Origin of the sequence: Streptomyces sp. NPDC005963, assembly GCF_040638655.1 — a bacterium.
Classification (GTDB): domain Bacteria; phylum Actinomycetota; class Actinomycetes; order Streptomycetales; family Streptomycetaceae; genus Streptomyces.
This window is the reverse complement of sequence record NZ_JBEXVD010000015.1, coordinates 113860-171530: the sequence shown is the minus strand read 5'-3', so window position 1 is coordinate 171530 and position 57671 is coordinate 113860. Positions and strand designations below refer to the sequence as shown.

50 protein-coding genes, 1 other RNA gene and 1 pseudogene (2 of these 52 only partly in view) are annotated in these 57671 nt (G+C 70.4%); 19 read left to right on the top strand and 33 right to left on the bottom strand.

Annotated features, from left to right (window positions below):
- On the top strand, positions 1–295 hold the 3' portion of the coding sequence (locus ABZ348_RS21085) for a hypothetical protein (protein ID WP_358935193.1). It extends 257 nt beyond the left edge of the window; 295 of the gene's 552 nt are visible here — the last part of the coding sequence; its start codon lies off the left edge, out of view; its stop codon occupies positions 293–295.
- A 39-nt stretch (positions 296–334) separates the two neighbouring features.
- On the opposite strand, the gene ABZ348_RS21080 is transcribed toward ABZ348_RS21085, so the two are convergent.
- The 4 genes from ABZ348_RS21080 to ABZ348_RS21065 form a co-directional block, all read right to left on the bottom strand.
- A complete protein-coding gene (locus ABZ348_RS21080) occupies positions 335–1345 on the bottom strand; it encodes an LLM class F420-dependent oxidoreductase (protein WP_358935191.1) in 1011 nt (336 codons plus the stop codon).
- Positions 1346–1461: 116 nt separating this feature from the next.
- Positions 1462–2280: a hypothetical protein gene (locus ABZ348_RS21075; protein ID WP_358935189.1), complete on the bottom strand. Its 819-nt coding sequence runs from the start codon at positions 2278–2280 to the stop codon at positions 1462–1464.
- 311 nt (positions 2281–2591) lie between these two features.
- Positions 2592–3515 carry an N-acetylmuramoyl-L-alanine amidase gene (locus ABZ348_RS21070; RefSeq protein WP_358935229.1) on the bottom strand — a complete coding sequence of 308 codons (924 nt, stop codon included), beginning with the start codon at positions 3513–3515 and terminating at the stop codon, positions 2592–2594.
- 270 nt (positions 3516–3785) lie between these two features.
- Positions 3786–4454: a class I SAM-dependent methyltransferase gene (locus ABZ348_RS21065; protein ID WP_358935187.1), complete on the bottom strand. Its 669-nt coding sequence runs from the start codon at positions 4452–4454 to the stop codon at positions 3786–3788.
- 112 nt (positions 4455–4566) lie between these two features.
- On the opposite strand from ABZ348_RS21065, the gene ABZ348_RS21060 reads away from it, so the two are divergent.
- A complete protein-coding gene (locus ABZ348_RS21060; RefSeq protein ID WP_358935185.1) occupies positions 4567–6000 on the top strand; it encodes an MFS transporter in 1434 nt (477 codons plus the stop codon).
- A 102-nt stretch (positions 6001–6102) separates the two neighbouring features.
- Here the strand turns inward: ABZ348_RS21060 and ABZ348_RS21055 are convergent.
- From ABZ348_RS21055 to ABZ348_RS21045, 3 genes and pseudogenes are all read right to left on the bottom strand, one after another.
- Positions 6103–6519 (bottom strand): annotated as a pseudogene (locus tag ABZ348_RS21055) (response regulator); the annotation flags it as partial.
- Positions 6520–6906: 387 nt separating this feature from the next.
- The gene (locus ABZ348_RS21050; protein ID WP_358935183.1) at positions 6907–7077 is read right to left on the bottom strand and encodes a hypothetical protein; all 171 of its coding nucleotides are present in this window, start codon (positions 7075–7077) and stop codon (positions 6907–6909) included.
- A 51-nt stretch (positions 7078–7128) separates the two neighbouring features.
- Positions 7129–8349 (bottom strand): hypothetical protein, encoded by a 1221-nt coding sequence (locus ABZ348_RS21045; protein WP_358935182.1) that lies wholly within the window; start codon positions 8347–8349, stop codon positions 7129–7131.
- Positions 8350–8789: 440 nt separating this feature from the next.
- Between ABZ348_RS21045 and ABZ348_RS21040 the strand changes: the two genes are divergently transcribed.
- Genes ABZ348_RS21040 through ABZ348_RS21030 form a run of 3 tightly spaced genes read left to right on the top strand, consistent with a single transcriptional unit; the run spans position 8790 to position 11610 of the window.
- A complete protein-coding gene (locus tag ABZ348_RS21040; protein ID WP_358935180.1) occupies positions 8790–9641 on the top strand; it encodes a Nif3-like dinuclear metal center hexameric protein in 852 nt (283 codons plus the stop codon).
- Positions 9638–10381, top strand: a complete 744-nt coding sequence (locus tag ABZ348_RS21035; RefSeq protein ID WP_358935227.1) for a C4-type zinc ribbon domain-containing protein — start codon at positions 9638–9640, stop codon at positions 10379–10381. Before ABZ348_RS21040 ends, ABZ348_RS21035 begins: the two co-directional genes overlap by 4 nt.
- Positions 10381–11610 (top strand): bifunctional RNase H/acid phosphatase, encoded by a 1230-nt coding sequence (locus tag ABZ348_RS21030; RefSeq protein ID WP_358935178.1) that lies wholly within the window; start codon positions 10381–10383, stop codon positions 11608–11610. Before ABZ348_RS21035 ends, ABZ348_RS21030 begins: the two co-directional genes overlap by 1 nt.
- A gap of 1 nt (position 11611) precedes the next feature.
- On the opposite strand, the gene ABZ348_RS21025 is transcribed toward ABZ348_RS21030, so the two are convergent.
- The 4 genes from ABZ348_RS21025 to yaaA form a co-directional block, all read right to left on the bottom strand.
- Positions 11612–12115 carry a universal stress protein gene (locus ABZ348_RS21025; RefSeq protein ID WP_358935176.1) on the bottom strand — a complete coding sequence of 168 codons (504 nt, stop codon included), beginning with the start codon at positions 12113–12115 and terminating at the stop codon, positions 11612–11614.
- A gap of 37 nt (positions 12116–12152) precedes the next feature.
- On the bottom strand, positions 12153–13409 hold the full coding sequence (locus tag ABZ348_RS21020) for an SLC13 family permease (protein ID WP_358935225.1): 1257 nt from the start codon (positions 13407–13409) through the stop codon (positions 12153–12155).
- A 281-nt stretch (positions 13410–13690) separates the two neighbouring features.
- Complete coding sequence (locus tag ABZ348_RS21015) at positions 13691–14308, bottom strand: bifunctional 4-hydroxy-2-oxoglutarate aldolase/2-dehydro-3-deoxy-phosphogluconate aldolase (RefSeq protein WP_358935174.1); 618 nt, start codon at positions 14306–14308, stop codon at positions 13691–13693.
- Between the two features lie 65 nt (positions 14309–14373).
- Positions 14374–15174, bottom strand: coding sequence for a peroxide stress protein YaaA (yaaA, locus tag ABZ348_RS21010; RefSeq protein WP_358935172.1), 801 nt, complete (start codon positions 15172–15174; stop codon positions 14374–14376).
- A 175-nt stretch (positions 15175–15349) separates the two neighbouring features.
- Between yaaA and ABZ348_RS21005 the strand changes: the two genes are divergently transcribed.
- The 3 genes from ABZ348_RS21005 to ABZ348_RS20995 all read left to right on the top strand — a co-directional run bounded on the left by ABZ348_RS21005 (position 15350) and on the right by ABZ348_RS20995 (position 18098).
- Positions 15350–16786, top strand: coding sequence for an RNB domain-containing ribonuclease (locus ABZ348_RS21005; RefSeq protein ID WP_358935170.1), 1437 nt, complete (start codon positions 15350–15352; stop codon positions 16784–16786).
- A gap of 78 nt (positions 16787–16864) precedes the next feature.
- Positions 16865–17277: RNase P RNA component class A (rnpB, locus tag ABZ348_RS21000), an RNA gene on the top strand.
- A 47-nt stretch (positions 17278–17324) separates the two neighbouring features.
- Positions 17325–18098 (top strand): glycosyltransferase family 2 protein, encoded by a 774-nt coding sequence (locus ABZ348_RS20995; protein WP_358935168.1) that lies wholly within the window; start codon positions 17325–17327, stop codon positions 18096–18098.
- A gap of 193 nt (positions 18099–18291) precedes the next feature.
- Here the strand turns inward: ABZ348_RS20995 and ABZ348_RS20990 are convergent, their stop codons facing one another.
- The 8 genes from ABZ348_RS20990 to ABZ348_RS20955 form a co-directional block, all read right to left on the bottom strand.
- On the bottom strand, positions 18292–19539 hold the full coding sequence (locus tag ABZ348_RS20990; protein WP_358935166.1) for an MFS transporter: 1248 nt from the start codon (positions 19537–19539) through the stop codon (positions 18292–18294).
- A 97-nt stretch (positions 19540–19636) separates the two neighbouring features.
- Complete coding sequence (locus ABZ348_RS20985; RefSeq protein ID WP_358935164.1) at positions 19637–20065, bottom strand: MerR family transcriptional regulator; 429 nt, start codon at positions 20063–20065, stop codon at positions 19637–19639.
- A 333-nt stretch (positions 20066–20398) separates the two neighbouring features.
- A complete protein-coding gene (locus tag ABZ348_RS20980) occupies positions 20399–21514 on the bottom strand; it encodes a hypothetical protein (protein ID WP_358935162.1) in 1116 nt (371 codons plus the stop codon).
- Between the two features lie 10 nt (positions 21515–21524).
- Positions 21525–22466, bottom strand: a complete 942-nt coding sequence (locus ABZ348_RS20975) for a hypothetical protein (protein WP_358935160.1) — start codon at positions 22464–22466, stop codon at positions 21525–21527.
- 52 nt (positions 22467–22518) lie between these two features.
- The gene (gene fxsT, locus ABZ348_RS20970) at positions 22519–26457 is read right to left on the bottom strand and encodes an FxSxx-COOH system tetratricopeptide repeat protein (RefSeq protein WP_358935158.1); all 3939 of its coding nucleotides are present in this window, start codon (positions 26455–26457) and stop codon (positions 22519–22521) included.
- 23 nt (positions 26458–26480) lie between these two features.
- Positions 26481–27329 (bottom strand): hypothetical protein, encoded by an 849-nt coding sequence (locus ABZ348_RS20965; RefSeq protein WP_358935156.1) that lies wholly within the window; start codon positions 27327–27329, stop codon positions 26481–26483.
- A 63-nt stretch (positions 27330–27392) separates the two neighbouring features.
- Positions 27393–28637: an FxsB family cyclophane-forming radical SAM/SPASM peptide maturase gene (locus ABZ348_RS20960; protein WP_358935223.1), complete on the bottom strand. Its 1245-nt coding sequence runs from the start codon at positions 28635–28637 to the stop codon at positions 27393–27395.
- A 76-nt stretch (positions 28638–28713) separates the two neighbouring features.
- The gene (locus tag ABZ348_RS20955; RefSeq protein ID WP_358935154.1) at positions 28714–28908 is read right to left on the bottom strand and encodes a hypothetical protein; all 195 of its coding nucleotides are present in this window, start codon (positions 28906–28908) and stop codon (positions 28714–28716) included.
- A 428-nt stretch (positions 28909–29336) separates the two neighbouring features.
- Here ABZ348_RS20955 and ABZ348_RS20950 point away from each other — a divergent pair, with 428 nt between their 5' ends.
- From ABZ348_RS20950 to ABZ348_RS20935, 4 genes are all read left to right on the top strand, one after another.
- Positions 29337–30470 carry a toll/interleukin-1 receptor domain-containing protein gene (locus ABZ348_RS20950; RefSeq protein ID WP_358935153.1) on the top strand — a complete coding sequence of 378 codons (1134 nt, stop codon included), beginning with the start codon at positions 29337–29339 and terminating at the stop codon, positions 30468–30470.
- Between the two features lie 77 nt (positions 30471–30547).
- Complete coding sequence (locus ABZ348_RS20945) at positions 30548–31657, top strand: hypothetical protein (protein ID WP_358935151.1); 1110 nt, start codon at positions 30548–30550, stop codon at positions 31655–31657.
- Between the two features lie 106 nt (positions 31658–31763).
- Complete coding sequence (locus ABZ348_RS20940) at positions 31764–32783, top strand: toll/interleukin-1 receptor domain-containing protein (protein ID WP_358935149.1); 1020 nt, start codon at positions 31764–31766, stop codon at positions 32781–32783.
- A 380-nt stretch (positions 32784–33163) separates the two neighbouring features.
- On the top strand, positions 33164–34930 hold the full coding sequence (locus ABZ348_RS20935; protein WP_358935147.1) for an ABC transporter substrate-binding protein: 1767 nt from the start codon (positions 33164–33166) through the stop codon (positions 34928–34930).
- A 145-nt stretch (positions 34931–35075) separates the two neighbouring features.
- Here ABZ348_RS20935 and ABZ348_RS20930 read toward each other — a convergent pair whose 3' ends face one another.
- Genes ABZ348_RS20930 through ABZ348_RS20915 form a run of 4 tightly spaced genes read right to left on the bottom strand, consistent with a single transcriptional unit; the run spans position 35076 to position 38576 of the window.
- Complete coding sequence (locus ABZ348_RS20930) at positions 35076–36236, bottom strand: C45 family peptidase (protein ID WP_358935146.1); 1161 nt, start codon at positions 36234–36236, stop codon at positions 35076–35078.
- Positions 36233–36991: an SDR family NAD(P)-dependent oxidoreductase gene (locus ABZ348_RS20925; protein WP_358935144.1), complete on the bottom strand. Its 759-nt coding sequence runs from the start codon at positions 36989–36991 to the stop codon at positions 36233–36235. Before ABZ348_RS20925 ends, ABZ348_RS20930 begins: the two co-directional genes overlap by 4 nt.
- On the bottom strand, positions 36988–37803 hold the full coding sequence (locus tag ABZ348_RS20920; RefSeq protein WP_358935142.1) for an SDR family oxidoreductase: 816 nt from the start codon (positions 37801–37803) through the stop codon (positions 36988–36990). Before ABZ348_RS20920 ends, ABZ348_RS20925 begins: the two co-directional genes overlap by 4 nt.
- Entirely contained in the window at positions 37800–38576 is a 777-nt protein-coding gene (locus ABZ348_RS20915; protein ID WP_358935140.1) for a polysaccharide deacetylase, read from the bottom strand. Before ABZ348_RS20915 ends, ABZ348_RS20920 begins: the two co-directional genes overlap by 4 nt.
- Positions 38577–38836: 260 nt before the next feature.
- Between ABZ348_RS20915 and ABZ348_RS20910 the strand changes: the two genes are divergently transcribed.
- Entirely contained in the window at positions 38837–40249 is a 1413-nt protein-coding gene (locus ABZ348_RS20910; RefSeq protein WP_358935138.1) for an APC family permease, read from the top strand.
- A 211-nt stretch (positions 40250–40460) separates the two neighbouring features.
- Here ABZ348_RS20910 and ABZ348_RS20905 read toward each other — a convergent pair whose 3' ends face one another.
- The 3 genes from ABZ348_RS20905 to ABZ348_RS20895 all read right to left on the bottom strand — a co-directional run bounded on the left by ABZ348_RS20905 (position 40461) and on the right by ABZ348_RS20895 (position 42269).
- Positions 40461–40724, bottom strand: coding sequence for a hypothetical protein (locus ABZ348_RS20905; protein WP_358935136.1), 264 nt, complete (start codon positions 40722–40724; stop codon positions 40461–40463).
- 170 nt (positions 40725–40894) lie between these two features.
- Complete coding sequence (locus tag ABZ348_RS20900) at positions 40895–41080, bottom strand: hypothetical protein (protein ID WP_358935134.1); 186 nt, start codon at positions 41078–41080, stop codon at positions 40895–40897.
- Between the two features lie 433 nt (positions 41081–41513).
- Positions 41514–42269, bottom strand: coding sequence for an SDR family oxidoreductase (locus ABZ348_RS20895; protein ID WP_358935132.1), 756 nt, complete (start codon positions 42267–42269; stop codon positions 41514–41516).
- Positions 42270–42309: 40 nt separating this feature from the next.
- Here ABZ348_RS20895 and ABZ348_RS20890 point away from each other — a divergent pair, with 40 nt between their 5' ends.
- On the top strand, positions 42310–43944 hold the full coding sequence (locus tag ABZ348_RS20890; protein WP_358935130.1) for an alkaline phosphatase D family protein: 1635 nt from the start codon (positions 42310–42312) through the stop codon (positions 43942–43944).
- A 100-nt stretch (positions 43945–44044) separates the two neighbouring features.
- Positions 44045–45460, top strand: coding sequence for a Bcr/CflA family multidrug efflux MFS transporter (locus ABZ348_RS20885; protein WP_358935128.1), 1416 nt, complete (start codon positions 44045–44047; stop codon positions 45458–45460).
- Between the two features lie 42 nt (positions 45461–45502).
- Here ABZ348_RS20885 and ABZ348_RS20880 read toward each other — a convergent pair whose 3' ends face one another.
- Entirely contained in the window at positions 45503–46894 is a 1392-nt protein-coding gene (locus ABZ348_RS20880) for a hypothetical protein (RefSeq protein ID WP_358935126.1), read from the bottom strand.
- A 343-nt stretch (positions 46895–47237) separates the two neighbouring features.
- Here ABZ348_RS20880 and ABZ348_RS20875 point away from each other — a divergent pair, with 343 nt between their 5' ends.
- Positions 47238–48242 (top strand): small ribosomal subunit Rsm22 family protein, encoded by a 1005-nt coding sequence (locus tag ABZ348_RS20875; RefSeq protein ID WP_358935124.1) that lies wholly within the window; start codon positions 47238–47240, stop codon positions 48240–48242.
- A gap of 150 nt (positions 48243–48392) precedes the next feature.
- On the opposite strand, the gene ddaH is transcribed toward ABZ348_RS20875, so the two are convergent.
- Positions 48393–49217, bottom strand: a complete 825-nt coding sequence (ddaH, locus tag ABZ348_RS20870; RefSeq protein WP_358935123.1) for a dimethylargininase — start codon at positions 49215–49217, stop codon at positions 48393–48395.
- 257 nt (positions 49218–49474) lie between these two features.
- Between ddaH and ABZ348_RS20865 the strand changes: the two genes are divergently transcribed.
- Positions 49475–50080, top strand: a complete 606-nt coding sequence (locus tag ABZ348_RS20865; RefSeq protein ID WP_358935121.1) for a TetR/AcrR family transcriptional regulator — start codon at positions 49475–49477, stop codon at positions 50078–50080.
- Between the two features lie 152 nt (positions 50081–50232).
- Positions 50233–50994 carry a bifunctional DNA primase/polymerase gene (locus tag ABZ348_RS20860; protein WP_358935119.1) on the top strand — a complete coding sequence of 254 codons (762 nt, stop codon included), beginning with the start codon at positions 50233–50235 and terminating at the stop codon, positions 50992–50994.
- Positions 50995–51100: 106 nt separating this feature from the next.
- Here the strand turns inward: ABZ348_RS20860 and ABZ348_RS20855 are convergent, their stop codons facing one another.
- The 5 genes from ABZ348_RS20855 to ABZ348_RS20835 all read right to left on the bottom strand — a co-directional run bounded on the left by ABZ348_RS20855 (position 51101) and on the right by ABZ348_RS20835 (position 56396).
- On the bottom strand, positions 51101–52024 hold the full coding sequence (locus ABZ348_RS20855) for a hypothetical protein (protein ID WP_358935118.1): 924 nt from the start codon (positions 52022–52024) through the stop codon (positions 51101–51103).
- Positions 51945–52961: an FTR1 family protein gene (locus ABZ348_RS20850; protein ID WP_358935116.1), complete on the bottom strand. Its 1017-nt coding sequence runs from the start codon at positions 52959–52961 to the stop codon at positions 51945–51947. Before ABZ348_RS20850 ends, ABZ348_RS20855 begins: the two co-directional genes overlap by 80 nt.
- Positions 52962–53266: 305 nt before the next feature.
- Positions 53267–54106 carry a heme ABC transporter ATP-binding protein gene (locus ABZ348_RS20845; protein ID WP_358935114.1) on the bottom strand — a complete coding sequence of 280 codons (840 nt, stop codon included), beginning with the start codon at positions 54104–54106 and terminating at the stop codon, positions 53267–53269.
- Complete coding sequence (locus ABZ348_RS20840) at positions 54103–55317, bottom strand: iron ABC transporter permease (RefSeq protein ID WP_358935112.1); 1215 nt, start codon at positions 55315–55317, stop codon at positions 54103–54105. The genes ABZ348_RS20845 and ABZ348_RS20840 overlap by 4 nt, the downstream gene beginning before the upstream one ends.
- A gap of 2 nt (positions 55318–55319) precedes the next feature.
- Positions 55320–56396, bottom strand: a complete 1077-nt coding sequence (locus ABZ348_RS20835) for an ABC transporter substrate-binding protein (RefSeq protein ID WP_358935110.1) — start codon at positions 56394–56396, stop codon at positions 55320–55322.
- Positions 56397–56577: 181 nt separating this feature from the next.
- Here ABZ348_RS20835 and ABZ348_RS20830 point away from each other — a divergent pair, with 181 nt between their 5' ends.
- Positions 56578–57671 carry the 5' portion of an HtaA domain-containing protein gene (locus ABZ348_RS20830; RefSeq protein WP_358935108.1) on the top strand. It continues 316 nt past the right edge of the window, so 1094 of the gene's 1410 nt are visible here — the first part of the coding sequence; it begins with the start codon at positions 56578–56580; the stop codon falls past the right edge of the window.

The following is a 57671-nucleotide window of genomic DNA, read 5'->3' as shown; positions in this document are numbered from 1 at the left end:
CCGCACCTTCACGCTGGTGAAGGCGGGTCTGGCCGGAGCCTTCGCCTACAACCGGCTGCAAGCCGCGGTGAAGAACGCCCAGGGCGACGAACTGCTGTCGAAGGCGGTCGCGCCCCTGACCGCCGGCATCGACTCGCTCAAGAACCTCGGCACCAAGATCCGCGACGGCGATGCGAGCGCCTCGGACATCAACGCCTTCCAGGACGTCATCGACGATGTGAAGAAGGCGGGCCAGGACGCCGGTGTGAAGATCACCGAGAAGGTGCCCGACCTGTCCCAACTCGGCGGCGGCTGAGCGGGGACGGGAACCGCGAGCCGCACCGCCCCCGCGGGATCAGAGCACCAACTCCGCCAACACCCTGAGCGTCTGGAGGTCCGGCGAGCTCAACAGGAGGTCCGTCACCGGGCCCGAACACCACAACTCCAGCCGTTCGGCAATGCGTTCCCTCGGCCCGACCAGCGATATCTCATCGGCGAAGGCGTCCGGGACCGCAAGGACCGCCTCCCGTCTGCGCCCCTGGGCGAAGAGGCTCCGGATGTGCCGGGCCTCGGACTCGTACCCCATGCGCGCCATCAGATCGGCGTGGAAGGCACCGGTGGTGTGGCCCGTGCCGCCGAGGAAGGAGCCGAGCATCGCCTTGACCGGTACGAGCCCCTCCGAGACGTCGTCGCAGACCTGGGCCCGGACCATCGGGGCGACGACAAAACCGTCGCGTAAGCCGTTCAACGACTCCTTGTGCACATCGATCCGCAGCGGCGACCAGTACAACGGCAACCAGCCGTCCGCGATCCTGGTCGTCTGTGCGATGTTCTTCGGGCCCTCGGCGCCCAGCAGGATCGGCAGGTCGCCGCGGAGCGGATGGGTGATCGACTTCAGCGGTTCGGCCAGGACGGTGCCGCCCTCGCCGGGGTGGGGATGGCGGTGATAGCGGCCGTCGAACTCCACGGGGGCCTCGCGCCGCAGCGCCTGGCGGATGACCTCCACGTACTCGCGGGTCGCGGTCAGGGGACTCGCGGGGAACGGACGTCCGTACCAGCCCTCCACCACCGGGGGCTCCGACAGTCCGAGCCCGAGCATCATCCGCCCGCCCGAGAGGTGGTCCAGGGTGAGGGCGTGCATCGCGGTCGCGATGGGGGTGCGGGCCGACATCTGGGCGACAGCGGTACCCAACCGGATGCGTGAGGTGTGGGCGGCGATCCAGGTCAGCGGTGTGAAGGCATCGGACCCCCAGGTCTCGCCCGTCCACACCGAGTCGTAGCCGATGCGTTCGGCCTCGCGGGTGAGATCGAGATGGCCGGGGGTCGGTCCACGGCCCCAATGGCCGAGAGCGAGTCCCAGTCGCATGGCACCTCCGCTACCCACAAGGGTTTTTGACGAGGCGTCAGGCTATGTCAGTGATCCGGTAACGGCAATGGCCCTCCGCCCCAGAAAGGGCGGAGGGCCATCGAAGGCGCGGGAGCTCAGCCGCGCTGGATGCCGGTGGTGTCCTGGAGCAGACCGCGGCGGCCGTCCTGGGTCTGGGCGATCAGACCCTGACCGCGCTGGTCGACGGCCAGGTACCAGGTACCGGGCGCGAGTTCGGCGATCGGCGTGGGAGAGCCGTCCTCGTTGTACAGCGGACGGGCGACGGGCACCGCGAACCAGAACGGAGCGAAGTCGCCCCCGCCCTGGGCCGCAGCGGGACCCTGCTGCGGCTGACCACCGTACGAAGGCTGCTGGCTCTGCTGGGGCTGCTGCGGCTGACCCTGCTGCGGGTAGGGCTGCTGCTGGGCACCCGGGTAGCCGTAACCGCCCTGCGGCTGACCGCCGTAGGGGGCGGTGGGAGCCGCCGGGCGCGGGGCGCCGATCAGCGGGGCCTTGAGCGGGGCGATCAACTGGTTGCCGACCGCTCCCGCGGCCAGCACCAGCGCGGCGATGAAGCCGAGGATCAGGCCCGCGCCCGCGTCGAACGAGATGCCGCCGTCACTGAGCGAGCCCGCCGGGTCGAAGATCGCGCCGAGGGCGGACCAGGCGGTGAAGACGGCCAGGACGAGACCGATCTGGCCGAGTTCCAGGCCGAGCACCTTGGGCGGCCGGGGCAGCAGATGGGAGAGAACGATCAGCGCCGCACTGATGATGCCGGCCAGATAGACGCTGAGGAGCAGGGACCCGCTGTCCCAGGCGGAAATCTCTCCGCACGTGGCCTCGCAGTCGAACGTGCTGAGGAACGAGGCGATGAACAGCAGTACGGCTGCTCCGATCACCACGCCATCGCCTCGTGTGAGGGAGCGGATGTTCACGTAACGAAGTCCTTTGTCGGTCGTCTGTCGGTCATCTCAACGGGCGGTCATCGCTGCCGCTGGAGGAGGTGTGTGCAGCACATGGCTCGGGGGTGACGTGCCATCGTAGGGTGAATCTATCCTCTGCCCGATCAGGACGTCTGCCAGGTGACGGCACCCGCCTCTGATCAGCGGCCTGATCGAGACGCTATCGGAACCCGCGACCGGCGTGATGGAACAGCGGATCGAACGCCCGTGTGCACGGTGCGAACAACTCGCCGAAGTCTGCGCTCCACAGTGGGTCGAGGGGAGGCGCACTCCGGCTGAGCAGGTCATTTCATCAGATAGTCCTGGATGCCCGCGGCGATGCCCTGGGCGGCCAACTGGCGCCAGCGGGGGCTGGTCAGCAGCGCCGCGTCGTGGGCGTCGCGCATGTTGCCGCACTCGATGAAGACTTTCGGCACGGTGGACAGATTGAGCCCGCCGAGATCCGTACGGACGTGCAGACCACTGCCGTTGCCGACGTAGTTCGATCGGGAGCTGCCGGTCGTGCGGGCGAAGGCGTCCGCAATGCGCTCGCCGAGTTCACGGGAGGGACCGAGGATCTTCGTGGTGTCCGCCGAGCCCGTGGCGACCGGGCCGGGGAGGATCATGTGGAAGCCGCGATTGCCCCGGTCGGAGCCGTCCGCGTGGACCGAGATGACCGCGTCCGCCTTCGCCTCGTTGCCGCGGCGGGCCCGTTCGTCCACACAGGGGCCGAAGGGCCGGTCGCCGTCATGGGTGAAGGAGACCCGCGCACCCTGCCGTTCCAACAGCTCGCGCAGACGTTGTGAAACGTCCCGGGTGAACTCGGCCTCGGTGTAACCCGCGTTGGTGGAGGTGCCGGTGGTGTCGCACTCCTTGCGGTGGGTTCCCGCGTCGACCAGCCGTCCGATCTCCTCGGGGTGCTGGAAGTTGCCGGGGTTGTGCCCCGGGTCGATCACCACGGTCCTGCCCGCGAGCCGGTCCCGCGCCTCACCACCGGGCGGCGCCGAAGACGACGGCGATCCGGCGTCGGCCGTGGGTGCGGTCGGTTCCTTCGGCGCGGGGGCCGCGGAGCCGGAAGCGGCACCCGACGGGCCCTTGGCGTCGGACGGACCGTCCGTGGACCGCGACAGCAACCAGCCCGTCAGCGAACCCACCACCAGGGCGACGATGCTCAGCGCGAGGGCGATGAGGACTCCGGGAGGCCGGCGGCGCCTGGGAGCGGCCGGCATGGGCGTTGCTGCGGTCTCGTCGTGCGGCACGTCGGCGATCGTAGGGCCTCACCGGCGGTTCGGGCCGGTTCGACGGGACATCAGAGGGGCGCGTCGGGCGCGTCGGACGCCTCCGGTGGCGGTCCGCCGATGCCGTTGTGCACCGTGGGACTGATGGGTGTGCCCGACTCAGGGCCCCGAGCCCGAGCCCGCCCCCCGACTCCGGCCCCGCCCCCCGACTCCGAGCCCCGAGCCCCGAGCCCCGCCCCCGGGGCAACCGGTGCCACCGACTCAGCCGAGCCGACTGGTACGGCGCAGGACCCGCAGCGACTCCGTGGCCGAGACCTCCGCGAACCCGCCCGACTCCAACGCACGGCGGTACACCCGGTACGGGGCCTGTCCGCCGTCCGCCGGGTCGGGGAAGACGTCGTGGATCACCAGCAGTCCGCCGTCCGCGAGGTGCGGCGTCCAACCGTCGTAGTCGCCGCCCGCGTGCTCGTCGGTGTGTCCGCCGTCGATGAAGACCAGCCCGAGCGGGGTCCCCCACAGCCGTGCCACCTGCGGGGAGCGGCCGACCACCGCCACCACGTGCTCCTCCAGACCCGCCCGGTACAGCGCACGCCGAAACGCCGGCAGGGTGTCCATGCGGTCCAGTTCGGGATCGACGACCGAAGGGTCGTGGTACTCCCAGCCCGGTTGCTGCTCCTCGCTGCCCCGGTGGTGGTCGACCGTGACGGCCGTCACCCCGGCCGCCCGCGCTGCTGCGGCGAGCAGGATCGTCGAGCGCCCGCAGTAGGTCCCGACCTCCAGCAGCGGCAGCCCGAGCGCTGCCGCGTCCGTCGCGGCCTCGTACAGGGCCAGTCCCTCCGAGAGGGGCATGAACCCCTTGGTGCCGGCGAAGGCGGCGAGGACGTCCTGGGCGGGTGCGGCGGGGTCCTGCGTGAGCGCTGCGGCGGCCATGGGTGGGGATCCTCCTGGTCGTACGGGTGTTCAGCCGCCCATGCTGCCGCATCGCCCGCGTACACCGATATCCGGATGTGCCGGCCGGTGCGCGGCTGGGACCATGGCCACCATGGTCCCAGCCCCCTCACGTCTTCAGCAGACCCGCATATCCACCCCCACACCCCGTCCCGCGCGCACCTTCCTCGTCCTCTTCGCCGCCTGCGCGGGGCAGTTCCTCGTCGTCCTCGACGTCTCCGTCGTCAATGTGGCCCTGCCGTCCATGCGCGCCGACCTCGGGCTCTCCACCGCCGGCCTGCAATGGGTGCTCAACGCCTACGCCATCGCCTTCGCCGGATTCATGCTCCTCGGCGGTCGGGCCGCCGACATCTTCGGGCGCAAACGGACCTTCCTCCTCGGCCTCGGTCTCTTCACCGTCGCCTCCCTCGTCGGAGGACTGGCGCAGGAGGGCTGGCAGTTGCTCGCAGCCCGGGCCGTGCAGGGCCTCGGCGCGGCGGTCCTCGCGCCGGCCACCCTCACCATCGTGACCTCGGCCGTGCCCGCGGGCCCGGCCAGGACCCGGGCGATCGGCACCTGGTCGGCGGTGGGCGCCGCGGGCGGAGCGGCCGGCGGGTTCGTGGGCGGCGCACTCACCGATCTGCTCTCCTGGCGCTGGGTGCTCCTCATCAACGTGCCGGTCGGTGCGTTGGTCATCGTCGGCGCTGCCATCTGGCTCACCGAAAGCCGTGAGAGTGTGAGCCGCCGTCTCGATCTGCCCGGCGCGGTCCTGGTCACCGCAGGTCTGGCCGCGGTCGCCTACGGCATCGTCCAGACCGAAGAGGCCGGTTGGGCCACCGGCGAGACGCTGGTGCCGCTGCTGGGCGGTCTTGTGGTGCTGGGGGTGTTCGCCCTGGTGGAGGCCCGTACCGCCGTTCCGTTGATGCCGTTGAAGGTGTTCCGCTCACGAGCGGTCACCGCGGCCAACGCCACGATGATGATCATCGGTTCGGCATCCTTCACCATGTGGTTCTTCATGACGATGTACGCCCAGAACGTGTTGGACTACTCGCCCCTGAAGGCGGGGTTGGCCCTCATCCCCAGTTCGGTCGCCGTCGTGGTCGGATCGACGCTGGCGCCCCGGCTGATGCATCGGGCCGGAGCGGCGAACATCGCCGTCATCGGCGCACTGGTGGCCGCGGTCGGTCTCGGCTGGCAGTCGACCATGACCGCCGACGGCGGCTATCTCGTGGCGATCATGATTCCGGGCGTGCTGATGATGATGGGCATCGGCCTCTCGGCCACCCCGCTCGCCGCGCTCGCGATGGCCGGAGCGGGGCCGGGGGACTCCGGTCTGGTCTCCGGGCTGATCAACACCTCGCGCACGATGGGCGGCGCCCTGGGGCTCGCCATCTTCTCGACGGTCGCGGCCTCCCGCACGGGGGACAGTACGGCCGCGGCCGATCTGACCGACGGGTACGCGCTCGCCTTTCGGGTGGGCGCGGGTTTGCTGCTGACCGGAGCCGTGTTGATGGCCCTGTGGTTGCCGCGTCGGACGGACGCCCCCTGAGCGCACGGAGTAGGACCACGGGTTTGTGCTGGTGGTCATGGACTCCGGATGGCCGGAGTCGACGGGCGGTCAGCGTTGTGGCTCCCCGTCGAGTTCGCCCCCCGCCAACGCCGGATCGATCACCACCTCGCCCGTGAGCACGCTGCGCACCGCCCGGGCCAGGTCCTCCACCGGACCGTCCTTCACCAGCAGGCCCGACACCCCGGCGGCCAAGGCCCGGGCCAGTTGGCCGGGGCGGGCCGAGGTCGCCAGGATCACCACCCGGCACTCCGGCACTTCCTCCCGCAGCGCCGCTGCGGCGTCCAGCCCGCTCAGCCCGGGGAGTTCGACCTCCAACAGGGCGACGTCCGGACGGGTCTCCAGAGCCGTTCGGACCACCTCGTCGCCCCGTTTCACTTCGGCGACCACATGGAAGCCCGGCACCAGCCCGAGGAGCAGGGCGAGTGCGCCGTGCTGCCCGCTGTCGTCCTCGGCGAGCAGGATGCGCAACGACGGCGCGGGGCGATGGTCCCGAGGCATCTCTTCCACGGCGTCATCGTAGGTGGCGGAACCGCCACGACCTGGGAGGACGCCTCCGTCATCACCGGGTGAACTCAGCTGGCGAAGCCCCCTTCCACGCACCCGCCCAGGGCAGTGGAGTGCGCGGTGGTCCATGCGATGAGGACAGGGGAGACGGAGCCCGATCAGGACTGACGCCAGGTCAGTTCAGGCTCTTTCACGGTTCGTACGGGAGGGTGCATGCCGGTCCCGGTACGGCCGGACCGCATCGCCCACCGTGTCCAGAGGCGGACCCGACGACCGACCCGATCGTGGCCCCACCGGGACCGGTGCTCCCGTGCGCGGGCACGGGAGCACCGGACTCCAGTCGAAGGGCCCCTGGTCGTGGGGCCCTTCCTCATCAGCTCATCAGCTCGTCGCCGCGCCGGACGGTCCCTGGCGGCGGTGCTTGCCGTGCGGCTCTGCTGCGGAGTCCTCCGCAGCAGCCGCTACCCCCCGGTGCTTTCCGGCGCCGTTGGCCGCAGACCCCGTCGCCTCGTGCGCAGGCGTCTCGATCGTGTCGGTTCCGGCTTCAGACATGTGGGACTGACCCCCCGTTGTAGTCGTTGAATGACTTTGAGGGCGAAAAGTCTAACCAGGGCCGATGCGTCCACCGAGCGGTGCCTGCTGCAACGGGATCGGTCGATAGCCCTCCGGCCCGCCCGTACCCCCGAGGCGCACGGTCCGCTGGGCGTCCACCACGCCCCTGGCGTCCTGATCCTGCACCTCGCCGGACGGCCCGTCCCCTGCTCCCCGACCGTCGGTGAACACGCTCGCCGTGCCGATCCTGGCGATGGCGCACGGCATCCCCGGGGTCGACACCGGCAGTCCCAGCACACCGTTCGGATCCCACCAGCCCGCACCGGCCAACCAGCCCTCGGGCCCGGGCCGCAGATGGAGCCGTCGCCCCTCGGGCCGCCAGACCCCCAGGTGCGTACCGCCGTCAGCGGCCCGGATACACAACGCCACCGCGCAGCGCTCCGGCGTCAGCAACCGTCCCGGCTGGAGGGCGAACGGGGTCACGGTGGCCGCAGGATCGGTCGGTTGCAGGGACGTGGGGAACCGCACCGGCAGGCCGCTTCCCCAGACGCCCCAGCCGAGCCGGTCCCGTCCCGGAGCGTTCGACCTGATCAGGAGCAGACCGCTGTCGACATCGGCCAGCAGGAGCCGGTCCTCGCTGCCGTCCGCGACCTGGAGCAGCGGCGTCACTTCGCCGGCGCGCCCCAGGTCCACGGCCACCGCCTTGCGCGGCCCTCCGTCCAGCCGGCGGTCCAGGGCGAGCACGCGCCCTTCGCGATCCAGCCACACCCCGCCGGAGCAGTGTCCGGGCACGACGGCCACCCGCTCGGGTCCGAAGGCGCCGCCCGCCACCAGCCAGATCGTGGACGCCCGCTCCCCGGGGGCGATCGCGTACGCCCGGCGCCCGTCAGGTGCGGGGGGAAGGAGCGCGAGGTCTGGTGATTCGGGTGTCTCGACCGCGCCGATCGGCAGTTCTCCCGTGCCCTGTCCGGCCGGGTAGAGCAGGGAGAAGAGGTGCCGCCCGCCCACCGGGCGCCGGATCAGCACCTGGCCGTTGGCGAGCGGCTGAAGGTCGGTGCCCGCCTCTTCGGGCTGGGCCAGTGGCAGCGGAACGGCGTGCGGTGCGGACCCCCGGAGCGCCCACCGCTCGGGGAACAGGGCCTCACCCGCTCCCGCCAGTCGTGCTCCGTAGGAGCCGTTCGCCGTGATCGTGAACGCGGTCGATACCGCACGCGTACGAAATGCTTCCGGCGCCGTGTCCTGCGCGGCGGACTCGATGGCACAGGCTGTCATCGGTTCGTCACCTCCGGTCACGAAGCTAGATTTCGCACGCCCAACCGAACCTCGCGAGTCCTCCTCGTTCACACATATGGATGGCGGGACGGCGAATCGCCGATGGCCGCGGAACCGTTTGTGCTCCGGCCGCGTCCAGATGTCCCCGCATGGCGGCCCATCCGCCCCAGTCATGGCCTTCCCGGGGCTCCACCCCAGCTCCGCAGGGTTTCGAGGACCGGACGCACCACGGCTTCCACAGCCCGAAGGCCCGTTCCCGAAGCGAACGCGCACCCGATCCGACGCCTCCCGTCCTGCCCTCACCCGGCCGGACCGCGCGGCCGTCCACCAAGGCGACGCCCGAGCCGTCGACCCGTGGGCCGCGGGCAGCCCGCAGCGTCCTCCTGCCGCTCTCCAGAGCTCAGGACCAGCGCCGCACCCGGCGCGGGTAACCTGTCTGCGTGCCCCGCCTCTCTGAAGTCATCGACGCCCTCGACGCCCTGTGGCCACCCGCGCGGGCCGAACAGTGGGACGCCGTCGGCACCGTCTGCGGTGACCCCGGCGCACAGGTGCAGCGGGTGCTGTTCGCCGTCGACCCGGTCCAGGAGATCGCGGACGAGGCGGTGGACATCGGGGCACAGCTGATCGTCACCCACCACCCGCTCTATCTGCGCGGTACGACGACGGTCGCCGCCGGCCACTTCAAGGGCCGGGTCATCCACACGCTGATCAAGAACGACATCGCCCTGCACGTCGCGCACACCAATGCCGACACCGCCGATCCGGGTGTCTCCGACGCCCTCGCGGGCGCTCTCGACCTGCGGGTCGTACGGCCCCTGGTGCCCGACCCGACCGATGCCTCCGGGCGCCGCGGGCTCGGCCGCATCTGTGAACTGGACCACCCCCAGTCCCTGGCGGAGTTCGCCGCCCGCGCCGCCGAGCGACTGCCCGCCACCGCCCAGGGAATCCGCTTCGCGGGCGATCCCGACGCCGTCGTGCACACGGTCGCCGTGAGCGGCGGCTCGGGCGACAGCCTCTTCGACGTGGTGAGGGCGGCAGGCGTGGACGCCTTCCTCACCGCCGATCTACGTCACCATCCCGTCTCCGAGGCCACCCAGCACTCCCCGCTGGGCCTCGTGGATGCCGCACACTGGGCCACCGAATGGCCCTGGTGCGAACTCGCGGCCAGCCAACTCGACGAGATCTCCGACCGGCACGGCTGGGACCTGCGGGTCCACGTCTCCCGCACGGTCACCGATCCCTGGACCTCCCAACTCTCCTCACGTCTCTCTTCTCCTGGAGCCCCCAACTGAACGCCGCGCCCGCCGACCAGATCCGACTCCTCGACGTCCAGGCCCTCGACGTACGACTGTCGCAGCTCGCCCACAAGCGGAAGTCGCTGCCGGAGCACGCCGAGATCGACTCGCTCACCAAGGACCTCGCCCAGCTGCGCGACCTGCTGGTCGCCGCCCAGACGCAGGAGAGCGACACCGCCCGCGAGCAGACGAAGGCCGAGCAGGACGTGGACCAGGTGCGTCAGCGCGCCGTACGCGACCAGCAGCGGTTGGACTCCGGCGCGGTCAGCTCCCCCAAGGACCTGGAGAGCCTCCAGCGCGAGATCGTCTCCCTCGCCAAGCGCCAGGGCGACCTGGAGGACATCGTCCTCGACGTGATGGAACGCCGTGAGACCGCCCAGGAGCGGGTCAAGGAGCTGACCGACCGCGTCGCCGCCGTCGAGGCCAAGACCAACCTCGTGACCGCCCGCCGGGACAGCGCCACCCAGGAGCTGGACGACGAGGCAGCGGCGGTGACCAAGGAGCGCGAGGCCATCTCGGCCGTCGTCCCGGCCGATCTGCTGAAGCTGTACGAGAAGCTCCGGGTGCAGCAGGGCGGCGTCGGCGCCGCCCGTCTCTTCCAGCGCCGCTGCGAGGGCTGCCAGTTGGAGCTGAACATCACCGAGGTCAACGAAGTGCGGGCCGCGCCCCGCGACACGGTGCTGCGCTGCGAGAACTGCCGTCGGATCCTGGTCCGCACCCAGGAGTCGGGGCTGTAGTGACCGCCGTACGGAAGTTCGTCGTCGAGGCCGACGGCGGCTCCCGGGGCAATCCGGGACCGGCCGGGTACGGCGCGGTGGTGATCGACGCGGGCACCGGTGAGACGCTCGCCGAGGCCGCCGAGTACATCGGCGTGGCGACGAACAACGTCGCCGAGTACCGCGGTCTGATCGCCGGTCTGCGGGCCGCGCACGCGCTGGCGCCCGATGCCGCCGTCCACGTCCGGATGGACTCCAAGCTGGTCGTCGAGCAGATGTCGGGGCGCTGGAAGATCAAGCACCCCGATATGAAGCCGCTGGCGGCCGAGGCGGGCGGCGTCTTTCCGCGGTCGGCCGTCAGCTACGAGTGGATCCCGCGTGCGCAGAACAAGCACGCGGACCGCCTGGCCAACGAGGCGATGGACGCCGGCAAGGCCGGCCGGCAGTGGGAGCCCGCTCGTTCCACGGCCGAACTCGACGTACCGGCCAGGGTGGTGGGCGATGCGGCGGCCGGTGCCGCGAAGGCGCGTGCGGCGCTGTCCGGGCACGCCGTCGAGCCGGCGGGTTCCGTGGCCGAGGCGCCCGCGCCACCGCCGGTCGGCTGGGGTCCGTCCGCCGACCTCGGCGCACCCACCACCTTCGTCCTGCTCCGCCACGGCGAGACCGCACTGACGCCCCAGAAGCGCTTCTCGGGCAGCGGCGGCACCGATCCCGCACTGTCCGATGCGGGCCGACGGCAGGCACGGGCCGTGGCGACCGCGCTGCTGGCCAGGGGCACCGTCCAGGACGTCGTCAGCTCCCCCCTCCGGCGCTGCCGGGAGACGGCCGCAGCGGTCGCCGAGGAACTCGGCCTCGACGTCCATGTCGAGGACGGCCTGAGGGAGACCGACTTCGGCGCCTGGGAAGGGCTGACCTTCGCCGAGGTGCAGGAGCGGTACCCGGACGACCTGACGGCCTGGCTGGCCTCCGCGAAGGCCGCGCCGACGGGCGGTGGCGAGAGCTTCGCCGCCGTCTCCCGGCGCACGGTGTCCGCCCGGGACCGGCTGCTGTCCCGGTACGCCGGCCGTACGGTCCTGTTGGTCACCCATGTCACACCGATCAAGACCCTGGTCCGGTTGGCGCTGGGGGCACCGCCCGAGTCCCTGTTCCGGATGGAGCTCTCGGCCGCCTCGGTGTCGGCCGTCGCGTACTACGCGGACGGCAATGCATCCGTACGGCTGCTGAACGACACCTCGCACCTCCGGGGTTAGCTCACGGCGGTGGCGGTGGCGGCGGCTCGGGATCCGGTGGCAGATCCGTGTCCACCGGCCCGGGCCACACCAGCAGCACCGGACAGGGCGCGTGGTCCACGACGAACCGGCTCGCCGGCCCCAGACTGTGCGGCCCCGGCCGGTCCCGGTCGCCGTCCCGGGCCAGGACGAGCAGTTCGGCCCCACGGGCGGCGGCCACCACCTCCCGCTCCACCCGGCCGGTGCGCTCCCACCGGGTGCAGGGGCGGTCGAGGCGCTCCGCGGCCTGTGACAGCAGCCGGTCGGCCGACCGCGCCGCCAGATCGGCCAGTCGCTCCCCGGGGTCCGGTTCGCGCTGGCCCCGCCCCAACAGCCCGGCGTACGCGCCCCGGGCCACTCCCGGGACCTGAGGCCCCGAGACGTGCAACAGGACGACCTCCGACGCCGCGCGCCCGGCCTCGTACCGCCGGACGGCGTCCACGCACGCGGGCCAGGTGCCTTCGACGATCCAGGCGACCACCGCCATGTCACACCTCCGCTGAAGACCCCGCCGGCGGCGCGGATCAGACGCCGATGACCGCCAGCGAGGCCCACAGTGCCAGGACGGAGACGGTCAGCGTGGCAGGCACGGCGAGCAGCCCCAACCGGGTGAACTCGCCCAGGTCCACATCGCTGTCGTGGTCCCGGACGATCTGTCGCCACAGCAGCGTGGCGAGCGAACCCGCGTACGTGAGGTTGGGGCCGATGTTGACCCCCAGCAGCACCGCGAGAACGGCGGCCGGGCCGATCGCGGCGGCCAACGGCAGCAACACCAGCACCGCGGGCAGGTTGTTGATGACATTGGCGAGCACGGCCGCCAGCGCGGCGATCGTGAACAGCGCGGCGAGGCCGGTCCCGCTCGGCATCAACCGGCCGAGGGCGTCCGCCAGCCCGTGGTCCACGAGCGCGCGCACCACGATCCCCAGGGCCAGCACGAAGGCGAGGAACGGCACCGCGGCCGAACGCACCAGGGCCCGTACCGTGGTGCGCCGCTTGACCAGTGCCCGTACGGCGAGCACTGCGGCCCCCGCGAACGCCGCCCAGGCCGGGCCGATGCCGACCGCCGATGCCAGGACGAAACCGGCGAGCGTGCCCGCCAGCGTGGCCAGCGCGAACACCGGCACCGCAGGGGCCTCGACGGCGGCGGGAGGGCTCGCCCCCGCGTCCAGATCGGTGACGAAGAAGCGGCGCAGCACCACGTACTCCACGGCGATCGCCGCGAGCCAGGGCAGCGCCATCAACGCGGCGAACCGGGTGAAGCTCAACCCGCTCGCGGCGAACGCGAGGAGATTGGTGAGGTTGGAGACCGGCAACAGCAGGGACGCCGTGTTGGCCAGATGGGTGCAGGCGTAGACGTGCGGGGTCGGTCGTGCGCCGAGCCGGGCGGCGGTGGCGAAGACGACCGGGGTCAGCAGTACGACCGTGGCGTCGAGGCTGAGCACGGCGGTAACGGCGGACGCGACCACGAAGACCTGGGGGAGCAGCCGCCGCGGATGTCCGCGGGCGGCGCGCGCCATCCACGCCCCGCACGCCCGGAAGAGGCCCTCGTCGTCACAGAGTTGTGCGAGGACCAGCACCGCGGCCAGGAACCCGATCACGGGCCCGAGTTGTTCCGCTTCCTGCCACGCCCGGTCCAGGGGCAGCAGGCCGGTGGCGATCGCGACGACCGCGGCGGGTACGGCGATGACGGCCTCGGGCCAGCCCCAGGGGCGGACGACGGCGGCGAGGAGCACGACGACCAGCAGGAGTGCGGCGAGCGCGGTCGCCCAGGCCCCGCTCAGGGTCGTGCCCGGAACGGCGAACGGTGTGCGCCGACCGGGGAGACACGGCTCGGTGCGGTCACTGCCGAGGCGGAAGCCCCCGGGCCCCGCCCACGGGTGCGTCCCACACGATCACGGTCGGCGGCGCTCGTTCCGGAGCGCGGAGCAGGGGCTTTCGACATGGAGGGGAGTCTTCCAGAGCCGGTGAACGCCGTTCGGGAGCGACCTCGGCCGTTGGCGGACGCGGGGCCGGGTGGCGATCCGTGCGGGCGGTCGTCCGGGGTCGACCGGGGCGGACCGCCTCAGCTGCGCAGTGCGGCGGCGGAGGCGGCCAGTTCCTCCACCCGGGCCCAGTCCTTGGCGGCCAGCGCGTCCGGGGGCAGCATCCAGGTGCCGCCGACGCAGCCCACGTTGGGGAGTGCCAGATAGGAGGCGGCGTTGGCGGGGGAGATCCCACCGGTCGGGCAGAAGCGCGCCCGGGGCAGTGGGCCGGCGATGGAGCGGAGATAGGCGGTGCCGCCCGCCGCCTCGGCCGGGAAGAACTTCATCTCGTCCACCCCCTGCTCCAGCAGGGCCACCACCTCCGACACCGTGGAGACCCCGGGGAGGAACGGCACCCCGGACGCCCGCAGCGCGTCCAGCAGCCGATCCGTCCAACCCGGGCTGACCAGGAACCGGGCGCCGGCGTCGGTCGCGGCCCGTACGTTCTCGGCGGAGATCACCGTGCCGGCACCGACCACCGCCTGCGGCACTTCGGCCGCGATCGCTTTGATGGCGTCCAGCGCGGCGGGCGTCCGCAGTGTCACTTCGATCGCGGGCAGTCCGCCCGCGACGAGGGCTCGGGCGAGCGGCACGGCGTCATCGGCGTCTTCGATGACGACGACGGGGACGACGGGTGCGAGATCAAGGACGGAGGTCATGCGCTCATCCTGCCTTCCCCCTCGCGCAGAACGCAACGCCCGTTGCGCAGAGCGCAATGCCGCTTTCAGTGGATCTCGGAGACCACCACATCGAGCGCCCAAGGGCGCCCCTTCCCCTCGGGAGCCGTGGCCTCGACCGTGTGCCCGAGCTCCCGCAGCACCTCCACCAACTCCGCCGGACCCTTCGGGCGAGCCCCCGACACCATCAGGTCCCGCACGATCCGCCCCTTCGTCGCCTTGTTGAAGTGACTCACGACCGAACGCCGCTCCACCCCGTCGACGATCTGCGCGTGCAGCACCCGCACCGTCGCCGTACGAGAGGCCACCTCACCCTTCGGCTTCCACGCCCCCGCATACGCCGCCGAGCGCAGGTCCAGCACCAGCCCCCGGCCCGCCACCTCGGGCAGCACCGACTCCATCGGCCCCCGCCAGTGCGCGGCGAGCGAACCGAGACCCGGCAGCTTCACCCCCATCGAACAGCGGTACGACGGAATCCGGTCCCCGATCCGGACCGCTCCCCACAGCCCGGAGAACACCAGCAGGGACGCCCGCGCCCGGCGCTTGGCATCCGGCTCCAACGACGACAGACCCAATGCGTCGTAGAGGACCCCCGTGTAGACGTCACCGGCCGGCCGGGTGCCCGCGGACCGCAGCACCACGTTCTTGGCCACCTCGCCCCGCAGACCCTCACTGAGCCCGAGCACCCGCTGGGCCTTGACCTCGTCGGCCGCGCACAATTCCACCAACTCGTCCAGGACCGCGGCCCGCGCCCCGGACAGCCCCGGTAGCGAGAGCGACTCGGGCTTCAGCGGAGCGCCGCGCCCGGACGCGGCCTTTCCCTCCGACGGCGGCAACAGCACGAGCACGAACGTTCTCCTCACGGCGCACGGTGAACAGGGGCAGGTAGAGGGCGAAGACCCTCGCGCCAGCGTACGCGCCGCACCCGTCACCCCGGCGCCGCCACCGGCCGGGCACGAGCCCCTTCGGGGGCGGCCCCGCAGTCGGAGTGCCGACCGCACCGCCCCGCCCTACCCTCGAACCATGCCCCGCCGCCCCCTGCACACCACGGGCCCGCCGAGCGCCCCGCTCCAGGTCGCGCTGCGTGAACTGCGTACGGAACTCGGGGTCCCCGACGACTTCCCACCGGCCGTACTCGCCGAGGCCCGCACCGCCGCCGAAGCCCCTCGGCTACCACGGACCGACGCCACGGACCTCCCCCTCTTCACCATCGACCCACCCGGCTCCGCCGATCTCGACCAGGCCGTGCACCTCGCCCGCCACGGCAGCGGCTACCGGGTCCACTACGCCATCGCCGACGTGGCCGCCTTCGTCACACCCGGCGGCCACCTGGACACCGAAGCCCGGCGCCGGGTCCAGACCCTCTACTTCCCGGACGGCTCCGTACCCCTGCACCCACCGGCCCTCTCCCACGCCGCGGCCAGCCTGCTGCCGGGACACACCGCGCCCGCCCTGCTCTGGCGCTTCGACCTCGACGCCGAAGGCCGTACCCGCTCGGCCGAAGTGCACCGCGCCCTGGTCCGCAGCCGGACCCGACTCGACTACGCGACCGCCCGGCGCCTGATCGACGACGGCACCGCACCCACCGCGCTCGCCCTGCTCCGGGACATCGGCCTGCTGCGGGAGGAGTTGGAGCGCGAACGCGGCGGGATCTCCCTGAACGTCCCCGAACAGGAGATCACCGGCCAGGACGGCCACTACGCCCTGGAGTACCGCACCCCGCCCCCCGCGGAGGGCTGGAACGCACAGATCTCGCTGATGACCGGCATGGCCGCGGCCGACATCATGATCGAGTCGGGTACCGGTGTCCTCCGCACCCTCCCCACCGCCCCCGACGGCGCCGTCGCCCGGCTGCGACGCTCCGCACTGGCCCTGCACATCGACTGGCCCCACCACGTCTCGTACGCCGATGTCATCCGCTCCCTCGACCCGCGCGACGCCCGCCACGCCGCCTTCCTCCAGGACTGCACCACCCTCCTCCGCGGCGCCGGTTACACCGTCTTCACCGGCGGCCGACTGCCCTCGCAGGCTGTCCATGCGGCGGTGGCCCACGAGTACACCCACTGCACCGCACCCCTGCGCAGATTGGTGGACCGGTACACGGGCGAACTCTGTGTCGCCGCCTGCGGGGGACAGGGCGTACCGGAATGGGTACTGGAAGCACTGGAGAGCCTCCCGGGCCGGATGGCGGAGGGCTCCCGGCGCGCCAACACGGTGGAACGCGAGTGCGTGGACCTCGTCGAGGCCGCGCTCCTCAGCGGTCGCGTGGGGGAGGAGTTCGACGCGGTCGTGGTCGACGTCAAGGAGAACGAGCCCACGGTCGGCACCGTCCATCTGACGGACCCGGCCGTGGTCGGACGCATCGAGGCCGACCGCGAACTCCCCCTCGGCGAACCCCTGCGGGTCCGTCTCACCCAGGCGTCCCCCGGCACGGCGAAGGCACTGTTCGTCCCCGCCTGACCGCCGCTGCGCCGGCCGCGCCCGGTCGCCCGTGCCCGATCGCCCGATCACGGCGGGTACGATGGCCAGCACGGCAGACGAGCCGGGCGGACGGCCGCGTGAAGATCCTTCGGGCTCTTCCCGAGGAACGTCCGGACTCCACACGGCAGGGTGGTGGCTAACGGCCACCCGGGGCGACCCGCGGGACAGTGCCACAGAAAAAAAACCGCCGGGGACCGTATTCGTACGGGCCTCGGTAAGGGTGAAACGGTGGTGTAAGAGACCACCAGTGCCCAGGGTGACCTGGGCAGCTAGGTAAACCCCACCCGGAGCAAGGTCAAGAGGAGAGGCTGTAACAGGCCACTCTGCGCGGACGTTCGAGGGCTGCCCGCCCGAGTCCGCGGGTAGACCGCACGAGGCCGGTGGCAACACCGGTCCTAGATGGATGGCCGTCGCCCCGACGACCGCGAGGTCCCGGGGCACAAAATCCGGCGTACAGCCCGACTCGTCTGCCCCCCAACGGCTTCTGGCCGGCAGATCTGCGGTAAGGAGAAGCGCTGTGCCCCTGGTGTCTGTCGTGATGCCCGTGTACAACTCGGCAACGACCCTCGGCGCAGCGGTCCGGTCGGTGCTTTCGCAGACCCATGTCGACCTGGAGCTCCTGGTCACGGATGACAAGTCCTCCGACGACTCCATGGACCTGCTCATGGAGTTCGCCCGGCAGGACGAGCGGGTCCTGCCGGCATCGGCACCGGAACAAGGCGGTGCCGGCCGGGCACGGAACCTCGCCATCGAGCGGGCGCGCGGGGATTACATCGCCTTTCTCGACAGTGACGACATGTGGCTTCCGGAGAAGACCGAGCGGCAGATCGCATTCGCTGCGGCGGGCAGTGCGCCCCTGACCTTCACCTCGTACTTCAAGATGGACGCCGACTACGCGGGCGAGAGCACCGACTTCGTCCCGAACGGGCGCGTGATCGCTGCTCGGGAACACGTGGACTACCGCGCGATGCTGGTCCGGGACTACATCGGGGCTCTGACCGCCATGTACGACCGCACCGTCCTGGGCACCCGGCTGATGCCGGAGATGCGGAAGCGGCAGGACTACGCCCTGTGGTTGTCGATCATGCGCGAAGGCGCTGATGCCCGGGGTCTGCGCGAGCCGCTTGCCGTGTACAGGTCCCACCAGGCGGGATCGCTGTCCTCCAACAAGTTGTCGCTGGTCCGGTACAACTGGGAGCTGTACCGCGAGCACGAGGGTCTGTCGGTCCCCCGGTCGACGCGTGCGCTGGCCGGCGCTGCGTGGCAGTCACTGCGCAACTCGCGTATCTGAAGGGTGTTGCGGAAGCTCTTGAGGGCCGAACGCCCGTCCGGCCAGGGCCATCCGTACGCCACCGCCGCCCACCCGGGCGAGGGCCTTTTCTGACTGGATGTGAGTCGTGGCCCGCTGGTGGGCGACGGCCTTGGCCCAATTCGCCTCGGTGACTGTGCTCGGTGCGGCATGACGTCATGACACCCCCACGGTGTCATGAGGTCGACCGGATCGGCTTCCGTCCGGTGGAGGGGCTTTGCACCGGTGCGGCCGTCGGGTAGCGGTGGACCGAGGCGACGATCACCAGGGCGGCGACGACGCCGACCGCGGCGGCCGTGACGGCGACGCCGGTGCCGTCGTGGTGGCTGAGCGCCCAACCTCCGAGAGCACCGGCCACGGCGATTCCGAGGTAGAGACCGCTGGTGTTGAGGGCGACGGCTTCGGCTTCGGCGCCCCTGGCGAGTTCGAGTGCGCGGGCGTTCATGGGCGGGTTGAAGCCCCATCCCGTGAAGCCCCAGACGGCCAGCACGATGACGACGAGCCAGATCGGCGCCCCGTGGGTGAGGGTCCCGATGAGGGCGAGCGCGGCGGTTGCCGTGACCAGCCCGGTGAAGGTGGTGATCAGAGTGCGGTCGGACCCCCAGCGGTCGGTGAGGCGTCCGCACAGATAGGTCCCGAGGGCGCCGGAGACGCCGATGACGGAGATGAACAGCGCGAGGACGGAGCCGTCGCGGCCGGTGAGGTCATGGGTGAGGGGTGCGATGTAGGTGTAGGTCATCAGTCCGCTGGAGGCGCCGAGCACCGTGCCGGCGACACAGAGGAGAACGGCGGGGCGGGAAAGGGCCCGCAGTTGTTGGCGTACGCCGATCTCCGGGGCGCCCGGTAGGGCCGGAAGGATACGGAGGGAAACGAGGGCGACGGCGGTGCTGGCGAGGGCGACGGCCAGGAAGGTGACGCGCCAGCCGTGGGCGGAGCTGAGGAGGGTGCCGACGGGGACGCCGATGAAGAGGGAGACGGTGAGCCCTGCGGCGACGGTGCCCATGGCCCGGCCGACGCGTTCCGGTGCGGAGGCGCGCGCGGCGAGCGCGAAGACGGCCGGCGTGATGGTCGCGGCGATCAGCGCCGTGAGGACGCGCATGACGGTCAGTGCGGTGTGGTGGGGAGCGAGGGCGGTGATGGCGTTGGCCAGGGCGAAGACGGCGAGCCCACCGACGATGACGGGCTTGCGGGGCAGACGGGCGGTCGCGACCGCCAAGGGCGGGGCGGCGATCGCGTAGGTCACGGAGAACACCGTGACCAACTGACCCGCCGCTGCTTCACTGACGTTCAGGTCCGATGCGATCTCGGGGAGCATCCCCGCGATCACGAAGTCATCCGTCCCGATCACGAACGTCGTCAGGAACAAGCACAACAACCACCCGGAACCAGCCTGACCAGCAGAGACCTTCACAACAGATGTCATGGCCGGACGGTAGGGCCCTGACACTACTGTCAACGTCAAGCGAGCGGACACCCGTGCTCTTCCTGGAGCACCGGTACGTGGGACATCATGGCCCGGTTCAGTCCGAGGTTCCGTCTCGGCTCCTGCGCGTTCGGGACGTCGCGGTGCGTCGGGCCTCGGTCGGTGCCATCGAGGCTTCCAACGCATCGCTGTGTTGGGCCAGTCGGTCCCGGACCTCCTGGAGGCGTGAGATCCGCCTGTCCAGTGATTCCAAGCGCTCGCGGGCCGTGACGAGTTCGCCCGTGCATCTCCCCGACGTCGCCAACGGTCGCTCCAGACAACCCTGCTCGACGTAGCGGAGCACGTCGTCCGTGGTCAGGCCGACGTCGAGCAGGTCCTTGATGTTGCGCGCCCGTACCAGAGCGGCTTCGTCGTAGTGGCGGTAGCCGTTGCTGTCGCGGGAGGGAGACAGGAGCCCCTGTTCCTCGTAGTAGCGCAGAGAGCGGGTGCTGGCGCCGATGCGCTCCGCGAGTTCTCCGATGCGCATGGTCCCCCTGCTGTCCTAACGGTGTGGCTGACTCGGACTTGTGCCCCGACCATCTTCCGCTGAGCGGGGTCCATCTCCGTTACGTCCGGCCCTTCCGCGTGCAGTTGGCCGATTCTCGATCGTATGGCTGTGTACGGGAGCCGGCGCTGGCCCTCGCCGACGGGACCGGTCGGGTGTCCGGGCATGGCGGTAGGGGGATTGCCTGTGCGTGCGCCCCCGTCGTGCCGGTGTGGACTGCCGGCGCATCGAAATCCGTGCCCCCACCTGGATGTGGACACGGCCATCGGCCATTCCCCGTGGCCGGTGATCTTCCCCCCGCTTGGTCGAAGCCCTCTAGGTCGTCTCAGACACGGCCCAGTCGTCCCGATCGGCCGATTCGGTCACGATGCGCTGCACTCCCAGCGTGAGACGGGTCATCACGTCATCCGCGTACGCCACCCGGTCCTGGTGGAGCGTGACCCCGAGGAGGAACGTCCCGTTCCCCAGTGCGCAGTAGAACAGGGCCCCTTCGTCCACGTCGAGTACGGTCCGGGTCAAGCGCCCGGGGAGCACCGCCTTGAGTGAGTGGTTCAGTCGGGCCACCACGAAGTGCAGCCGCCGCGAGATGTCGTGATAGCGGTCGCGGCGCTGCTGTCTGTTGATCAGGCTGTGGTACTCGGCCAACCCCTCCGCTGCGAGCAGGTCCGTGGAGAGGAAGCCCGAGGTGGGATCGACATAGGCGACGTAGTGCAGGTTCTTCGCGGTGAGCGAGGCGGCGCAGAGTGCTCCGATGCGATCGGCGTCGGGGCCGATGTCGCCGAACACCTCGCGGTGGTGGTGCGCCGGGGCCGAGGAGGGGGTGAAGGGCAGTTCAGCCGGGGCCGGGCGTTCCGAAGACGGGGACACCTCGGGTGCGCCGATGAAACCGCCGTAGTCGATGCGCAGTTGGTGGAGTCCCGTGCGGAAGCCGGTCGCGAGCTTGGTCATCGCCCGATCGCCCGCTTCTGCGGTCTCCTTCCCGAGGGAGACACCGGTCAGATAGTGCCCCGGTCGCACGTAGTAGTGGAAGAGGGTGGCCTGGCCCAGTCGTAGGACGGTACGGATCAGTCGTCCGCTTTCGACCGGGCGCAGTGAGCTGTCCATGCGACCGAGCAGGAAGTTCAACTGGCGCCCGATGCGGATGTAGAGGGCGCGATCACCTTCGGACGCGCCTCGGGGTTTGCCGAGCCGGGCGAGCAGGGGGTGGTCGAGGATGTCCACGGAGTAGTTGAAGACGCCGCGATGGTACTCGGCGACGTGGTGCAGGCCCTCGGGGTGCAGTGCCTGTTCACAGAGGTTGATGAAGGCCGAACTGTCGTCCGGCACATGTTCGGCCTTCTTTCGGTGCGGGACGGGCACCACCGGTTTCGTCTGGGCCGGCGGGCCGGCCGTGTCGACGAGCGTGTGGGGCTGGTCTCCCGTTGTCTCCATCACGCCTCCTTCAGGTTGAGAGATCGAAGCCCGAATAGAACAGGGCTGGGTCGAGTGCCTCCATCTGGCGTTTGAGGTCGGCACCGAACGGGGTGTCCAGGGCGGGCAACTCACTGGCGTAGAGCGCTGCCACGGTGTCGGGAGCGTAGGGCAGGTGAATGAGGGTCCTTTCATGGGGTGAGGGGAACAGGCCCCGTTCCAGGGCGTGTTCAGCGGCAGTCGGGTGCGCCGAGCCGTTGGTGGGTGTCGAGCCGTTGGTGGGCGCGGGTCCGGTCCCGTTCGTTGCGGTTCGGGGTTCCACGTCGGCGGCGGATATCGCTCCCGGCGTGGGTTGGTTCTCGACGAGGAGGAGATTGTTGTGGATCAGCCCGTGTTCCTTGAGGCGGTCCACCAGTCGGCGGGTCTCGGGTCGGGCCAGCCCGCCCGGTTCGCTGACCACGGCTATGAACTCCACGGCCCGGCAGATCTCCACCGTGACCTCGCTCCACTCAAAGCCGCAGTCCACCAGCAGGCATCCGGCGAGTTCGACGAGGCGCTGGACCGCCATGCCCATGATCTTGGGCAGGTTGACCAGGTCCTCCAGCGGCGGGTCACCAGGGGTTCCCTGGGTGAGCAGCCACATTTCGCCCTTGCGGCCGTCGGGGGAGCGCATCGGGGTGAGCCTCGGCTCCAGGGAGCGGAAGTCCAGGGGGATCGCACGGTCGAGCGCGAACCCGGTGAAACCCCCGCCGTAGTGCATCGCCGACCCCCACTGGTGGAGCAGTCGGGTGAGCCCGGCGGTCCGTAGGTCGGCGTCCATCAGCATCACGTTCTGGCCGACCGGGCCGACCGCCGCGTCCACCATCGCGCCCGCGGCGATGGTGACCGTACTGGCACCGACCCCCGGGGTGGCGGCCAGCACCGCCACCGACCAGGAGCGCCCGAACTCCCCTTCCAACGAGTGGTCCACCACGGGTTGCCTCCTCAGGGCGACGTGCACCGGGGGCGGGCTCGCAGCCCGCTCCTCAGATGTAGGGGATGTCCAGGTCCAGCTCAATCCGTACTCCCCCTTGTGCCCCCCTGCTGCCGTGCAACCGGGATTCGCCGATCTGAAGATTGGTCGCCGCGAAGACCGTGAGCGGATGCTCGGCGCGCATCCGTTCCCGGAGTCGGTGATACGTGTCCCGGTCGAGCTCCAACGCCTGCTCGGACTCGCCCGCGAACACCAGGGCGTTGCCGTGGTTGAGCGCCGCGATGAGGGTGATCGGATGGTCGGCGCCCAGCGAGTCGACCAGCCCCTGCCACCCCTCGGCACTGAGTTGCGGTCCGTCCGCGCCTTGGCCCGCGGAGCGCTGGCAGAGGGCGAGGTTGACCTGGGCGATCCGCAGGAAGGGGTGGTCCGGCTCCCAGGTGCCGTACTGCGCGACGCACGTCTCGGCCAGCCCTACGGCCTCGGCGTGCTTGCCCAGGAGCCGGAGGTCGGCCGCGAGCGCAAGGCGGGCCGCCACCGTTTCATGGTGGTCGGGGCCTCCGTAGACCAGCAGCCCCTGCACGGTCTCGTCGTCCAGTTTGCGCGCCGCGCTGATGCCGTCCCGGCCGCCGCGGCGCCTGAGGGTGGCAGCGAGTCCCCTGGCTGCGATCAGGGTCGTTGGATCGGACTCCCCGAAGGTGTCGACGGACTCCTTGTAGGCGTACTGAAGATGGCGCATGGACCGGTCGTAGTCCCCGGACTCCCGGTACCTGTTGCCGAGGTGGGCGGCGGAGTCCCAGGTCAGACGGTGCCTGATGCCCAGCATCCGACGGCAGCGCTCGGAGGTCTCGCGGTGGAGGTCCAATGCCTCCTCCGTCATGCCGACCATGGCCAGGGAGAGCGCGAGGTTGCCCTCTGCCATCAGGGTGAAGGGGTGGCCGTCCCCGAACACCTCCATGATGAGTTCCGCCGTGGACTGGTCCTCGGCGAACGCCTCCTGGACCCGCCCGAGCGCCCGTAGTTCGGCGCCCCGCCCCAGCGCGCTGCGCAGGGTGAAGGGGTGGTCGAGGCCGAGCGTCGCCCGCAGTGCGCCGAGTGCCGCGCGGTTGACCTCCTCCGACTCCTTGAACCGGCCCGCGTCCCGATGGACGTTGCCCCATTCGACCCGGAGTCGCAGCAGCAGGGGTTCCCGGGGCGGCAGGACGGTGCTCCAGCGATCGTGCAGCTGCTCGGCGAGTTCGAGGGCGGCGCCGAGCTGACCGGTGAGCCGGCGGGACCTCACCTGGTTGACCAACCACCGCTGCACCTGGGGGTCATCGCTGGTGACGGCCTGCGAGGGGTCGACGTGCTGGTCGAGTTCGGCGAGGACCGGTTCGAAGCGCTCCTCGTCGGTCTCGTCGTCCTGCGGTGAGAAGGCGGCGAGGATCTGGTGGACCGCCGTGAGCGTCTCCGTGCGCTCCTCCAGTGACAGATGGGCGCGCAGCAGCACCAGCCCCATCGGGTCACCGACGATCCGTTCGGACGCGTGGTCGGTGCGGGCCATGGCCCGTGCGGAGAGGTTCCGGAAGGCGGCTCCGAAGGTCACGGAGGTGAGCGGGGCCTGCCCCTGCCGCCGCAGCCACGCCAGCGCCGCGGGGGAGCGCATCAGCTCGATCGACACCCCGCGCGGTGACAGATAGGCCAGCAGCCGCAGAATCCGCTCGGCGGTCGGGTTCTCCGCACGGAGGGCGCCCAACTGCACCGCCCAGGTGGTGTGGGCGGCCGGCGGATAGTCCCCCATGGACGGCGGCGCGGGTTCCTCGGCGGCCCGTGAGCGGTAGAGCCGGACCGCTTCTCCGAGCGGTAGACCGGTGTTGCGCAGCCACGTGGCGGCCAGTTCGACGGACTGCGGCAGTTGCCCCGACACATGGAGGATCTCGGCGGCCATCTCGACGGTGAGACCGGGGAAGTGACGGGCGAGTTGGGCATGGGCCTCGTCCCGGTTGGGCACGGCGACCGCGATGCGGGTGCCGACCGTACCCCACTCGTCCGACTGGGAGGTGATCAGGACGTGCGCGCTGCCGCCGCCTGGCACGAGCCCTTCGAGTTCGGTGGCGCAGGGAGCGTCGTCGAGGACGATCAGGAGCCTGCGGTGACCGCTCGTGGAGCCTTCGCGCAGCACCCGCAGAGCGGTGGTGACCGCGCCCGGCGAGGTGCTGGTGGTGACCTGGAGTCGGGCACCCAACTCGGCCAGCCCGGCCCGGACCAGCGCCGGGGTGTCGGCGTTGATCCACCAGATGGCGTCGTAGTCCGCGGCGAAGCGGTAGACGAACTCCAGGGCGATCTGGCTCTTCCCGACCCCGAGCGGACCGGTGAGGGCGACCGGCAGCACGGGCCGGCCGGGCACCAGGGCGTCACGGAGTTGGTCGAGGTACTCCTCCCTGCCCAGGAAGATGGCGTTGCGGGGCGGGGACTGCCAGATGTCGGGTGCCTGACCGGGGAAGCGGGCACCACCCTCCGTACGGTCGCGGGTGCCCGAGCGCCCGTCCACCTGCTGCCCGTCGAGCGCGAACCGCTCGAACAGCAGACTGCGCGCCTCCCGCTCCCCGAGGCTCTGGAGCAAGGGCCCCTGGAGCCGTGCGATGTGATCTTCGAGGCGGGTCTCCTCGATGGTGACGGCGACCATCCACGGGCTTGAACGCCCGCCGCCCAGCCGCGCCGAGTTGCGTACGCACTGGTCGCTCACCTCCTGGAAGCCGGGGGCCGACGGCAGCGCGGGGGAGACCAGGACGATGGTGAACGTGGGCTCCTGCTCCGAGGGGGACCGCGGCTCCCGGTCGCCGTCGGTGGTCTCGCAGTTGATACCTATGCCCGCCAGTTCGGTGCGAATCCAGTCGGCCCACTGACGGTCCCGGGGCGCGTGCACGATCCGGGCGGTGCGCGGCCCGGGCGGGGTGATCTCCTCGAACCGGTTCGCGTACTCCCGTCGGAGTCGCTCGGGGACCGGGCGGATCACGTTCACATCGCCGCGGCTGATCTCCTCGGCGATCCGCAGGTACGCCTGGAGCTGACTGGAGTGCTCGCCCGGCTCCACGACGAACGGGACCAACAATTCCTCGTAGGAGAAGGTGGCGGAGTGTCGCACCTCGACCTGACTCCAGTACTCGGTGGTGCCACCGACGACGAGCGGCCCCACGATGCCCGCGAACTGCTGCTCCACGTAACGGCGTCGGGTCATCGCCTTGCCGCGGTCGACCCGCTCGATCCGCATCGGCACCGGCAGGATCCGGATCTCCCGACCGGTGCGCTTGGCCTGTTCGTGGACCTGTCGGGCGACTGCGGCCGTGCCCTCGATGGACTGGTTGCTGAGGTTGAAGCCGCCGACCAGCACATCGGGGAGCCACAGGGTGCAGACGCTGGCGTTGTCCGAGTGGCCGGTGCGGCTGTCGATCAGCACATAGTCGTAGCCGGAGTTCCGCAGCCGCTCCCGCAGGGTGTGGACGAACCGGGCCCCCGCCTGCTGGCCGTAGAACCGGGCCCAGTCGAACAGGGCCACATCCTTGCTGTACGTCTCGCTCTGGCAGCCCGGGCCGAGGAAGGAGATGCTGCCGCCGTCCGAAGGGAAGTGGTTCCAGCGCACGGTGTCGGCCCACGCGTCCACCGCGGTGTGGAGGTCGAGGAGTTCGCCCAGCCGGGCTTCGTGTGCGGGCTGCGCCAGCCGTTGTGCGACCAACTCCTCCACGGCCGATCCGTAGTCGCGCACCATCTCCGCGACCCCTTGCAGCCGGGTGAGGTCGGGATCGGAGAGGAAGGGGCGCAGGAAGCGGTGCAACCCGGGGGACTCCAGATCCCAGTCGATGACCAGCACGCGATTGCCGTCGCTCGCGAGGAGCCAGGCGACGTTGGCGAGGGCCATGGTGCGGCCGACCCCGCCCTTGTAGGAGTAGAAGGTGACGATGGTCGCCGTGCCGTCGCCCGCAGGGGCTCCGGCGGCATAGGGCTCCACGCTGCTCATCGATACCGCTCCACGTGTTCACATCAGCTGTGCGGTCCCCGGAGGATGGGACGTTCACCCTCTTCCGGGGAAGAGAACCAGGACCTGCGCTGAGCCATCGCGTGTTGCTGTCCGGAATCGAAAGCTCCGGAACTGTGTGCGCCGTGCTCCTGTATTCCGGAGGGGGACGGCGCTGCGATGCTCCCGGACTGCCACGGTACCTGGAGGGGAGCGGGGTTGTTATCCCATGAGAAGGCCGGCATGCGGGAATGGGTGGTGAATTGCGTGAGGTAGTCGACATCGTGAACCGTCATCACCGGAGGTGGGTGCAGTGCGGCGCCCGCGACGCGCTCGGCGACATTCCGTACGACCTTGAGATATCCACCCCGGGCCGCCGGATCGCGGACCAGGTGCCCGAGCCCTCGTCGCGGGTAGTCGCTGCCCGCGGGCCCGGCCAGTCGACCGGCCTCCTCGACCCAACGCGCGGGTAGCCCCGCCGTGTCCCACACCACGTTCACCGGGGAGAGGGCCGCATCGCCCGTGCGATGACTGCGCCACCCCATGCGCTCACTGAAGACGGACAGGTCAAAGGTGCAGCAGGGGCTGCGGAAGTACTCCACGGTGTACAGCACGACCAGTGCGCGACAGGCCATCGCGGGTGTGCTCGGCGGCACATCGGCACCCCGCAGCCCGAAGAGCCCGGCAGCCTCTGGCACCTCCGACGCCCCACCGCTCACGGCGGCCCGGCGCTGCCGGTCGGCCAGCACGCCGTCGAACTGCGCCTCACGTCCCAATCGGGTGCGCAACTCCCCCTGGAGATCAGTGAGGAATTGTTCGACGTATTGTCTGCCGCCACCGTCTATGGCGTGACTAATGAAAAAGTACGGGCCCATGTGCCCCCGTCCCCCGCCCCTAGATCAGTAAGCTGATCACCTTTTCGCTCACCGGCTCGACATTCAATCGGCAGACATCCTCATGATAGGAAGAAAAGGCCGCCCTGTGACCTCCTTATGACAGGTATCCGCCAGTGTCCGAAGACTGTCGGTCACGCGATCTCGCACATGGTCGATCAAGGCGCGCAGATCCCCGCAGTAGCAGGACGGATTGTCGAAACCGTTCCGCGGCTCGTAGCGATGGGCCCGCAACCCGCCGCCGCACACCCGCACCACCGGGCACGCCCTGCACTGTCGGCACAGCCCGGCGATGCCGGCCCGCTCGGCCGCGAACCCCGGATGCCCCGCGACCTGGTCGAAGTCATGGGTGTAGACGTGGCCACCGGTGTGGACGGCCTTGTCGTACGCCGTTCTGAGGACGTCGTTCTGCTCGATGGTCCCGTCCGACTGCACGACCACCGAGTCGGAACCGAGGGGTCCCCATGTCTCGCTCGCACTCGCCCCACCGAGTTGTACGTCCACCAACGCATCGAAGATCCGCACCGGAACCTCACGCACCGGAGCATCGAACCAGCGATCGAAAACGGCTGAAAGCCATGCGCCGTACGGAGTACCGCCCGGGTCTGCGCCCGGCGGAGGGAACTCCCATGTGGCGTGCGGAAGCAGTAGGTCCACGGCGGGCGGGTCAAAGGCGAGCAGCGCTTCGTAGGTGGCCACCGGATCGGCCTCAAGGTCCACCACGCACAACAGCCCGCGGTACAGCTTCCGGTAACGCTCACCGCGCAACAGCCGCAGACCCCGCGCCACATCGGTGTACGTGCCCCTGCCCGAACGGTAGGGCCGCCGCCGGTCATGGGTTTCGGCGGTGCCGTCGAGACTGACCCCCACCTGGATCCCCCGACGCTCGAACACATCGAGGAACCGGGGGTCGATCAGGGCCCCATTGGTCTGCACGGCGAGGTCCAACCTGGTGTCGAGCCCCTCCCAGGCGTCCTGCAGCGCCCCGGCCAGACGGTCGATGCGCTCCGGGCCGGCGAGCAGCGGCTCCCCACCGTGCAACATGACCTGGACCTCGGCGGGACGGTGTCGGCGCACATGGTCCGCGATCCGCCGGGCGGTGCGGTCCATCACCGCGGGCGCCATCACCAAGGGCTGCTCGGTCCACCCGCGGTCGCGCAGTTCGTAGACGTAGCAGTCGGGGCAGGAGAAGTTGCACCGGCTGTACAGCTTCACGATGAACTGGGTGAAGGCGCCCGGGGGTTGGGGATCGCACTCGGCGGCACCCGCCGCTCCTCCCCGTAACGGGATGCACTGCGCCCGCTGTGCGCCCGACCCATGCGAACGCCCCCTGCACGCTCCGTCCGGCGGCGCTGCCGTCCGACAGTCACAAGGCACTTTTCCACCTCGGAGTACGCGGACCGGCCGTCCCGCCGGCCGCCTCACCGAGGTGTTTGCGCAGCAGCGCCTCCACGACGGCCGAGCGCGGCAGACCCTCCAGGAGCTCGACGGGAAACCGGTCCGCCAACTCCGGTAACTCCCCCTCGGCGAGTGGCGCGCTCTTCCCGGTCGCGCGGTTCATGGCACGCAAGCCCCCTGTTCACGTATCTCGTACGCCCCGGTCGGGGGCGCCGGACCGGCCCGACAGGTCCTGGTATCGTCGGAAATCGCGAGCCGTCGACGAAGATCCACCCTGTGCGTCTGACCTCTGTACGTCTCAACCTCTGTACGTTTGAACCCTGTACGCCCAAAGTCCCGTACGCCCAACCCTGTACGTCTAGCCCCGTACGTCCAACCTCGTACGTCTAACCCCGTACGCCCCGACCCGTGTGCGTCTGGCGTGTGCACCGATCAGGCTCTTTCCACTGTACCCAGCCCGGTCAAGTGAGCCTATCCTCGGTAACGGGGGCTCATGGGGCGAAACCGTCGGGCGTCGGCGTGGAATCATGTCGGTGCCGGACACGGTCCCGCCCATCGTTACGTTGACCGGCGGCAGTCTGCGAGGGGCGCGTGGATCGATCCGTCAACTACTTCTACACCAGCTGCACCAGGGCCGACGGCTGGCCGGACATCACCCGGTTCCATGCCGATCTTGAGTATCGGCTGCGGGTGAAGGAGGGCCGATGGGTGAGCGGCGACCTGGGCGGATCAACGAACGTGGACAGCCCTGAGGCGGTCGCGGAAGTCGGAGTGATGATCGCGCTCTACTCACCCCACTACTTCGCAAGCGCCTCCTGTGCCTTCGAATGGGCGGTCTTCCAGGCCCGTATCCGTCGAAGCGCGCTGCTCGCCCGCCACGACATGAGCCACTGTCTGATCACGCTGCTGTGGAAGCCCGTTCCGGACGGTGCGAGACCGCCGTCCGTGCCGGATCCCGACGAGGTCGTCCACGACGGCCGGGGGCTCGCCGCTCTGATGCAGTCGGACACGCCCGAGTCCTATGACAGCTACTTCCACCTCATCGGACGGCTCGCCGAGCGGATCACCGAGGCGCGACGCACCCAACTGCCCCCCTTCACGCACGCTGATCTCGCCGACGTCCAAACTGAGTTCGGCCCGCCGCCACGCGTCACGCAGGCGTCCGACCACCCGTTCCGGCACGAACCGCTGGGGTCGGACGCCGTCATCCATCCGGGCTCGACCCCGTCGTACGGCGGCCTGCCCCAACTGGCTCCCCCCGATCCACCGGTGACCGCCGGCTCCGCCTCTCCCTTCGCCCCGACGGTCGCCGTCAGTTACGTCGGCGCGGACCAGGCGTGGGCGGACTGGATCGGCTCCCTCCTGGAGGAGGGCGGTCACCCCCCGGTGCGACAGGTGCGCTGGGAGATCGAGCACGAGTCACTCAGCGTGAGTGTGAACCGGGCGCGGGCCGCGGCCCAACGCGTGGTGGTGGTCTTCTCCCGCAGCTACTTCGCGGCCGGGGCCACCGAACCACTGGAGTGGGAGGACGTGTTCACCGGTCCCGACAGCGACCGTCTGGTCCCCGTACAGATCGACGAGGAGCCGCGCCCGGTCCTGGTGCGCCGCGGGTTACGGGTGCTTCGACTGCACGGCTCCGCCGACGACGAGGTACGACGGCTGCGGGCGGAAGTGCGCGACCCGGCCCCCCGCGTACCGCCACCGCGTGAGGGGAAGCTGTGGTGACCGCTCAGAGCGCTCGCCCCCGTACCCCGACCGGCCCGCCACCGATATCGAACCTTCCGGGGCAGAGCCTTCCCTTCGTGGGCCGTGACGCACAGATCGCCGAACTGCTCGGCCTCGTCGAGAAGCATGGTCACGTCCTGCTGCACGATCTGGACACCGGCGGCCAGGGCATGGGCAAGACCCAGATGGCGATCGCCTACTGCCTGCGCTACACCCTCCGATACGACGTGGCCTGGTGGTTCTCCTGCCGGGGTGCGCACGACGACGAAGCCCTGGCGCAGCTGATCGGCGAGCAGTACCGCCAACTGCGCGCCGCCTGTGAGACGACGGACGGCTTCCGCCCCCGTCGACGGAGCGACCCCGCCTGGCTGTTCGTCTACGACCAGGTCGAGCTCCCGGACCGGATCTACGAGCACTTCGTACCGGGCGCCGGACACCGTCTGATCACCTCGCGCACGCCGGGCCCGACCTGGGGCGAAAACCGGCTGGGCCTCGCCGGTCTCACCATCCACGAGTCGACGGGCCTGCTGCTGAACCAGGCCCAGAACCTCACGGCCCGGGAGGCGGGCTACCTGGCCGCGATGGTGGACGGCCACCCGGGGCAGCTCCTCGCCCTCGCCGAGATCGCCCGGGACACCGGATTCGATGCCGCGCGCAGCGCCATGCGCGGGATGCGACCGCGCGGCGTGTCCAGCAAGAGCGGCAACGGCCTGGCGCAGCCGCCGGCCGCCCGGCCCCCGCTCGACAGTCCGCTGTTCCCGTTCGGTACCGATGCCTGGGAACTGTCCGCCCCCTCTCTGGGGGGTGTCGGGTTCCCGGCCGAGTTGCTGCGCGAGGAGACGCCCGCGGAACAGCAGGGCCGTCGGACCGCCCGGCTCGACCCGCAGGACAAGCGGACCCTGATCGAGGCGCTGGGAAGGTCCGCGGTCGGCCGCAGCCGTGATTCCTGGGACGTGTTCATCGACTCGATCCGTCAGGCGACGCGCCTGGACCTCGCCGCGGTCAAGGACGGCAGCAACGCCAAGGACCGCATCATCTCGCTCGTCAACTTCGCGCTGAGCAGGCAGCGTTCGGATGTCATGGCGGCCATCGCGGACGCGGTGGAGGAGCGGGGAGAGGGCGAGGGCGAGATCGACACGGTACGGCGTCTGGTGGACAGGGCCGTGCAAAACTGGGACGCGCCATAGGAACTCCGGGCAGTCCGAGGGCGTTACAGCGAGCAGTTCGGAGTGTTGCGCCGAGCGGTTCGGGGGGTGTGCCACGGGACGCTCGGTTCACTGCGTGGGAGGGGCCATGTCGGACCAGCCGTTCTTTTTCACGAGTTACGCCATTCGCCAGGCGGACCGCCATCTGGTGGCGCAGTTCCACGCCCGATTGCAGGACGAGGCGCAGATCAAGCGCGGACGTGCCCTGCCGCACAAGGGGTTCCTCGACACCGAGTCGCTGAGGCTCGGTGTCAACTGGCGACTGCCGTTGATGGAGGCCCTTCGCACCACCCGGTTCGTGATCGCGCTGATCTCCGACGACTACGTCGAGAGCACCTGGTGTGGGCGGGAGTGGGCCGTCGCCACGGAGCGGGCCCGCCGGGCCACCGTGGCCACGGGCGTGGAGCCGGTGGCCGTCGTACCCCTGTTCTGGACGCGCCCCACCCGGCCGCTGCCCCCAGCGGTCAAAGCGCTCCAGTACCGGACGAACCGGCTGGGAAGCGACTACGCGGAGACCTGTCTGGTGGATCTGATCCGCGGTGACCCGCGCAAGTACCACGAGTTCGTCGTGGAGTTGATGGGCTTTCTCGCGGAGGCGGCTGCCGTGCCCCTGCCGGCTCTGGACCTCGCGAGCGCCAGCGCCCTGCCATCGGCGTTCGCGCCTCTCGCTCCGTTCCTCCCCGCTTCCACGGCGTCGCCCACGGCCGCCGCTGCGCCCGTGGCACCGGAGCCGGTCGCGCCGCTCCGCGACACTCCCCAACCCGCGCCGTCCGTCACCGGCAACGGCGGGCCGCGGATGACCGCGGCTGAGAAGCTGCGGTTCATCGATGTGCTCGTGCACTCCGCGGTCGGGCGTACGAGGGAGTCCTGGGACGTCTATGTGGACTCCATCCGGGGGCTGGTTCTGCCGCTGGAGTTCGACCTGATGACGGACGGCGGATCGGCCCGAGTGAGGAGCGTGGCGCTGGCCAATGAGGCGCTGCGGCGCCCGTCGCCTGATCTGCTGGTCGCGAGCGTCGACGCACTCGCGGAACTGGAGGGTGCGCAGGCGGCGGGACCGCTGCGGGAACTGGTGGACGGCGTGGTGTCCCGCTGGCCGCAGGCGTAGCCTCCGGCGTCTCCGGCGACCGCTCCGGGTGGTGCGGCCCCTGACACATACGGTGACCAGGGGCCGCCCATCCCTCTCGGGAGTCCTTTGATTGCATCCTTCGATGCACTGGTCTGCACGTCCTGGAAGGAGAAGGAAGGAGAAGGAGGGGGACGGATGCGGGGAGTGGGCGGGTAGGGCGCGACCGGGTCGACCGGAAGGGACTTTCGGGCCACGGCGGGAGGCCCTTCGCCCCGAGAGGTTGCGCCCTCGGCGAGAATCACATCCGGCCATGGCTGGTATGGGCCCATATGGGGCGTGAGGGTTTATCGTGCATGACGAGGGGGTTCCGTCGCGGCGTCGGGTCAGTGCGAACCGTCCCGATGAATGGAGGAGTCACCTTGCGGACGCTTCAGCCTCTCGGCACGGAAACGGGCGTCGAGCAATCCTGGGACGTCACGGTCGCCCCGGTGTCCGACTCCACGGCAGCCGGGTCGGACCGCCCCATGAGCGCCGACGCACCGGAGCAGTCGGCTCCGGGCGTTCAGACGGCCATGAGCGGACTCAGTGCCGCACTGCTCGGCCGGGTCACCGGCTTCTACGCGTCCGGCCTGCGCTCCGCCCAGTTCCTGTGGTGTGACGACGGCCGCTGGGCCTGGTGTCGTCTGGAGCTGCGGTCCGCCTCCCAAGGCGTCGTCGCGCTCGACATCCGCCCCCTGACCGGGCCTCCCTCTGGGCTGACCGCCCGCGAGATCGACATCATCTCGCTGGTGGCGCTCGGCCTGTCCAACCGCGAGATATCCAGCCGCCTCGGCACCAGCATCCGTACCGTCACCACCCAGGTCGAACGGCTGCTGAAGAAGCTCGGCCAGGACTCCCGCTCCGGACTCAGCGCGCTCGCCGTCGACCGTGACCTCATCCGGCTGCCCATTCCCGGCGGGGTCGAGCAGCGCTCGGGCATCCGCGTCCTCGACATCGAGCGCCACTCCGCCACGGCGACCGGCGTGGCCACCCCGGTACCGCGTCGGAGCAGGCCGGCCCGGCGGGACACCGTGCGCATCGGGACCATCGCGGTCGGCGGAGCCTTCGCGGCCGACGGTCGGGAGACCGCTCAGGGCGCCGAGCTCGCCGTCCGGGACGTCAACGCCCTGCGCGGTGAGTACGGCCGGGCGCTCGAACACGTCGTCGTCCAGATCGACCCGCTCGACGAGGACTCTGTGCGCCGGGGTCTGGCGCAGTTGGTCGAAGCCGATGTCGACGCCATCACCAGCAGCTATGCCAGCGCCATCAGTCAGGGCGTCTTCGACTTCGCGGCCGACTTCGGGCGGACCTTCCTCCACACCAACACCTGGACGCGCAGTGTGGAAGCCGTCCGTGAGGATCCCCGCCGTCTCGGGCACGTCTTCCAGACCTGTCCTTCGGAGACCGCCTACCAGTCGGCGCTGCTGGCGTTCCTGCGCTCGCACCCGGCATCGGGTCCGTCAGCGCGTACAGGACCGCCCCGGCTCGCTGTCGTGGAACTCGACGGATTCGGATGTGCGATTACCGACGACACCTTCGAGGCCCGGGTGCGGCAGGTGGGGTGGACGGTCACATCGGCCCAGCGCGTCGGCCTCACCGTGGAGCGCGTCGACGAACTCATCCAGGACACGCTCAGCGACCGCCCGGACGTCGTCGTGGTGTCCCACCTCCATGTGGAAACCGCGGCGGAACTCCAGAACGCCATCACCCGCCACAGCCCGGACCAGCTGACTTACCACATCTACACGCCCTCGGTGCCAGGGTTCGCACAGCGGATCTCCCACGGCGGCGAGGTGATCTGGTCCACGGTGACCGGACGGCCCAACGACCCACTCGGACGTCGCTTCACGGATGCGTACGCACGGGAGTTCGGCACCCCGCCCGGTCGCAGCCAGGCCAGCGCCGCCTACGACCAGATACGGATGTTGCACTCGGCGTTCTCGGTGACGGGGTCGTTCCGTCCGGACGCCGTGGACCGCTATCTCCGCGAGTCCGCTTACCGCGGGGTCAACGGCACCTATCTCTTCGCCTCGCCCGGGCAGGCGGTGAGCGGCTACCCGTACGACTCGGGCGACCAGAGCCTGTCACAGCCCACGCTCACCTACCGGCTGTCGGGCCGCGGTCAGGAGATCCTCCCCGTCGGCTGAGGGGCCGATGCGACGGCCGCTCAGGGGCCCGGAACACGGCTGCGGGCGCCCACCGAGGTGAGCGCCCGCGTGCCGGACCGTCTGACCGCCTGCCCTAGATCCCGGATCCCCCTGATGTTCAGGATCCCCCGGATTCTGCGGATGTTCAGGATCCCCCGGACTTCCCGGCGAAGAACGGCCCGTAGTCGTATGTCACGCGGGGCACCGAGCAGGGGTGCCCCAGCACCAGGTGCATCAGCTGTTTCGCCGGCTCGATCACCGCACTGGCGACGGTGGAACCCTGCTCCAGCTCGTGTTCCTTCGGGTTGGGGTGGCAGCACAGCGCGTCGGGGAAGTTCTCGTGGTCGCTGAGCACCTCGTGCCAGCCGGCGACCGAAGGCTGCGGCATCAGCTCGGCCAGCCAGCCCGCCCGCTCCCGCCGGAACAGGGTGTCCGGCATGACCTGCGGACCGTGGTCGGCCGCCGTCGTCGGGAACGCCGAATTGTCGCTGATGAAGTGGTTGGCGTGGATGAGGTACTCGCCCTGGCGCACCGGGAGCCAGCTGATGTCGGAAGCCCTGCCCGGCCGGGTCTCCGCGTCCACCGCGGTGCCGTCAGCGACGATCAGATAGTTCGCCGACGAGGAGCGCGGCGCAGCCCGGAGCACCTCCTCGGCCGCCTGTGCGGACTCCGCTTCCAGCAGCCCGCGCAGCAGCAGGTGGTACGGCATCCCCGGGGTTCCCACATCGAGGGAGGAGATGAGGGCGTTGGTCAGGACCGTCACCCCGGCCGAGTTCATCCCGAACTTGGCGAGGAGCCCCGCCTCCACCACCGACACCCAGCGCGGGCCGCGCTCCGGTATCGCCTCCAGCACCACGACGGTCTGGTGCGAGAAGGGGATCCAGTCCCAGTTCTGGCCCACGATGGGCTCGGGGCCGCGCAGATCGCAGAACGCGGTGCACTCACCGGGGACGGAAGCCGCCGCTGCGAGCTTGCGGGCCTTGCCCGAGAAGAGGATCTCGGTGCGCAGATTGAGGGCGAGGACGTCCTCGAAGGTGACCCCTGCGCCCTCGGCGATGCCCTCCATCTCCTCCAGGTAGCGGGCGTCGAAATCTTGGATCGCCGGTATGAAGGTCCGGGCCAGCGCCGTCGCCTCGTCCCAGGTCAGCTGGGCGAACTTGGCGTACACCCGGGCGTAGTTCTCCAGGGACAGCTGTACGCGTTCCTTGGCCGCGCTGCCGTACTGCAATCCGCGCTCGCGTGCGGTGCCCTCGACCCGGACGACCAGGGGTGCGGGGGGATCGATGAAGTCTTCGGTCGTACTCATGAGGCGCTCTGCCCTCCGTCCACGGCGATGACCGTTCCATTGACGTAGCCCGACTGTTCCGAGGCGAGGAACAGACACACCTCGGCGACCTCCGCGGCCGTTCCCAGACGACGGGCCGGGATGCGTTGCAGCACCTGCGCGTAGATCTCCGGGCTGTGCGACACGGTGGTCATGGGGGTGTCGATCACCCCGGGGGCGACCACATTGCAGCGGATGCCTTCGGGGCCCCACTCGACGGCCAGCTGACGGGCGAGGGAGACCACCGCGCCCTTGCTGGCGCTGTAGGCGGCGCTCGGCTCCCCACCGTCACCGCGTACGGCCGCGATGCTCGACAGCAGGGTCACACTGCCGCTCGCGCCGGTGGCCAGCATCCGCTTCGCGGCCTCGGCCGCGACCAGCAGCGAGCCGCGGGCGTTGAGGTTGACGACCGCGTCCCACTCCGCAGGGGTGGTCTCGATCGCCGCCTTGAAGCGGTAGACACCCGCGCAGTGGACGAGGGCGGTCGGAGCCAGGCCCTCCCAGGCGCGGTCCACCCGCTGGAACGCCTGCTGCACCGAGGAATCGTCGGTGATGTCGCACGGAAAGGTGGTGATGCCCTCGTCGAACTGCTCGCCGTGCTCGTCCACCGCCAGGTCCAGGCCGATCACCGACCAGCCGCGCCGGGCCGCCAGTACCGCGGTGGCCCGGCCGATGCCCGAGCGGGAACCGGTGACCACCAGGCGCCCCCCGGTCCGCGTGCCGTCTGTGGGGTTCATGAGGTGAGCACTCCTCCATTGACGTTGAGGGTCTGGCCGGTCACGTAGTCCGCGCCCGAGAGCAGATAGTGGACGGCGTCGGCCACATCGGCACCGACGCCATGCCGGGCCAGTGGTACTTCGCTGACCAGCAGTTCCCGCTCCTCGTCGAAGGTGCGTCCGCTGCGGCGGGCGCGCGAGTGCAACTCCTCGCGGTGCATCTCGGTCATCACATAGCCGGGGGCGACCGCGTTGACCGTGCAGTGGGGAGCGAGTTCCACCGACAGCGTCTTCATCAGGGACTGCACGGCCGCCTTGGAGGCGCTGTAGGCACCGGCGCCGGGTGTGGGCTGCTGGGCGAAGAGGGAGCCGAGGACGACGATCCGACCGGTGTGCCCGTCGTGGGCCAGGGCCGGCCACACCGCCCGTACGGAGTGCAGCACCCCGAAGAAGTTGATCTCCAACACCCGTTGGATGTCCTGATCGGGAGTATCGAGGAGCGGGGTCTCCGGGCCGCCGACCGCCGCATTGGCGACCAGGGCGTCGATCCGCCCGAACGCCGCGAGGGCCCGCTCGGCCATGAGGGCCGCGTCCTCGGGCCGGGACACGTCGGCCACCAGGGTCGCGATGCGGTTCCCACCGGAGTCGAGTGCCTCGCCCGCCCGGACGACCGAGGGATCGACATCGGTGATCAGGACATTCCAGCCCTCGTCGAGGAGCCGCCGGGCCACGCTGTGCCCGATCCCGCGTGCGGCGCCGGTGACGACCGCGGTACGCCGGGTGGCGGCCGGGGGCACACCCTCCGCCGTGGCCTGGGCGGGAACGCCGCTCATGACCGTGCCGCCGTGGACTCGCGGACCGCGGTCGCCACCTCGTGGCAGCGGGCGAACCAGATCCGCTCATCGGCCCGGACCGAGGTCAGGAACTGCTCCAGCATCCGCAGCCGGCCGGGGCGACCGATGATCTGCGGATGGACGGTGAGGGTCACCAGACCGCCGGCGTCGTGGATCGCGGACGACTCCTCGCCCCACAACTCGGCCACCTCGCGCGACGAGCGGATCGTACGGTCCCAACTGGAGGCGTCGAACCAGAAGTGCGGTGCGTCGTCCAGCGACCAGTGCACCGGGATCTCCACCAGGTCGTGGCGCGGATGGGGATAGGGCAGGACCGCGTCCATCATGTTGGACGAATAGCTGAACCCGTTCGCCACGAGCAGGTCCAACGTGTTCGGGCTGATGTCCCACGAGGGGGATCGGTAACCGGTGATCCGGTCCTGGAAGGAACGCAGTACGGACAGTCCGCGGGAGAGTTCCTCCTCCTCCTGGTCCCGTTCCATCAGATGCGGAGAGCGATGCGTGAAACCGTGGTGCCCGATTTCATGGCCCTGCTCGACGACGGATTCCACGATCGACGGATGCCTTTCCGCATCACCGCCGCAGACGAAGAACGTGGCCGGTATTTCCAGACGCGTCAGCATGTTCAGCAACTGGGGTACCGCGACTTCGGCGCCGTAACGCGCCTGAGAAAGCACTCCGGGCCGAGCGGCGTTCGCAGGGTCTTCGGCGAGCCACAATTCTTCGGCGTCGAAGTCGATGGTCAGCGCCAAAGCCGCGCTATAGCCAGCTGGCCACATACGGGGTCCTCTCTCCAATGCGGGATTGAGGAACACGGTAACGATCAGGACCGTTTTGCGAACTCCGTAAGATTACGTATCGGACCGTGTGAGCGGTCACTGCGCCCGACTCCGGTGCCGCCGAGCCCCACGCCCGTACGTACAGATGCGTATGTCGGTCGTCGCCGGGTTTTGCCACCCTTCGGGAATCGATGGAACCCCGTTGAACCGACGGGCGCGGAGAGGAAAAGCCGGTGTCCAGTCCCACCAGTGAAAAAGCACCTCAGTTGACGAGAGTGCTGCGGTTGCCCGCGATCGTCCTGTTCGGTCTCACCTATATGTCTCCGGTCGCCGTCTTCACGACCTACGGAATCGTCAATGACGAAACCGCGGGACATCTGCCCGCCGCCTATGTTCTGGCACTCGGCGTGATGCTCTTGACCGCACACAGTTACGGCCGGATGGTGCGCAGCTTCCCGGCCGCCGGTTCCGCGTACAAGTATTCCCAGCGGGTCTTCGGCGGCCACGTCGGCTTCCTCACGGGCTGGACGCTGATGCTGGACTACCTCTTCTTGCCGATGGTGTCCTTCCTCCTCGCAGGCATCTATCTGCACGCGCAGTTCCCCGGTGTGCCGCAGGGCGTGTGGAGCGTACTCGTCCTGCTCCTCGTACTGGTCTTCAATGTGCTGGGCGTGAAGTTCATCAGCAAGATCACTGCGATCATCATGGGCATCACCGCACTGCTGCTGGTGGCCTTCGTGACGCTGTCCGCGGTGCAGTCCGAGGTGCCGGCCGGCGACGCCTTCCAGTCGTTCATCCCCGAGTCCGGTCAGTGGACGCTGCTGGCGGGCGGCGCGGCCATCCTGGCACTGAGCTTCCTCGGCTTCGACGCGGTCTCCACCCTCGCGGAGGAGGCCCACAACCCGCGCAAGACCATTCCGCTGGGCATCATCCTCACCACGGCGATCGGTGGCGGTCTGTTCATCCTGGTGGCCTGGGTCGGTTCCCTGGTCCGCCCGGACAACAACTTCACCAACCCCGATTCGGCCGGCGCGGAGTTGATGGAGACGGTCGGTGGCAGCGCACTGAGCGGTGCGTTCACCGCGGTGTACGTGCTCGGCTGCATCGGTTCGGCCATGGTGTCGCAGGCGAGCGTGTCCCGGATCATCTTCTCCATGGGCCGCGACGGACTGCTGCCCCGCAGGCTCTTCGGCCGGCTGAACCCCAAGTTCGGTACGCCCGTGGGCGCGCTGGTCACGGTGTCGGTGGTCGCCCTGCTCTCCACCGTCCTCACCCTCGACCAGGCCGTCGTCATGATCAACTTCGGTGCGCTGGCCGCGTTCTCGATGGTCAACCTGAGCGTGATCAAGCACTACATCTTCGGCAAGGGACGCACGACCGGTGCCCGCTCGCTCCTGATCAACGGCCTGCTGCCGGGCCTCGGCTTCGCCTCGACGGTGTGGCTGTGGACCAGTCTGACGGGCGACACCTTCGTGGTGGGCCTGGTGTGGATGGCGGTGGGCATCGTGCTCCTCGCGATCTCCACCCGGCTCTTCACCCGTCAGCCTCCGGAGTTGCACATGGGCGCCGAGGGTGAGGACTTCGCCGCGCTGGAGACCGAGACCCCGACGGTGTCCCGACCGCACGAGGGCAGCCCGCTGGGCTGATCCCGCCGATGCGGTGACAACGGAAGAACGGGAGGCAGGTGCGGTCCGCGGCACCTGCCTCCTCGCTGTTCGCAGGACTCGTTAGCAGGACTCGTTCGCAGGACTGTGCCCAGGGCTCGCCTCAGAACCGTTCAGGCAGGCACTGCGCCGTCAGTCGAACTGCGGCGACCGGGCGACCACCTGGTCGGCCACGGGGAAGACGGTGCCGCAGTCACCGCACTCCGCATCCCCGAAGAGGTGCGCGATCCCCTCCGATCAGGGCCCAGGAGCGCTGCTCGGGCTCCTGGGCGGATGCGATCCGTGCGAGCCGGGGGAGCGCTGCGAAGCTCGCGGTGAAGGCAGAGTCCAACTGCGGGCAGAGCCGATCCATCAGTTCCGGCCACACGCTACTCGGGGCAGCCTCAAATCGGTCGAGCAGGGCCGGAACGCCCTCTGCGGAACCGAATGCGTCCTTGAGCTGCGACCAATCCGTCATGCCCGGATCTAACCAGGCCCTCGGCGGGGAAACGAGAGCAGGCGAGCACCTGTCCCTTTTCCGCTAGTTGTCCATCGGTTTTCCGCCAGCTCTCCGTCAGCTGCTGCGGTCGCTCCGTTGGTTGCTTCCGTCAGTCGCGGTGTTCAGTCGCGGTGTTTCGGTCGCGGTGGTCATCGTGCGGGACAGGCCGCTCCCACAACGGCCCGGCTCACCTCCCCGCCCTCCTCCCGGAGTGTCAACGGGCCCAACAGTGTTTTCAGTTCGGCCGGGCCGGTGCCCTGCTGATCGAGCCAGGTGTGCAACCGGTCGACCGTGTCCCAGATCGGATCGAGCGTCATCTCCAGGGTGTGCTCCATGGCTCCAGCGTCCCATGCCGACGCGCTGTCGGCAGGCTTCCCGGGTGCGTTGGCCGAGCCTCGCCACAATGTGCTTTTCCTGTGGTTGTTTTCGGTGCACCGTCGGACGGTCGAAGTCACCGCCGGCGATCCGGGGGCGCGGCCGTCATCCGGGCGCACCACACCGTCGAACACCGACCCGTCCGGGTTGCATCCCTCCAGGCAGCGGCCGGTGACACGGGCCACCTGGGGCGACGTGCCGACCCGCGGCGGAAGGACCGGCGCACCCGGTCGAAGACACCGACATCGGAGGGGATGGGTCCGCATCGACGGGCAGCCCGCGCCATATCCTCGCGCGGCCCGGCGGCCGATTGTTGTGCAGGGGCCTCGTCGACGCCGCCGTACACAGCGACAGAGCCGAGGACCCACCGTGCCCTGATTCGAAAGAAAGACCCTAGCCGCGGCCGATGAAGGGCATCCCCGTGGCCATCACCGTCACGAACTGCACATTCGCCTCCAGCGGCAACCCGGCCATGTGAAGCACCGTGCGCGCCACGTCCGCCACGTCCATCAGCGGCTCGACCGCACGCGTCCCGTTCGCCTGCACCACCCCCCGGGCCATCAGCGCGGTCATCTCGGTCGCGGCGTTGCCGATGTCGATCTGCCCGCAGGCGATCCCGTACTCCCGACCGTCCAACGAGATCGACTTCGTCAGCCCGGTGATCGCGTGCTTCGTCGCCGTGTACGGAGCCGAGTGCGGACGCGGCGCCTGCGCCGACAGGGAGCCGTTGTTGATGATGCGCCCTCCGCGCGGCGACTGGTCCCGCATCAGGCGGAAGGCCGCCTGGGCGCAGAGGAAGGCCCCGGTCAGATTGACGTCCACCACCGCGCGCCAATCCTCGGGCGAGAGGTCCTCGAACCGCACCCCACCGCCGGGACCGAACGCACCCGCATTGTTGAACAGCAGGTCGACACGTCCCCAATGCCGGTGGACCTCCTCGAAAAGCGTGGTCACATCGGCGGGTGACGTCACATCCGTGGGGACGCAGATCACCTGTCCGTCCGTCAGCGACGCCGTCCCGGCCAGCGCCCCCGCCCTGCGCCCCGCCAGTGCCACCCGCCACCCCGCACCGGCCAGCGCCAAGGCGACACTCCGACCGATGCCCGACCCGGCACCCGTCACCACTGCGATCCGCGAATGATCCGTCATGGGCGCGCAGCGTAGCCGTCACCGTTCCGGTGCACCGCGCATGACCGCCGCACGGCACCATGACGCGCAGTCGGCCGAACTCCGGAACGCGGCCAGGTACATCACCCGCCGGCGCTGGTTCAACCACACCACGGCCGCGGTGGTGCTCGCCTTCGGCGTGGGGTTCCCGGGTACGGCCCACGCCGCCGCGTTCGACGCCCAACGCATCAGCGAGGACCCGTTCACCCTGGGCGTTGCGTCCGGCGATCCGTTGCCGGGCTCCGTACTGCTGTGGACCCGCCTCGCGCCGCGCCCCTACGAACCCGACGGCGGACTACCGCCCCGCCGGGTGACGTTGCGCTGGGAGGTCGCCCACGACCCCCGTTTCACCCGGGTCGTTCGCCGCGGGAGCGCCGTCGCCCATCCCGAACTGCACCACAGCGTCCACTGCGAGGTGACGGGCCTGGTCGCAGACCGCACGTACTACTACCGCTTCCGTGCCGGCCGGTGGATCAGTGCCACGGGCCGCACCCGAACCGCACCGGCGCCCTTCTCGTCGGTGGGCGCGCTGCGGTTCGCGGCCGTCTCCTGCCAGGCGTACCACCACGGGTACTTCACCCCGTACCGGCATCTCGCCGACGAGGAACTCTCGGCCGTCCTCCACCTCGGCGACTACTTGTACGAGCATCCGGTCAGCCCCGTCGGCGGTGCCCGCCGGCTCACCGGCCGCCCGCTGCCCGCCCACTTCAACCGCGAGACCCTCACCCTGGCGGACTACCGACAGCGCTACGGCCTCTACAAGACCGATCCGGACCTCCAGGCCGCCCATGCCGCGCATCCCTTCGTCCTCACCTGGGACGACCATGAGACGGAGAACAACTACGCGGGCGACGCCCCGGGCGGCTCCCGGCCGACGGAGGAGTTCCTGTTGCGCAGGGCGTCCGCCTACCGCGCCTACTGGGAGCACCAGCCCCTCCGGCTGCCCCAGCGCCCCCGCGGACCCGACATGCGGCTCTACCGCAGACTGCGCTTCGGGCGGCTCGCGCAGTTCGACGTCCTCGACACCCGCCAGTACCGCTCTCCGCAGGCGTACGGGGACGGCTGGCACCTCCCGGGCCCGCAATCGCAGGATCCCGCGCGCACCCTCACCGGTGCCGGACAGGAGCGCTGGCTGATCGACGGCTGGCGTGCCTCCCACGCCCGCTGGCACGTCCTGGCCCAACAGGTCACCTTCGCCAGACGGCGGCGCACTCCGGTGCCGCCGTACGCCGTGAGCATGGACGCCTGGGACGGCTATCCCGCCTCCCGGAGCCGGGTGCTCGCCGGAGCCGAGGCCGCCGGCGTCGATCGACTGCTGGTGCTGAGCGGGGACGTGCACGTGTCGTACGGCTTCGACCTCAAGGCGGACTGGGACGATCCGGACTCCCGCACGCTGGGCACCGAGATCGTCACCACCTCCATCAGCAGCGGCGGCAACGGCACCGCCCGACCCGCCAACTGGGCCGCGCTCACCACCGCCAACCCGCATCTGCGCCACTACGACGGCCGCCGCGGCTATGCGCTCATCACGCTCGACGAACAGCGGATGCGCGCCGACTTCCGGACCGTCACGGCGGTCACCACCCCGTCGGCTCCGGTGGCCACGGCCGCATCCTTCGTCAGCGAGGGCAGGGCCCCGGGGCTACAACCCGTATGACTGCACCACCGGCCGTGCGACCACCGACCCTTGCAGACGGGTGCCAACCATCCCCGCGGAGCTGAGAGCATGGGTGAGGGTTCAACGATATGGAGATGTGATGCCGAAGCCGGACAGCGGCAAGGGCGGTACGGAAGGGAACATACCCAGCGCGCGAACGCCATCGGCTCCCCGCGCGACGGCCGCAGGGACCGAGGCGACCGCCGCGACCACGGCCATGGCGCCGGTGACCGCACCGGCCCCCGACGACACCGCACCCCCCGGCAGCCCGCCGCACGCACCTCCGGGTGCCCCCCGCGCTGCGGCACGACGCGCCGGGCTCCTGTTCACGCTCGTCCTCGGCGGACTCACCGCGCTGCCGCCCCTCTCCATGGACATGTACCTCCCGGCACTTCCCGCCGTCACGGACTCGCTGGCCGCCCCCGCATCGACCGTGCAGCTCACCCTGACCGCCTGCCTGGCCGGCATGGCGCTCGGACAACTCGTCGTCGGACCCATGAGCGACAAGTGGGGGCGCCGCCGTCCGCTGCTCGTCGGGATGCTCGTCTACGTCCTCGCCACCGCGATCTGCGCCTTCGCCCCCTCCGCGGAACTGCTGATCGCCTTCCGGCTCCTCCAGGGCCTCGCGGGCGCGGCGGGCATCGTCATCGCCCGGGCGGTGGTCCGCGATCTGTACGACGGCGTGGAGATGGCCCGCTTCTTCTCCACCCTGATGCTCGTCTCGGGAGCGGCGCCGATCGTCGCGCCCGTGATCGGCAGCCAGGTGCTCCGCTTCACCGACTGGCGCGGGATCTTCGTCGTCCTCACCGCGGTCGGCGTGCTGCTGACGGCGGTGGTCCTGAAGTGGCTGCCGGAGACCCTGCCCCCCGAGCGACGCCACAACGGCGGGGTCGGCCAGGCCCTGCGCACCATGCGCGGACTCCTCGCCGACCGCGTCTTCGCCGGCTACATGCTCACGGGCGGGCTCGCCTTCGCCGTCCTCTTCGCCTACATCTCGGCGTCGCCGTTCGTGGTGCAGGAGATCTACGGAGCCTCCGCACAGACGTTCAGCCTGCTCTTCGGACTGAACGCCGTCGGCCTGATCGTGCTCGGGCAGATCAACGGGCGACTGCTGGTGGGGCGCGTCAGCCTCGACAAGGCGCTGATGTCCGGACTGGCCGTGATCACCCTGGCGGCGGTGGCGCTGCTCCTGCTGACCTCGGGAGTCTTCGGCGAGGTCGGCCTGTTCGCGGTGTCGGCCGGGCTCTTCGTCCTGATGGCCGCCATGGGGCTCGTGCTGCCCAACACGAACGCCCTCGCGCTCAGCCGCACCCCTCATGCGGCGGGCTCGGCGTCCGCGCTCCTCGGTACGTGCTCCTTCCTGGTCGGGGCGGTCGCCTCACCGCTGGTCGGCATCGCGGGGGAAGCGACGGCCGTACCGATGGCCGTGGTGCAGTTGGTCTGTGCCCTGGCCGCGCTGGGCTGCTTCCTGGTGTTGTGCCGGCCCTGGCGTCCGCACGAGAGCGCGACGGTCTGAGCCACCGCACCCCTGTCGCACCCCTGTCGGCACGGGAGCGGCTCAGGGCAGCACGCGGGGATGCCCCACGAGATGCAGCCGGTCCTTGGCGTCCGTCCAGCTGAAGACGCCCACCCCGGCCACATCGGCCAACGGCAGCCGCACCTGCGGGGCCAGCGGCTGGGGCACCGGCCGGGTCACCTCCAACTGCACCGGTATGCCGCCGCCCGCAAGCACATCGGCCGCACTGCGGGCGTGGGTCGCGCCGTAGGCCGTGCCCGTGTCGCCGACGGTCGCCAACAGCAGCTGCCGGGAGCCGTCCGACTCCTCGAAGCAGTGGGCCTTGCGGCGTTCCAGATCGAAGGCGAGGTGGCCCGATACGAGGTACCCGCCCTTCGGCGACACCACGGCACGCGGAAACTCGCCGGGTTCGATCGCGGGCTTATGACAGCGGGTCTGCGCCAGGGGCTTGCCCGTCACGGTGTCGTGCACGGCCCATATCTCGTGCGTCCGCGCGTCCTTGCGCTTCTTCGCCGGCTTCCACTTGGCGAGGAGGAGGCCGGGCGCCACCGAGGTCGGCGTACCCGAGAGGGGGTCCGCGCCCGAGGGGGCCACGTTCTTGCTGTACCAGCCGCCGCGCACCCAGAAGCCGCTCTCACCGCTGAGCAGGAGCCCCTGGTCCGTCACTCCGCGGACCTCGGTGAGCCGGCGACAACCGGTGCAACCCTTGGGGTGGGCGAGCGCGTTCTCCGGGACCCGAGCGGTCTCACCGGTGAGCGGATCGACGACCGCATTGCGGGTGCGGCCGTCGGTGACCAGGATTCCCGGGCCGTTCCCCGACACGGTCGGCGCACCGGACCAGGGGAGTTCGACGCGTCGCCGGGCGCCGGTCGCGGCGTCGTAGATGTCCAGGACGACGAAGGTGTCCGACGTCAGATGGTCCCCGCTCGTCCTGCCGAACGACCAGACCACGAAGAACTCACGGCCGTCCCGGGCGACGGAGAGCAGTCGGGGGAAGCGTCCCGCTCCCGCCTGACCTGGGGTGTCCGTGGCGCCGCGGGCATCCGAAGCGGAGGAGTCGATGGCCGTCGGCGGCTGCCAGGGCTGGCCGCTCCAACCGGGCCGACCGGTCGACACATCGAGCGTACGCACCCGGAACCTGCGCTGCGGAACCCGTTCCAGATGGGCGAGGTGTCCACTCGCCCGGGCATACGCCTGCTCCGGGGAGGCATCCGGGACCTCCCAGCGCTGGGCGGGGGCATAGGCGGCCGGGACGGTGAGCCGTGGGGCCGATGCGGGGGAGGGCCGGGGGGAGGGGCGGTCGGAGGCATCGGCAGCCGACGACCCGTCGTCGCCGCCGCACATGGTCAGTACGAGGAGCAGCGCCACCCCGCCCGCCCCTGCTGCCAGGGCCGTGCGCACGATCCGCCGTCTGGTGCGCCCCTGTGTGCTCATGGATCCCCCGAGAGCGATGCTCACATCCGAGGGCGCCCCGTTGCGCGGCGCCTCACCTCATGGCGGTACCCGCACGCATCCGCGGGCGGATCTCGCATTGCCTGGTCCTGCTCGCGTACTGGTGGTGCCCGTGGGCAACTGGTGCTCACGTTCCGTGTGCGTCAACGGCGGTCAGCGTAGCAACAGCCCCTCCGGGCCGCGCGGTTCGGGACCGAACCCGAGCGATCACCGCGAGCGTCGATGCTCCCGGCCCCCACGGTGGGGGAGCGCTCCGTCGGTTCCGTCGCTCTCCGGCCCGGGCCGCGGCCCGTTCCCCGCGGTGTCAAACGCCTAGAATCACCCGGTGAATGCCACCACCCCCACCGCGGAAGTCCTGCGCGGCGCGCTGGCCGGACTGCTCGACGGGCTGCCGCCCAGCCAGGCCGCACGCGCCGTCGACCGGTTGATCGCCAACTACCGCGGTGCCACCCCCACCGACGCCCCGATCCTCAGGGACCGGTCGGACGTCGCCGCGTACGCCGCCTATCGGATGCCCGCGACCTTCGAGGCCGTTCGCTCGGCGCTGTTCGCGCTGCGGGAGACCACACCGGATTGGGTGCCGGTGACCCACACCGACATCGGAGGTGGCACGGGGGCCGCGAGTTGGGCGGTGGCCGAGGCATGGCAGGACGAGCCGCCCCGCACCACCGTCCTCGACTGGGCCGAGCCCGCGCTCGCTCTGGGGAGGGAGTTGGCGGTGGCGTCCGGAGTGCCGGCGCTGTACGACGCCCAGTGGCAGCGCGCGCGCATCAGCGCGGCGATCTCCATCGAGAGCACCGATCTCGTCACCATGTCGTACGTCCTCAATGAACTGACGCCGCAGGACCGCACGGCCGTCGTCGCGGAAGCCGCACGGAGCGCGCAGGCCGTGGTGATCGTCGAACCCGGCACCCCCGACGGCTACGACCGGATCATCAGCGCCCGGAAGGAACTGGTGGCGGCGGGACTGACGGTCGCGGCGCCCTGTCCGCACAGCGCGACCTGCCCCATCGTCCCGGGCTCGGACTGGTGTCACTTCGCCGCGAGGGTCAGCAGGTCCTCGCTGCACCGCCAGGTCAAGGGCGGTTCGCTGCCCTACGAGGACGAGAAGTTCAGCTATGTGGCCGCGACCCGCTTTCCGCCCCTGCCGGCGCGGGCCCGTATCGTCCGCAAGCCCCAGATCCGCAAGGGCCTGGTGATGCTCGACCTCTGTGAGGAAGAGGGACGCCTGGCCCGGGAGAACGTGGCGAAGCGGCACGGCCCGCTGTATCGAGCCGCCCGCGACGCTTCCTGGGGAGAGCCCTGGCCGCCTGCCGGGGACGATGCCTGACGGCTGCGGCGAAAGGCCCCCGCCCGGACCGTCCCGGCCCGGCGACCGGGACGGCTGTAGGTGTGGCGGTCGCGGTGTTCGCGGTGTTCGCGGTGTTCGCGGCAGCCTCGGCAGCCTTGCCGTCTCCTCGGCTGCCGAGGCGCGCTCAGCTCAGCCGCGTAGCTCCTGGGTGCAGCACTTCACGCTGCCGCCCCCCTTCAACAGCTCACCGAGGTCCATCCCCATGGGCTCGTAGCCCCTGTCCCTGAGCGGCGCGAAGAGTCCGAGCGCCGCTTGCGGCAGCAGCACGTGGCGCCCGTCACTCACCGCGTTGAGCCCCAGCGCCGCCGCGTCCGGTTCCTGGGCGATCAGGGCGTCGGGAAACAGCCGTGCCAGGACCGATCGACTTCCCGGCGAGAAGGCGTCGGGGTAGTACATGACCTCGTCCGCCGCCTCGTCCAGTACGGACAGGGCCGTATCCAGGTGGTAGTAGCGCGGGTCGACCAGATCGAGTCCGATCACCGGGCGGCCGAAGAACTCCTGCGCCTCGTCGTGGGAGAGCGGACTGGATCGGAACCCCCGACCGGCCAGTACGTAGGACGAGGTGACCGCGAAGTCCCCCTCGCCCTCGTTGATGTGCAGGGGCTCATGGATCTCGGTGTAGCCGGCGGACCTGAACCAGTCGAGGTGGGCCACCGCCTCGCCCTCCCGTTCCGGGTGGGCGAACCGGGCACCGAGCACCCGGCCGTCGATGACGGTCGCGCCGTTGGCGGCGTAGACCATGTCCGGCAGCCCCGGCTGGGGCTCCAACAGCTCGACGGTGTGGCCGAGCGCGGTGTAGCGGTCGCGCAGATCCTCCCACTGGGCCAGGGCCAGCTGAAGGTCGACGGGCTTCGCCGGATCCATCCACGGGTTGATGGAGTACGTCACCTTGAAGTGCGTGGGTGGGCACATCAGATAGCGGCGCGGCGAGGCGTCACGAAGCGATGAGCGCAATGAGGGCTCCTCACATACGAGTACGACGGGGAACACGCGGTCTGCGTGTGTGGAGCCATGGTGAGGCCAAATCGGCCATTGCGCTGTGACCTGGTCGACTGCTTCATCGTTTTGTACGGCGCGCCCGACCTCAGTAGATGGAGAAACCTCCGTAAAGTGGCCCGCTCCTGGTACGGCGGGTTCGCGACAATCTGCTGCCCGATGATTCCGTCGATCGAGACGATACGTTTCGGCTTATCTCTTGTAGATTGGTCGCCATGACCGACACCAAGGCGCCTGATTCCAGCCGCCGCAGCGAACGCTCGCGCCGAGCCATCTACGAGGCCGCCCTCGCCCTCGTCACCGAAGTCGGATACGGCCGCACCACCATCGAGGGCATCGCGGCCCGCGCCGGGGTCGGAAAACAGACGATCTACCGCTGGTGGCCTTCGAAGGCCGCCGTGCTCCTCGAAGCCTTCCTCGACCTCGCGGACCAGGCGGCCGACGGGTCCTATGACTTTCCCGACACCGGCGATCTCGAAGCAGACCTCAAGACTGTGCTACGCGCCACGGTGGACGAGATGAACAACCCGGTCTACGAAGGCCCCACCCGCGCCCTGACCGCGGAGGGCATCGTCGACCCTGTCCTCGGCGCCCAATTCGTCGAGAAGCTGCTGGAACCGTCGATCCGCCTCTATGTGCAAAGGCTGCGTTCGGCCGAGGCCGCAGGCGCCCTACGGGCCGGAATCGACCCCCGTACCGCCGTCGAACTCTTTATCGGACCGCTGATGCACCGCTGGCTCCTGCGCACCCTTCCGCTCACCCACGAGTACGCCGACTCCGTCGTGGAGTACGCGCTCAGCGGCCTGGGGCCCCGAGGCTGAAGATCGTCCTCCGGTCCGATCGGGTCGGCGTCCGGATCCCCTGACGGTCCGGATGCCGACCCCCGGTTGGGAACTGTGGCCACCCGCAGAGCAGGATGGTGGGACCATGGTAGAGACCACGTGGGGCGAGCGTGAGGTGTGTGAGGGGATAGATGGGCGACGGTAAAGGTCGTTACAGCGGCACGGAGAACAGGCCCTCCTGGGAGGTCCGGCTGCCACAGTGGCTGCGCCGACGTGCCAAGGACACCGAACCCGACGACTCCGCCCGCGAAGAACTGCTGCTGGCCGTCGCCGATGCGGGGATGCCCCTGGCCCCCGCCGCGTACCCCGTCGCCTACCGATGTTCCTGCGAACGCATCGGCTGTCCCACGCCCGGACGCCACCCCGTCTCCTTCGCGTGGCAGACGCAGTCCACCACCGATCGCGCGCAGATCCAGCGCTGGGCCGAAGGACAGCCCCAGGCCAACTTCATCACCGCGACCGGCATGATCCACGATGTGCTCGACGTCCCCCTCGAAGCCGGCCGCAGCGCCTTGGAACGGCTGCTGGAACAGGGCATCGAGGTCGGCCCCGTCGCCGAGTCCGGTGGGGACGGCGAGCAGGCACGGTCCCTCTTCTTCACCGCCACCCGCGGCACCCCCGAGGACGAGGACGAGTGGTGGCCCTGCGAGCTCGACTGTCGGCCCGAGACCATGGACGAGCACCCGGGGCTGCGCTGGCACTGCCGGGGTAGCTACGTCCTCGTTCCGCCCGCCCGGCTCCCCGGTGACCACGAGGTGTACTGGGTCCGGGGTCCGGAGCTCCCGCTTCCGGACCCGCTGACCCTGCTGGAGACCCTCACCGACGCCTGTGCTCAGTTCATCGGCGAGCACGGTGACGTCGAGCACGAGGCAGCCTGGCCGCTCGGCCGTTGATGCCCCGGTCGCCCCGGGCCGGTGGTCCGCCCTTCGGCCTGGCGCGACCGCGCCTCGCTGCTCTCCGCACCGTGGCGCACGGTGCGCGACCGGGGGCAGACACTCCCTAGGAGCCCTTGGCCGACGTCAGACCCGTCAGCCGCCCCAGCACCTTGACCTTCCCCCCGTTGAGCCCGCTGCTCGCAGCGGGCACCCACACCGCCTGGCTGGAGATCCGCTCCTTCGTCAGCGACGTCTTCACATCCCCGCTGAGCAGCGCCTTCACATCCGGATGGACCTCGATCCGCACGCCCCGCGCCATGGTCTCGCGCTCGAAGTTGCGGACCGTGAAGAAGACCAGCGCCCCGCCACCCCTGGTCGCCAGCGCCAGCGGTCCGTAATCACCGCTGTTCAGCGGCTGGTCGATGTACTGCCGCGTCCGACCGGGCTGATTGGCCTCCTTCGCCCGCGTGGTGCGCCACCCCGATGTGTGGGGACCGGCCTCGAAGTGGTCGGGCTTGCCGGTCTGGGTGTACGAGGCGTACTCCTGGCTCAGATCGCGCGGCACCCGGGCGAGCGCGGGACTGTCCGGCGCGATCACCTCGGCGAAGCCGTCCTGGTCCGTCTCCAGGGCGGGGATGCGGTCGGGCGAGAGGATCGTCAAGTACGCGGCCTGCCAGACGTCCTGGGGCGCGTTGCGGAGGAAGACGAGCACCCAACGGTTGTCAGCCGGGCCCCTGTCCTTGTCGCGGTTCGAGTCGGCGTCGGCCAGGAAGAACCGCGGCCAACCGGCCTTCTTCGGAATGGTGAACCGGGCGTCCGTCAACTCCAGGGGCACGTGCTGCGGATTGCCGTCGGGGTAGTTGACGCTGCGCGACTTGATGCCCGCCTGGTTGATGGCGCCCAGCGCACCGGTGACGCGCTGCGCCGCCTTCGCCGGTTCGTACGCCTTGTCCGCGGCGTTGTAGGCGTCAGTGAACTCCTTGAGCGCCTCGGCCGCTTCCTCCGCCGTCGCCGTCGGTACGACCTCGCGCTCCCCGTGCACGGTCACGCACCCGCTCGCCGTGAAGGCCAGCGCCGTCACCGCCACCACCGCCCGATGGAACCGCTGAGCCCTCTGCGCCCGGCTCCCGTGCGGCCCGCCCACCCGAATCGGCCTTCTCATCGGCTGCACTCTCCTTGCCCCCCACTGACCGTCCGAACCCTACCGGGGTCAGGAACAGCACGAGTGCCGGGACCAGATAGAGCGCCCACACCGTGATCTGAAGGCCCGTGGGCGCCGGCTCGAAGCCCAACACCCCCCGTAACAGGGCCCCGTACCAACTCTCGGAGGGAATCGAGCCGCCCACGTCGAAGACCGCGTCCGGTACTCCGTCCGAGAGGTGGGCGCGCTGGAGGTGGCCCACTCCCTTCGACGACATCCCGGCGGCCAGGACCAGGAGGGCGACTCCGATCCGGCGCACGGCACGGGACCGGTCGACCCGCTGTGCGATCCGCCAGCACGCCCACACGACGAGCGCCGCCGTGGCGATGCCGAGCAGGAGGACGGTGAGCGGGCCGTCGCTGCCGTGGCCGTCGGATGCGGCCCGTACCGAGGACCAGAAGAACAGGGCGGCCGTCAGGCCCTCGTGGGAGACCGCGAGGGCCGCCGTGCTCGCCAGTGCCCCCGACCGGAAACCGCGCCCGCGCCCGGGTACACCCGGGGCGAGCGGCTGTCGCATCCGCAGCACCACCCAACCGACGAGCGCGGCGGCGGCGATCGACAGGAATCCGCCGAACACCCCCTCGGCCCGCGGTGTCAGCTCCCGCGGCCCGTATTCGAGTACCGAGCCGAACCCGAGCGTCAACGACGCGGCAGCAGCAGCCGCGAGCAGTACGGACGGCAGTGCGGCGCGTCGTCCGCTGTGGACGGCGAGGGCGACGAGCAGCGTGGCGACCAACCCCGCCTCCAGCCCCGATTGCAGTCCCATCACATAGGTGCCGTACACGTCCTCCCCCTCCGCTCATCGGGGACCACCTGCCCGCCCCGTGCCTTCCTGTCCTACGAGACGGCGAGTTCCCCACGGGGGTTCTCCTACGCACGGGTCGGTCGGAACGGCCGTATTCAGACGGAGCGGGCGGAGTGCGTCGGGGTGCGGCGGCCCGCGCCGGGCATCGGGCGGTGCACGGACCGTACGGGGGCGGCGCCCTGGATGTCCTCCTGCCTCGGGCGTATGTGCGCGGACGGCAGCCGACACCGGGGCACGCCCCGCCCTTTCGGTGCGGGCCGTGCCCCCTGCGGACGGCGGCCGGGTCAGTCCGTGCGTCGGGGCAGCACCACGGGAGCCCCCGAGCGCGGATGGGCGAACACCTCGACGGGCTGCCGGTACACCCGGCTGAGCAACTCGTCCTGGAAGACCTCCGCCGGTGCGCCCTCCGCCGCGATGCGCCCTTCGTGGAGCACCGCGACCCGGTCCGCATAGGCGGCGGCCAGGCCCAGATCGTGGAGGACCACGACCACGGCGTCCCCCGCCGCGGCCCGATCGCGGCAGATGCGGAGCACCAACTCCTGGTGGCGCAGGTCGAGTGCGGCGGTCGGCTCGTCGAGGAGCAGCAGCGCAGTGCGCTGGGCCAGCACCCTGGCCAGGGCGACCCGTGCGCGCTCACCGCCCGAGAGGGCGGAGTACGGCCGATGGGCGAACTCGCCGGTCTCGGTGGCGGCCATCGCCTCGGCGACCGCCGTGTCGTCCTCGTCCTCCAGTGCCGTGCCGGCCCAGGGTGCTCGTCCCATCCGTACGACGTCCGCCACCGGGAAGGGGAAGGAGAGCGCCGTGGACTGGGGGAGCACCGACCGGCGCAGGGCCAGTTCGGGGGCGCTCCACGAGCCGGCGGGTCGGTCACCGATCCACACGGACCCCCGGTCGGCGGGGAGGTCCGCGGCGAGTGCGCCGAACAGCGTCGACTTTCCAGCGCCGTTGGGCCCCACCAGCGCCAGCACCTCGCCCGCCCGTGCGGACAGGTCGATTCCGGCGAGGACCGGGCGCCCGCCCAGATGGACGTGCACGTCCTCCGCGCGGGCCAGCACGCTCCCGGGGGCGGGGCGCTCGGGCAACTCCCGGCTGCGTACGCCGAAGAGACTCGTCACGGCCCTCATGCCCAACCACCTTGCTTGCGACGGGTCCTGCGCAGCAGCCAGAAGAAGAACGGGCTGCCGAAGAGTGCGGTGAGCACGCCGAGCGGCAGTTCGGCGGGCTCGGCGACGGTTCGGGCGGCGAGATCGCCCACGGCGAGCACCAGCGCACCGCCCAGTGCGCTGCCCGGGATCAGGAAGCGGTGCCCGGGGCCGTGGACCATCCGCAGCAGATGCGGAACGAGCAACCCGACGAAGGTGATGATTCCGGCGACCGCCACGGCGGACGCGGTGAGCAGGGCGACGGCCAGGACCAGTGCGATGCGCAGCCGCTCCACGTCGACGCCCAGGTGCCGTGCCGGCCGCTCGCCGAGGGCGAGCAGATCGAGCTTGCGCGCGTAGAACGGCGCGATGAACAACCCCAGGAGTGCGCAGGGCAGTACGGCGAGCACCTTGGGCCAGGTCGCCTGTGAGAGGGATCCGAGCTGCCAGAACGTGATCTGGGTGATCTGGGCGTTGTCGGCGAAGAAGATGAAGAGGCCGATCAGGGCGCCGGCGAAGGCGTTGACGGCGATTCCGGTCAGGATGAGGGTGACGACCTCGGTCTTCCCGCCGGAGCGGGAGAGCACATAGACGAGGAGGACGGTCACGAGCCCGGCGACGAAGGCGCAGGCGGTGATGGTCCAGTTGCCGAAGAAGCTCAGGCCGAGCGCGATGGAGGCGACGGCTCCGACGGCGGCGCCTGCGGAGATGCCGATGACTCCCGGTTCGGCGAGCGGATTGCCGAACACGCCCTGCATCAGGGCTCCGGCGCAGCCGAGTGATGCACCGACGAGCAGGGCGAGGACGACGCGCGGCAGCCGCACGTTCCACAGGACGCTCTCGCCGACCCGGTCGAGGGGGGTGCCCCCGAGCCCGATGCGGTGCTGTGCCGATGCGATGACGTCGCCGATGGGGATGTCATAGGCGCCGTAGCCGGCGGAGACGAGCGATACGACGAAGAGGGCGCCGACGAGCCCCGCCGTGAGCAGGAACGCGGTGGAGCGCGAGCCCTTGGCGGCGGGGCCCTGCGGTGCGGCGGCGGTCGACTCCTTCGCCGGCTTGGCGAGGTCGACGGCCGGCGCTGGGGCCGGGGCCGCGTTCGGTGCGGAAGGGTGGTCCGTCCCGGGGTTCGGGGCGGAGGGCTTGCGGGGCACGTTCTCGGCCGGGGACGCGGGTTCCGTTTCTGTCGCCATGGTCATGCGCCGTTCGCGTAGAGCTGGTCGACCAGGGACTTGAGCACCTGGTCCGTCCGCGGGCCGTAGTTCAGCATGACGCCGTCGGGGATGGACACCACCCTGCGGTCCATTCCGGCCGGGGTCTGGGCGACGCCGGGGATCTTGACGAGGCCGTCGATGCCGCCGACCGAGTCGAGCCCCTTGGACATGACGAGGATCGCATCGGGAGCCGCCTTGGCCAGGGCTTCGCTGGTGATCGCGGTGAAGTCCTTCTTCAGCCCGGACTCCTTCCCCGCGTCCACCGCTCCGGCGGCCTCCAACAGCGACGACGCCCCCGAGTCGCTGCCGCCCAGGAGGTAGACGGAGGCCGAGCCGCGCAGATAGAGGAAGGCGACCCGGGGCTTCTCGCCGTCCGCCGGCCGGGGGATGTCCTTCTGGACGGCGGCGATGCGCGCCTCGGTGCGCTCCTTCAACTCGGTACCGGATGCGGGTATGCCGAGGGTCCGGGCGACGGCGTCGATGCGGGTGCCGACGTCGGCGAGTTCTTTGGCGGTCTTCACGACCACCAGCGGAATGCCGGCGTCACGAATCTGCTGAATGGATTCAGCAGGTCCGGAGACGGTCTCGGCCAACACGACCGTCGGCTTCAGGGACAAGACGCTCTCGGCGGAGACGTCATGGCCGCGGGTGACGACCGGAAGGTCCTTCGCCTCCTCGAAGGTGGCCGTGACATCGCGGGCGACGACCTGCTTTCCGAGGCCGAGACTGAAGACGATCTCGTTCAGCGAACCGGTCAGCGGCACGATGCGCTCGCCCGAGGTGATGGTGACCTTGCTCCCATCGGCCGAATCGACCGTCACCGGGTAGACGGGCTTGGCTTCGGCGGCCACGGGCTCGACGCGATCGGGGGCCACGGATGGCTTCGACTTCCCCTCTGCGGAAGGCGAAGCGGAATCACCACCGCAGCCGCTCGCCGTGACCGCGATGGCGAGGGCGGCAAGAGCCGCACCCACCAGGCGAAATCTGTGCGTCGAGCGCACCGAGCGCGACTTGGCCTGTGAGAGCACCGGGAGCACCGTCCTGTCGTTCTGCTGCATCAGGGCGAGGGCAGTTGCCCTCTGGGGTCTTCCCCGATCCGACAGCCGTGCGTGAATCGGACCGAGAGGCCATAACCGGAATGCAAGGGGCTACCGGTACAGGCCGGACATAGCTTAGGTTAGCCTTACCTCGGTCTGCCAGACCGGTGCAGGCTTCGGACTTCTCGGGAGGGGTATTTCCATGCCGTCGTGTCGACCGATGCGCGCCTTCGCCGTCGCGCTTCTCGCGGCCCTGCTCGGAGCCCTGCTCCCGGCCGGCGCCGCTCATGCGGCGGATCGCACGGTCCAGGGCGGCAGGCTCGACTGGGGCATCAAGTCCTCCTTCCAGAGCTATGTCACCGGCCCCATCGCGGGCGGAAGTTGGCGGTTGACCTCCGGAGCCGCGACCGTGGGCGGCAGCAACTTCCGCTTCCACTCCGCCAAGGGGACCTACGACCCCGCCACCGGCTCCTTCGAGGCACGCTTCACGGGCGGAGTCCACTTCACCGGCCACCGCAAGCCGTCCGGCGGCAATGAACTCGACCTGGCGATCAGCCGTCCCACCGTCAAGATCTCCGGCGGTCGCGGCACGCTCCACGTGGACATGGTGAGCAAGGCCAGGGGCAGCGGCAAGGTGACCTCCGCCAACCAGGTCCCCTTCGCCTCCCTCAACCTCGGCGGCATCAACATGAAGGGCGGCTCCAGCCCGATCGGGCTGAACGGCATCCCCGCCACCCTGACCACGCAGGGCGCCAAGGCCTTCGAGGGCTACTACACGGCGGGCACCCCGCTGGACCCGATCAGCCTCAGCGTCGACGTCCTCGCCGCACCGGCCGCGCCCAAGAAGACGACGAAGCCCGCCACCAAGCCCGCCGCCAAGCCCAAGGCGACACAGCAGGCCGGTGCGCTCCAGGACGCGGCCGTGGACTGGGGCGTGCGCCGCACCTTCCGCGAGTACGTCACCGGCGACATCGCCCAGGGCAAGTGGACCCTGACCGGCGGCGCGCAGGACGGTGGAGCCCTCTTCCGCTTCCCCCAGGGCAAGGGCACCTACGACGCCAAGACCCAGACCCTGGACGCTGCCTTCGCAGGAGCCGTTCGCTTCACCGGCGAACACCTCGATCTGACCCTCAGCCAGGTGCAGGCGACGGTCAAGGCGGGCCGCGGCACCCTGATCGCCGATGTCGTCAGCGCGGGCAAGACGGAGAAGGCCGTCCCCCTCATCACCTTCGCGGCCAAGGACTTCGCTCCCAAGAGCGGCCTCGCCGCACTCACCGAGGCCCCCGCGACCCTCAC

Excerpts from the sequence above, each read along its gene's own strand:
- ABZ348_RS21015 (WP_358935174.1), bottom strand. The coding sequence starts at position 14,308 with ATGACCTCCGTCCTTGATCTCGCACCCGTCGTCCCCGTCGTCGTCATC.
- ABZ348_RS21025 (WP_358935176.1), bottom strand. The coding sequence starts at position 12,115 with ATGGCGGTGGTCGCCTGGATCGTCGAAGGCACCTGGCCCGCGTGCGTG.
- ABZ348_RS20925 (WP_358935144.1), bottom strand. The coding sequence starts at position 36,991 with ATGAACCCCACAGACGGCACGCGGACCGGGGGGCGCCTGGTGGTCACC.
- ABZ348_RS20905 (WP_358935136.1), bottom strand. The coding sequence starts at position 40,724 with ATGACGGATTGGTCGCAGCTCAAGGACGCATTCGGTTCCGCAGAGGGC.
- ABZ348_RS20920 (WP_358935142.1), bottom strand. The coding sequence starts at position 37,803 with ATGAGCGGCGTTCCCGCCCAGGCCACGGCGGAGGGTGTGCCCCCGGCC.
- ABZ348_RS20965 (WP_358935156.1), bottom strand. The coding sequence starts at position 27,329 with ATGGGCCCGTACTTTTTCATTAGTCACGCCATAGACGGTGGCGGCAGA.
- ABZ348_RS20980 (WP_358935162.1), bottom strand. The coding sequence starts at position 21,514 with ATGGAGACAACGGGAGACCAGCCCCACACGCTCGTCGACACGGCCGGC.
- ABZ348_RS21070 (WP_358935229.1), bottom strand. The coding sequence starts at position 3,515 with ATGCCGGCCGCTCCCAGGCGCCGCCGGCCTCCCGGAGTCCTCATCGCC.
- ABZ348_RS20955 (WP_358935154.1), bottom strand. The coding sequence starts at position 28,908 with ATGAACCGCGCGACCGGGAAGAGCGCGCCACTCGCCGAGGGGGAGTTA.
- fxsT (WP_358935158.1), bottom strand. The coding sequence starts at position 26,457 with ATGAGCAGCGTGGAGCCCTATGCCGCCGGAGCCCCTGCGGGCGACGGC.
- ABZ348_RS20840 (WP_358935112.1), bottom strand. The coding sequence starts at position 55,317 with ATGGCGACAGAAACGGAACCCGCGTCCCCGGCCGAGAACGTGCCCCGC.
- ABZ348_RS20900 (WP_358935134.1), bottom strand. The coding sequence starts at position 41,080 with ATGGAGCACACCCTGGAGATGACGCTCGATCCGATCTGGGACACGGTC.
- ABZ348_RS21050 (WP_358935183.1), bottom strand. The coding sequence starts at position 7,077 with ATGTCTGAAGCCGGAACCGACACGATCGAGACGCCTGCGCACGAGGCG.
- ABZ348_RS20885 (WP_358935128.1), top strand. The coding sequence starts at position 44,045 with ATGCCGAAGCCGGACAGCGGCAAGGGCGGTACGGAAGGGAACATACCC.
- ABZ348_RS20940 (WP_358935149.1), top strand. The coding sequence starts at position 31,764 with ATGTCGGACCAGCCGTTCTTTTTCACGAGTTACGCCATTCGCCAGGCG.
- ABZ348_RS21065 (WP_358935187.1), bottom strand. The coding sequence starts at position 4,454 with ATGGCCGCCGCAGCGCTCACGCAGGACCCCGCCGCACCCGCCCAGGAC.
- ABZ348_RS20835 (WP_358935110.1), bottom strand. The coding sequence starts at position 56,396 with ATGCAGCAGAACGACAGGACGGTGCTCCCGGTGCTCTCACAGGCCAAG.
- ABZ348_RS20845 (WP_358935114.1), bottom strand. The coding sequence starts at position 54,106 with ATGAGGGCCGTGACGAGTCTCTTCGGCGTACGCAGCCGGGAGTTGCCC.
- ABZ348_RS20930 (WP_358935146.1), bottom strand. The coding sequence starts at position 36,236 with ATGAGTACGACCGAAGACTTCATCGATCCCCCCGCACCCCTGGTCGTC.
- ABZ348_RS20865 (WP_358935121.1), top strand. The coding sequence starts at position 49,475 with ATGACCGACACCAAGGCGCCTGATTCCAGCCGCCGCAGCGAACGCTCG.
- ABZ348_RS20895 (WP_358935132.1), bottom strand. The coding sequence starts at position 42,269 with ATGACGGATCATTCGCGGATCGCAGTGGTGACGGGTGCCGGGTCGGGC.
- ABZ348_RS21045 (WP_358935182.1), bottom strand. The coding sequence starts at position 8,349 with ATGACAGCCTGTGCCATCGAGTCCGCCGCGCAGGACACGGCGCCGGAA.
- ABZ348_RS20880 (WP_358935126.1), bottom strand. The coding sequence starts at position 46,894 with ATGAGCACACAGGGGCGCACCAGACGGCGGATCGTGCGCACGGCCCTG.
- ABZ348_RS21005 (WP_358935170.1), top strand. The coding sequence starts at position 15,350 with ATGCCCCGCCGCCCCCTGCACACCACGGGCCCGCCGAGCGCCCCGCTC.
- ABZ348_RS20860 (WP_358935119.1), top strand. The coding sequence starts at position 50,233 with ATGGGCGACGGTAAAGGTCGTTACAGCGGCACGGAGAACAGGCCCTCC.
- ABZ348_RS21080 (WP_358935191.1), bottom strand. The coding sequence starts at position 1,345 with ATGCGACTGGGACTCGCTCTCGGCCATTGGGGCCGTGGACCGACCCCC.
- ABZ348_RS20990 (WP_358935166.1), bottom strand. The coding sequence starts at position 19,539 with ATGACATCTGTTGTGAAGGTCTCTGCTGGTCAGGCTGGTTCCGGGTGG.
- ABZ348_RS20890 (WP_358935130.1), top strand. The coding sequence starts at position 42,310 with ATGACCGCCGCACGGCACCATGACGCGCAGTCGGCCGAACTCCGGAAC.
- ABZ348_RS21060 (WP_358935185.1), top strand. The coding sequence starts at position 4,567 with ATGGTCCCAGCCCCCTCACGTCTTCAGCAGACCCGCATATCCACCCCC.
- ABZ348_RS20985 (WP_358935164.1), bottom strand. The coding sequence starts at position 20,065 with ATGCGCATCGGAGAACTCGCGGAGCGCATCGGCGCCAGCACCCGCTCT.